This is a genomic window from Mycobacterium sp. MAA66, from assembly GCF_041261665.1.
Lineage (GTDB): Bacteria > Actinomycetota > Actinomycetes > Mycobacteriales > Mycobacteriaceae > Mycobacterium.
In genome coordinates, this window is record NZ_JBGCCC010000010.1 from 115,343 (window position 1) to 173,013 (window position 57,671).

Consider the following 57,671-nt stretch of genomic DNA (forward strand, 5'->3'; position numbering starts at 1 on the left):
CGATGCCTCCGCCCTCGAGCACCAGGTCCGTGTGCAACGATTCGACACCCGCGTGGGCGGTGACCGCGTCCGCCACCTGAGCATCGTGGTCGAAATCCTGCTTGCCGCCCCACCCGTTGAAGTTGAAGTTCACACCGGCCTTCACCCCGTTGCCTGTTACGAACACCGGTCCGGTGTCGCGCATCCACAGGTCGTCCAGCGGCGCCTCGACCAGCTCGACCGTGGATCCGACCAGGTCGCGCGCCACGGCATGGTCTGCTGGACGGACCAGCATCGTGACGGGTTCGAATTGCGCGATCGTCTGCGCGATGGTCGCCAGATCTCGGCGGACCTCCGCCAGCAGTGAGCGGCCCCAGATCGTCTCACTGGCACCGAACGCCATCCACGTTCGCTTGTGCCACTCGCCCTCGTCCGGCATTCGCCAGGTGCGCTGATCCTGATCCGCGTTGTGTTCGCCATCCGATGGCGCCGGGTCGGTGCACCCGGCCGCCATCAGCGCGCCGACAGCTGCCGCGCCGGACCGAAAAAACTGTCGCCTCAGCATGTTGCGCCAAACCTATCTCGGCCAGACCGCCACGCCAAGGCTCACGCGGGAACGCGATACTCAGAGATCGGGCCCGTTGTCGCGGATCGACCGTCGGCGCCAGATGATCACCCCCACCACCGCCGCACCGGTCGCCGTCGCGAGCAGCATCGCTCCGCCCCAGCCCGACGGAACGCCTACCGCCGCACCGGGAATCGCCGCGCTCACGCGGGCCACTTCGAGCAGCCACCACAGCTCCGGACCCGTGAACCGGATCAGCAGCTGTGCGCCTGCAGGCCAGAACCAGCCGATCGCTGCAGCACCGGTACCCACGACGGTGATGGGCGTAATCACCGGCGCGACAAGCAGATTGGCCAGCACCGATACCAGGCTCAGCGTGCCGGAGATCGCCGCCACCAGCGGTGCGGTCACCAATTGCGCCGCAATGGCCACGCAGATCGCATCAGCGAGCACCTTGGGCCAGCCGCGGGCCACCAGCCCACGTGACCACACCGGCGCGATGGTCACCAGGGCGCCGGTGGCCGACACCGACAGCGCGAAGCCGACATCGACGGACAACTCGGGCGAGATGACCATGAGCACCAGCACGGTCGCCGCCAACGCCGGGATCGCCTGCCTGCGGCGACGCGCCAAGATGCCGAGCAGCATGACCGAACCCATTGCGGCAGCGCGTAACACGCTGGGCGACGGCTGCACCACCATCACGAACGCGAAGAGCGCCACTGCGGCCAGTCCTACCGCCACGCGCGGTCCGACCAGCACAGCAGAGAGCAGCACCGCCCCGCAGACGATCGTCACGTTGGCGCCCGACACCGCGGTCAAATGGGTAAGCCCAGCACGTTTGAACGCCGCCGTGGTGGCGGTCTCGACGCCCGATGTGTCGCCGAGCACCAACGCCGGCAGCATGGCCGCCTGATCCGGCGGCAGCCCCAGCCGAGCAGCGTCGGCGAAATCGGACCGCACCTGCGCCGCCGCGCGTTGCGCAGTCGACGCGGTACCCAGCCTGGGCTCCCCCACCGCGGCCAACGTCGCCACCGATAGATCGCGACGCTTCGGCCGGCCGACGCGGGCCCGGAAGGCCATCGGGCGGCCCGCGCTGACCTCCGAATATCCGATCGCCGGCGTGAAAACCATGACCCGCCCCGATGATTCGGCGTTCTGCACCTCGCGCAATGTCGCCGAGAACATCAGCCGGCCGCCCGCGATCGGTCGCGGTGATTCGGCGGGCGAGGCGACGATCGAGACAGTGTGCCCGAACTGCGAGGCCAATGCGTGCGTGCGCACGGCATGCAGGCGTAGCGCGACCACGATCGCAAACGCCGCACCGACCACAGCCACGGCAAGCACAGCGGCCCAGCTCACGGCGCCGGCCCAACGTCCGACCGCGGCCACCACGACCACAACGACGAGCCCCGCCACCCCGGCCGCCCATGGTCCCCAGAACAACCCCGCCGCAGTGACCAGCCAGCAGCTCAGCGCGGCAGGCACCAACCGCAGGTCGGTTCGGACCGGTTCTGCTGTGGTCACACACGGACCAGTGCCCGTAGCTTCTCCAGGCGCCCGGGCCCGATACCGTCGACCTCACCCAACTGATCGACGCCGGTGAATCGACCGTTCTTGTCCCGCCACGCCACGATCGCCGCGGCGGTGACCGGACCGACTCCGGGCAGCGCGTCCAGCTGATCGGCTGTCGCAGCATTCAGGTCTACCAATCCCGTTGGTGCTGAAGTGGTTCCGCCGCGGCCGTCGGGTGCGGTGGAGTGAGACGGCCGAACCGCACTGCCCGCAGTGGTATGTACTCCCAGCGGCGCCGGAACACCCACCAAGATCTGCTCACCGTCAGCGACCCGTCGTGCCATGTTCAAGCCAACCAGATCTGCTCCGTCCAGGGCACCGCCGGCCGCCGTCAGCGCGTCGGCAATCCGTGCGCCTCCGGGCAAGGTGACCAACCCTGGCTTGTGCACCAACCCAACCACACTGACCACGACCTCTTCGGCCCCTTTGGGTGCCGAGGCCGACGGCGCCGGCGGGCCCGACGCAGACGAAACCATCTGTACCGGAGGTAATTTCGCTGCCGCTACCGGCGGCTGGTCGTCGCCGAGCACAGTGAACACCGTGACCAGCACGGCCACCACGCCGACCGCGGCCAGCGCGATGGCCCCGGCCCGTCCCGGATCAGCCCGGACAGCTGCCAACCAGCCGGCCTTGCCGGAAGCGGTGTCGGGTAGCCATCGCGACAGCGTGGTGTCGTCATCGGGTTCGTCCGGCACATCGCTGCCGCTCAGCGCGCCCAGACGCTGCTGCGCCCGTCCCGCCGCTGTTTCGGTGGTCATGTCCGAGACGCTAGGCGGCTCCCACGACGCGGCACCACGCTCCGGAGATCGGTGAGCGGGTAGCTGTGGATGAATCGCAGACTGTGGAGAATCAGTTGCCCTGGTCCGCGGGTAGACGACCGGCGGCATAGTGTCTACTCAGTGTCGGAAACGGCAGCCGCAACGAGGAGGCAACGCATGACCCCGATCCGCGTCATCCAGTGGACCACCGGCAACATCGGCAAGCGATCGCTACACGCGATCATCGGCCGCGATGACATGGAACTGGTCGGGGTGTACGCGTACGGCGCCGAGAAGGTGGGCGTGGACGCCGCCGAGTTGGCCGGCTGGCCCGAGCCGACCGGCATCAAGGCCACCAACGACATCGACGAACTGATCGCACTCAAACCCGACGCCTGCTGCTACAACCCGATCTGGCCCAGTGTCGACGAGTTGGTCCGGCTACTGGAGTCAGGCGTCAACGTGTGTTCGACCGCAGCCTGGATCACCGGGGGGAAGCAATCTCCCGAGGACCTCGTCAGGATCCAGAAGGCTTGCGAGACAGGCAATTCCACCATCTTCGGCAGCGGCGCACACCCCGGCCTGACCAACATGATCGGAATGGTGCTGTCCAGCGCGTGCGAGAGCGTCGAGGAGATTCGCATCACCGAGTCGGTGGACTGCGGTGTCTACGAATCGGCAGGGACGATGGCCGCGATGGGCTTCGGACAGGACCCGGAGACCCCCGGGCTGGCCGAGACCGTGCGCCTGGAAAGTGAGGTGTTCGCCGAGTCTGCGGCGATGATGGCCGACGCCATCGGCGCGGAGCTCGACCGGATCACCTTCGACGTCACCTTCACGGCTGCGTCCGAAGACTCCGATCTGGGCTTCATGCAGATCCCGAAGGGCACCGTGGCCAGCGTGTACGGCTATCACCGCGGCTGGGTGGGCGACAAGAACGTGGTGAGCGTCGGATTCAACTGGATCATGGGCAACCACGTGACCCCGCCGAAGCCCGTGGCGCACGGTCACGTGATCCAGGTGTTCGGCGTACCCAACATGCGGACCGTCGTGTACTGCCTGCCATCGAAGGACTGGAGCGAGGTCAGCCTCAACGGGTTGGGCATGATCTACACCGCGCTGCCGGCGACCAACGCCGTCCCGGCGGTCGTCGCCGCCGCGCCGGGAATCGTCACCCTCAAGGACCTGCCGCCGGTCACCGGGCGGTTCCACGGCTGATCCACTAGCGCGGAGTATGCACCACCACGCCGACCGCGCCGGAGCCGACGTGCACCGCCAGTACCGGCCCCATGTCAGTCACCAACAGTGAATCAACCTGGGGCAGAACGGAAGCCAGCGCGTCGCTGACCGCAACCGCACCGTCGTGATTGTCGACGTGATGTACCGCTATGGCGGCGGGCCGGTCGCCCACCGCGGCGACCACCCGGTCGATCATCGCCGCGTGAGCCTTCGCCACCGTCCGCACCCGCTGGTCGAGCACCAGCCTGCCGTCGACGTCGAGTTTCAGCAATGGCTTGAGTGACAGCGCGGTACCCAGCCAGGAAGCGGCAGTCCCGATCCGCCCGCTGCGGCGCAGGTTGTCCAACCGGTGCACCGCGATGAAGGCATACTGCCCACCGACTTCAGCGCGAGCCAGCGCCTCAACGGCATCCAGGTCCGCGCCATCGGCGGCGGCCTGCGCCGCAGCCAGCGCGATATACCCGACACCCATCGCGGCAGAGCGCGAATTGATCACTCGCACAGACGAACCCAGTTCACGAGCCGCGGCCATCGCGGAACTGAAGGTGCTCGACAGTGCGGCGGACAGATGCACCGCCACCACCCCGTCGCCGTCGCTGTCGGCCAGCGCCTGCCGATAGACGTCGATCAGGTCACCGAGAGCCGCCCCCGAGGTGGACACATGCGAACGATCCTGGATACCGACAGGAATCGGATCCACCCCGTCCCGGAAATCGGTGCCGTCCTGCAACACGTGCAGTGCGACCACCCGAATGCCCCAGCGCTGCAGTTCATCCGGATCAAGACGAGCCGACGAATCGGTGACAACCACCACCGCCATGGCTAGCCGCCGGCGCCCTGCGCCAGCACGCCGGCCTCGGCCAGACCCTTGATCATCAATTCGGCGACAGCCCGGTGCGCCTGGAAGTTCCAATGGATTCCGTCAGGGTTGGCCCGCCCGGACATCACCTCATCGCCGACCGCGGCCTTCAGGTCGACCACCGGAATACGATGTGCGCCAGCCCATTCGGTGATAGCCGAGACGGTCGCGTCACGCCAGCGATGCGAGCTGCCATAGGTCTCGGCGATGTGTACCGAAGGAATCGTGGCTACGAACGGGATGCCCGGTCGGTTGAAATCGATTGCCCCCCGGGTCTCTTCGAGATACTCGACGGTCAAGTGCGCCGGCAGCGCGGGGCGGGCCATCGGCGAGAGTCGCGGCTGCAACCAGCCGTACCCGTCGCGCACCCAGCGGCGCAGCCACGTCGGGCGGACGTACCGGATCAGCTCCCGCAACGCCGTCGGCAGCGGCGAGGGCAGCGAGTCCATGCCACAGGTCGCGAAGATCACCGCGCCGGCCTTGGGCAACGCTGCCCACGAACGCGGATCCTGGGTCGCGGCCCACCACACATCTCGACAGGTCCAGCCGATCCGGCCGATCAGCTCCAGGTCCCAACCAAGCTGGGAGGCAACCATATTCGGCCAGATCCGGGGGTCGTCGGAGGGCAAACCCCCGGTCGGTCCGTAGTAGGACAGCGAGTCGCAGAAGACCAGGAGAACGGGCCGGCTTTCCGGCTTTTCAGAGGACATCATTGGCCACCTGTGCCGAAGCGTTCCACACGTCCAGGCGCCAGCGCACCGAGTCCTCTTCGCCATACCCGGACAGTTGCACCCAGCTGGCGTTCCCCATCCCACCGAGCACCGGCCAGTTGTCCACCGGCAGGTCGAGCAGGGCTGCGGTCAGCGCCGCGATCAGCCCGCCGTGCGCAACCAGCACCACCGGCCGGTCGATGTCGTTGATACCCCAGTCCGGCAGTGCCGCGATCTGCTCGGTCACCACCGGCACGCTGCGAGCGGCCACGTCTACGCGGCTCTCGCCGCCGTGCGGCGCCCAGCGGGCATCGTCGCGCCAGGCCAATCGGGCACCGGGCGCCAGCTCGTCGACCTCTTGGTGGGTCAGCCCCTGCCAGTCCCCCAGATGGGTTTCGCGGAGCCGCGCATCGACGCTGACCGGCATCCCGGCCCGCTCACCCAATGTGGTGGCGGTGTCCAGGGCACGGCGCAGGTCCGACGAGATGATCACCAGCGGCTGGCGCTTGGCCAGCACCTCGGCCGCGGCGACGGCCTGTTCCCGACCGAGGTCGGACAGATCGGTGTCGAGCTGTCCCTGCATCCGGCTGGCGGCGTTGTACGCGGTCTGGCCGTGGCGCAGCAACAGCAGGCGCCGGTGCCTCACTCTCCGCCCTCGCCGTCCTCGGCGGCACCTGCAGGCTCGGGTGGAAGCTCGCCGTCCAGATCCACCTCGAGCACCGGGCAGTCCCGCCACAGCCGGTCGAGTGCGTAGTACTCGCGCTCCTCCTGATGCTGGATGTGCACCACGATGTCGACGTAGTCCAGCAATACCCAGCGTCCTTCGCGGGTGCCTTCACGGCGGGCGGGCTTGTACCCCGCCCAGCGCATCTTCTCCTCGACCTCGTCAACGATCGCGACCACCTGACGGTCGTTGGACGCCGAGGCGATGACGAAGAAGTCGGTGATGACCAACTGCTCGGACACATCGATGACGATGATGTTCTCGGCGAGCTTGGCGGCGGCTGCGCGCGCGGCCACCGTCGCCATGTCGCGGGCTTCTGCTGAGGCTGTCATGCCTTCTCCTCCTGGGCTGCTTGGTACAGACCGCGTTTTGACACGTATTGGACGACGCCGTCAGGCACCAGATACCAGATCGGCCGGTTGGCCGCCGCGCGGCGCCGGCAGTCGCTCGATGAAATGGCCAGTGCAGGCACTTCGACCAGCTTCAGCGCATCGTCGGGCAATTCCTTGCGCGCCGCGGCGATGTGCTGACCGTCCAGTTCGTAGCCCGGTCGGCTGACACCGACAAAACGGGCGGTGGCGAACAGGTCTTCCCAGTTCTGCCAGGACAGGATGGACGCCAGCGCATCGGCGCCGGTGATGAAGAAGAGGTCTGCGTCGGGGCTCTTGGCGGCCAGGTCGCGCAGCGTGTCCTTGGTGTAGGTCGGGCCGCCGCGGTCGATATCGACCCTGCTCACCGAGAACCGCGGATTGGCGGCGGTGGCGATGACCGTCATCAGGTACCGGTCCTCGGCGGCGCTGACCTGGCGGTCTCGCTTCTGCCAAGGTTGACCCGTGGGTACGAAGATCACTTCGTCCAGATCGAAGAGGTCGGCGACTTCGCTGGCCGCGACCAGGTGACCATTGTGGATGGGGTCGAACGTCCCGCCCATCACGCCGATCCTGCGTCGAGTCACGATTGGCCAGCTTACGGCAGTGTTCAGGGGCTACACCGGCAGCAGGATGTCGATCACCGACGCCAGCTGCTTGGCCGACCGGCACTCGTGCATGGCGATGATGTCCTGGTACTTGGGCGCCGCCGAGTCGCCGCTGCCCCACAGGTGCTTGGGCTCGGGGTTGAGCCAGTGGGCGTGCCGACTGGCCTCAACCATCCGGGCCAGCAGATCCGTCTCCGGGTTGCGGTAGTTGTTGCGGCCGTCGCCGAGCACCAAAAGGGCGCTGCGCGGCGAGAGTACGTTGGGCCATTTGTCCATGAACGACACGAAGGCGTGTCCATAGTCGGAATGGCCGTCTCGGGTGTAGACCGCGGCCTCCCGGGTGATCTTCTGCACCGCGACCGCCAAGTCGGCGTCCGGCCCGAACAACTCGGTGACCTCGTCGGTGGTGTCGATGAAGGCAAACACCCGCACCCTCGAGAACTGTTGGCGCAGAGCATGTACCAACATCAGCGTGAAACTGCTGAACCCCGCGACCGAGCCGGACACGTCGCACAGCACGACCAGCTCGGGCCTGGCCGGACGCGGCTTCTTGAGCACGACGTCGATGGGCACCCCGCCGGTGGACATCGACTTGCGTAGCGTCTTGCGCAGATCGATCTGACCCGCGTGTGAGCGCCGACGCCGGGCCGCCAGTCGGCTGGCCAGGGTGCGGGCCAGCGGGGCCACCACGTTGCGCATCTGGCGCAGCTGGTCGCCTGAGGCCCTGAGGAATTCGACGTTCTCCGCCAGCTGCGGGATGCCATAGGTCTGCACGTGATCGCGGCCGATCTGCTCGGCTGTGCGCCGCTTGGTCTCGGCCTCGACCAGTTGCCGGAGCTGGGAAATACGGCGGGCGGCAATCGATTTGGCGATTTGCTCCTGGGTCGGCGACGGCTCGTCGCCGTAGGGCGCCAACAGACCGGCCAGCAGCCGGCCCTCGAGCTCGTCCAGCGCCATGGCCTTGAGCGCCTGGTACGACGAGTACGACGGGCCGCGGCTGGAGTTGTACCGGCCGTAGGCCTCGACGATCTGCGCGATCATCGCCATCAGCCGATCATCGAGACTGGCCATATCCGAGTCGGCGAGCATGTCGATCAGCGCCGAGCGCATCGCCTCGACGTCCTCCGGCGGCAAGCGCATGACGTCATCGTCGGCGGCATCGTCGTCGGGCTCCAGCTCGAGAACCGCACGGTCTCCGATCGCCGGCGGGAACCACAGGTCGAACAACGCGTTGTAGGTCTCGCGATGGTCAGGGCGGCGGAGTACCGCGCAGGCCAATCCTTCGCGCAGCACCTTGCGGTCACCCAAACCGAGGGTCGCCATGACGCGGCCGGCATCGACCGTCTCGGATGGCCCGACGTTGATACCCACCTTGCGCAGAGCTTCGACGAAGCCGACCAGATGACCTGGAATGCCTTGGGGGGCAAGGGGTTGGGTGGGGCGGGTGCGCCGGACGACCATGTCGGCTGCCTAGTTGAGCTTCAGCTCGCCGGCCGCGCGCTGCTGATCGGACTGATGCTTGAGCACCACTCCCAGCGTGGCAGCGATCATGGCGTCGTCGATGGTGTCCATGCCGAGCGCCAAAACTGTGCGGCCCCAGTCGATCGTCTCGGCCACCGACGGCAGCTTCTTGAGTTGCATGCCACGCAGTACGCCGATGATCCGCACCAGCTCGTCGGCGATCTTCTCGGGCAGCTCGGGCACCCGGGACAGCAGGATGCGCCGTTCCAGATCAGGATCCGGGAAGTCGATGTGCAGGAACAGGCACCGGCGTTTGAGCGCCTCGGACAGCTCCCGGGTGGCGTTCGAGGTCAACACCACCAGCGGGGTCTGCTGGGCCTTGATCGTGCCGAGTTCGGGCACGGTGACCGCGAAGTCCGACAGGATCTCCAACAGCAGACCCTCGATCTCGATGTCGGCCTTGTCGGTCTCGTCGATCAGCAGCACAGTGGGCTCGGTACGCCGGATCGCCGTCAACAGCGGCCGGCTCAGCAGGAATTCCTCGCTGAACACGTCCATCTTGGTCTGATCCCAGTCGCCACCGGCGTTGTGCCCGGACTGGATCCGCAGGATCTGCTTGGCGTGGTTCCACTCGTACAGCGCGCGGGCCTCGTCGACACCCTCGTAGCACTGCAACCGCACCAGTTCCGAGCCGGTGCACTGCGCGATGGCCCGCGCCAGTTCGGTCTTGCCGACACCGGCCGGTCCTTCGATCAACAGCGGTTTGCCCAACCGGTCGGCCAGGAAAACCGCTGTGGCCGTTGCGGTATCGGGCAGATAGCCGGTCTCGGCCAGTCGCGTGGCGACGTCTTCGATGTCGGCGAACAGCGGCGCCGACCGAGCGGGTGTAGTCACTGAGTATCTCCTCTAGGCCTAGGCCGGCCGGGTCTGGCCGTCGCCCCACACGATCCATTTGGTCGACGTCAGTTCGGGCAACCCCATCGGACCCCGCGCGTGCAGCTTCTGGGTCGAGATACCGATCTCGGCACCGAAGCCGAACTGTTCACCGTCGGTGAACGCGGTAGACGCGTTGACCATCACCGCCGCGGCATCCACCCGCTCGCTGAACCGTTGGGCTGCAGCCAGATTGGTGGTGACGATGGCCTCGGTGTGCCCGGTGCCGTACTCGTTGACATGGTTGATCGCACCGTCTACGCCATCGACGACCGCAACTGCGATGTCCAGGGACAGGAATTCGGCGCGCAGGTCGTCTTCGCTCGGGTCCAGGTGCACGGTGACCCCGGCGTCCTGTAGCGCGGATACCAGTCGGGGTAGCGCGGTGTCGGCGATGGCCCGGTCGACCAGCAGGGTCTCGGCCGAGTTGCACACGCTGGGCCGACGGGTCTTGGAGTTGAGCAGAATGCGTTCGGCCACCTCCAGATCGGCCGCCTCGTGCACATAGACGTGGCAGTTGCCGACACCGGTTTCGATGGTCGGGACGGTCGCGTCGCGCACTACGGCCTCGATCAAGCCTGCACCGCCGCGCGGGATCACCACATCGACCAGACCACGGGCCTGGATCAGATGGGTGACGCTGGCGCGATCCTCACTCGGCAGCAGCTGCACCGCGTCCTCGGGCAGTCCTTCGGCGGCGAGCGCGGCGCGCAAGGCGGTGACCAACGCCTGGTTCGACCGGGCCGCCGACGAGCTGCCACGCAACAACGCCGCATTGCCGGATTTGAGCGCAAGCCCGAAGGCGTCGACCGTCACATTGGGCCGGCTCTCGTAGACCATGCCGACCACGCCGAGCGGCACCCGCTGCTGACGGATCTGCAGACCATTGGGCAGGGTGCTGCCGCGCAGCACCTCACCCACCGGGTCAGGTAGTCCGGCGACCTGCCGCAGTCCGGCGGCGATGCCGTCGAGGCGTTGGGTGTTCAGGGCCAGCCGGTCGATCATCGCTTCGGCGGTGCCCGCGGCACGAGCCGCCTCGACGTCGTCGGCATTGGCGGCCAGTACCGCATCCGCGCCGGCAAGCACCGCGTCGGCCGCAGCGTGCAGCGCGCGATTCTTGGTGTCGGTGGTCAGCGTGGCCAGCACGCGGGCGGCCACCCGGGCCCGGCGGGCGGCGTCGTGGACCTGCTGGCGCAGGTCGGCAGGTGCTTGCACACTCATTGACCCAGGGTAACGAGGTATCGGCGATGCGGACCGGTCGGGGTTACGGTTGCGCGATGACTCGGGTCACGGTGGTGGGCAGCGTGAACATGGACCTGTTCTTCGAGGTGTCCGAGCTGCCGGGTCCGGGCCAGACCGTGTTGGCGTCGGCGGTGCGGTCAGAGCCGGGCGGAAAAGGCGGCAACCAAGCGGTGGCGGCGGCTCGGGCCGGCGCCGATGTGCAACTCGTCGCCGCGATCGGGACCGACGCGCCGGGTGCCGACTTGCGAAAGCATTTGCAGGACAACCGGGTCGGGCTGGACGGCCTGATCACCTTGCCGGTGCCCAGCGGCACGGCGGCGATCGTGGTCGGCGAGACCGCCGAGAACATGATCGTCGTCGCCCCGGGCGCCAACGGCCATCTGACACTGGATTCTCCGGTGACCCGCCACCTCGTCGCCGATTGCGATGTGTTGTTGCTGCAGTTGGAGATTCCGCTATCCACCGCGGAGGCCGCGGCGCGGCATGCGAAGGCCGCCGGAGCCGTCGTCATGCTGAATGTCTCCCCGACCCCGGCCGATCCCGACGCGCTGGCCGAGCTGGCTGCCGTCGTCGATGTGGCGATCGTCAACGAGACCGAGGCTGCGGGATGGCGTTGGCCGGCGACGGATCTGGTGATCACCCGCGGCTCCCGCGGCGCCACTCATCGCACCGCCCACGGCGACACCGATGTCGCTGCGCCCGAAGTCGAAGCGGTCGACACCACCGGCGCCGGAGACGTGTTCGCGGGCGCGTTGGCGGCAGGCTGGGTCAGTGATCCGGTGCACGCTCTGAGGCGGGCGGTGACCGCGGGCGCCCTGGCAACGGTGGTGCCCGGCGCCGGTAACTGCGCGCCGTCCAGCGAGGCGATCGAGGATGCTCTGCGCACGTCGAACTGAAGTGCCAACAGTAGGCGTTATAGTCGGGTCCCATGACACCGCGACCGCCCGACGGCGACTGGCTCGGCACCCCCTACCTGCGGTTCGAGCGGCAAGGCCCATTCGCGGTGGTGACCTTGGACCGCCCCCAGGCCCGCAACGCGATGACGCCGGCGATGTACTTCGGCATCCGGTACGCGGTCGGCCATGTCGACGCAGACCCCGATCTCGCGGGCCTCTTGATCACCGGCACGGGCGACGTCTTCGCACCAGGCGGTGACCTGGGCGGCGGCGACGGCAGCGATGACTGGATCACCTTCGGCGCGGGCCTGAACATGGACGTGACGCCATTCGAGGTCCTGCGGCAGTCGATCAAACCGGTGGTGTCCGCCGTCAACGGGCTATGCCAGGGCGGCGGCCTGCAGATCGCACTGTGCAGCGATATGGCGGTGGTCAGCGATCGCGCCACCTTCCGCGTGCCCGAGCTGTACCGCGGCATCGCCGACACCTACTACGCCCAGACGCTGACCCGGATCATCGGACCGGTCCGCACCCGAGACCTGATGTTCACCGGCCGCGTGCTGTCCGCCGCCGAAGCCCAGGATTGGGGCATGGTCGCCCGGGTGGTGCCGCACGACGAACTCTTCGCAACGGCCCGCGAGGTGCTCGCCGCATGCTGCCGCACCGCGCCACGAGCCCGCGGGGTGGTCAAGTCCAGCCTGGACAACTACCTCGGCCTGTTCGACCGGATCGGAATGAAGGCCAGCTACAGCGGCGAGGAAGCGCGTCAAGGGTTCATCGCATTCAAAGAGCGCCGCTCCCCCGACTGGGTGCACCCGGACCTGCGCAGTGACGGACGACTGTAGAGGTCAGCGCCGCACGTCGTGGGCGATCGCCAGTCCGCTGCTGTCATCGACCATGGTCTGACTGATCAGAACTCGACTTCGACTGGGCGACAAGGTGATTGACAGGTAATGATGCGGCCGGGCGGCCGCTCCCTTACCCGCGTAGGCCACCCGGTTGACCCGAATGAGCGCCGAGCCGATGGCTACCTCCAACAGTTTGGCGGTGACCGGTGTGGCGATTTCTGCCGTCATCTCGTGCACCATGCGCCCGACCTTCACGCCCGCCTCGGCCAGCAGGTCGTAGAGCGCGCGCTCGGTCAGCGACACCGGCGTGACCGGTTCGGTCAGCTCAGCAGGCAGCCAAGCCTCGGTCACCATCAAGGGCTCGCCCGTGCGCCGCTCACGGCGCACCCGCAAAATGTGCAGCATCTCCCCGGGTGCACCGAGGGCTTCGACGACGGCGGTCGGCGGCGGCCGCACATCGAACTCCACCACGTCGACATCGGTCTCGAACTGGGTCTGGCGCAGCTCCTCGGTGTATGACCGAAGCTCCGGCGGCCGGGACGAATCACTCTGCCGCACAAAAGAACCCACTCCGTGACGACGCTCGATCAACCCATGATCGGCCAAGTCCGCGAGCGCTCGGCGCACGGTGATCCGCGACACCCCGAACTGCTCACCGAGCGATTGTTCACTCGGCAGCGGGGCGCCGGGAGCCAGCGCTCCCCTGGCGATCTCGTCGTGCAACACCAAGAACAGCTGGCGATGCAGCGCCACACCGGCGTCTGCTGCCACAACCTTGGTATCCCGCACAGCGCCATGGTTGCACATACCTCCTTGCCACGTGCCCGATTACTTGTTATATGTATATAACAACCGGACGACACGAGGAGGCATGCGGTGAACGAACCCACGGACCCGGGTGGGCCCACCGGCACCCTGGCCAACTGGATCGCCGGACTATCCCTCGATGACGTGCCCGCACCGGTACTCGACCGGGCCAAACACCTACTGCTGGACGGCATCGGCTGCGCCCTGATCGGTGCCCGACTGCCCTGGTCACGGGTGGCCACCGACGCGGTGCTCGGCCTGGAACCCGCGGGCGACGCCGCAGTGATCGGCACCGGCCGCACCACCAGCGCCGTCGGAGCGGCCATTCTCAACAGCACCTTCATCCAGGGTTTCGAGCTCGACGACTTCCACCCACTGGCTCCGTTGCACAGCTGTTCGTTGGTGATCCCCGCGCTGCTGTCCACCGCACAGACGCTCGGATCGGCCACCGGTGCCGACTTCCTGCTCGCCGCCATCGCCGGTTTCGAAGTCGGTCCGCGCGTCGGCTACACCCTGCATGGCAGTCAAATGCTCGACCGCGGTTGGCATTCCGGGCCAGTGTTCGGCACGCACACCGCGGCGATGGCAGCAGGCAAGCTCCGCGGGCTCGATGCGGCCCAACTGGAAGACGCACTCGGGATGGCCGGCACTCAGTCCGGCGGGCTGATGGCCGCACAGTTCGAGGCGATGAGCAAGCGCATGCAGCACGGGTTCGCAGCCCGCAACGGCTTCTACGCCGCGGGCCTGGCCGCTGCCGGTTACACCGGAATAAAGCGGGTGTTCGAACGCGAATACGGAGGATTCCTCAGCGTTTTCGGCGAAGGCCACGACCCCGACCCGGCACCTCTGACCGCGGGACTGGGCCAGTGGTGGGAAACCTCGATCATCATGGTCAAGTCATATGCCGCGATGGGTGGTCTGCACGGCGCCATCGACGCTGCCCGCCGTCTCCGCAACCAGATTGCGGGCCAACAGATTTCCCACATCGACATCACCGTCGGCGAGACCGTTTACAAGCACGGTTGGTGGGAACCACAGCGTCCGTTGGCGCCGATCGGCGCGCAGATGAACATCGGCTACGTGGTGGCTGCGGCCTTGCTCGACGGCAATGTGCTGCCAGAGCAATTCACTGCGGCCCGGCTGGACGCCGACGACATCTGGGACCTCATCGGCCGTACGGACGTACACCTCGACGAATCACTTTCCGGCGCACCGATAACCGAACGGTTCCGCACCGACGTCGTGGTCACCACCGGCAACGGCCAACAGCACCACGCCCGCGTCGACCAGCCCCATGGCGCACCCACCGACCCGGTGACCAATCCCGAACTCGTCGCAAAATTCCACGCTCTGGCCGACCGGGTGACCAATCGCGCACGCGCCGAAGCGATAGAGAAAGCGGTGCTGGAAATCGAGACCGCAGACGCGATCGATCACCTCGTCGAGTTGCTGGCAGCGCCGGTCACCGGCGCCCTGGACTGAAAAGGACCACCATGAGCACACCACGAAAAACATTGCGTGCCTTACTGAAAAGTGGCGAACTGATCGTCGCCCCAGGGATCTTCGACGGCATCTCCGCTCAACTGGCCAAGCGCACCGGACATCGCGCCGCGTATCTGACCGGCGCCGGCGTCGCGGCGTCAGGTTTCGGCTTACCCGACATCGGACTGGTCACCCAGACGGAGATGGCCGAGCGGGCCCGGATGCTGGTCGACGCGCTCGGCAACGTGCCCCTGATCGCGGACGCCGATACCGGTTACGGCGCCCCATTGAACGTGGTGCGCACCGTGCAGTTGTACGACCGGGCCGGGGTCGCCGCGATTCAGCTTGAGGATCAGGCGTTTCCGAAGAAGTGTGGACATCTGCCCGACAAGCAGGTGGTGTCTGCCGCGTCGTTCGAGCAGACCTTGGCGGCCGCATTGGATACCCGCTCCGATGACGATCTGTTGATCGTCGCGCGGACCGACGCCCTCGCGCCACTCGGGATCGACGAGGCTATCGAACGAGCCAACCGGTACGCAGCCGCCGGCGCGGACGTGATCTTCATCGAAGCCCCACCGGGTGCCGATGACATAGAACGCATCGCCCGCGATGTCGAGGCACCGCTGCTGATCAACCTGGTGCTGGGCGGACTGACCCCGATTGAGTCGACGGCCCGGCTACAAGAACTCGGCTACGCGATCGCCATTCACCCGGGAAACGTGTTGGCGCGCGCGGTGTACGCCATGTTGGACGGCTTGTGCGAACTCAATGGGAGCAGCATCACCGAGTTCGTGCCAGGCAGTCCGGCTGACTTCTTCAACCTTGTCGGGATGGCCGAATGGTCCGCGCTCGACGCCAAATTCGCCGGAAAGGAGCAGTGACCGTGGGACAGACCATCATCGAGAAGATCCTGGCACGCAAGTCCGGACTGGACTCCGTCTCGCCAGGTGATGTCGTCGTCGTCGATGTCGACATGACGGTATTGATCGACCTTCAGTTCGCGACCATGTGGATTCCACCCAGCCGGATCAACGACCCGAACAAGCTGGCCATCGTCATGGACCACGCGGTACCCGCGCCGACGCTCAAGGACGCCGCCGGCGGACCACACGCCAGGAAATTCGCCGCCGACTTCAGCATCGAGCGCTTCTACGATGTGGGCCGGCACGGCATCTGTCACCAGGTTATCGCCGAGAACGGCTTGGCTCGTCCCGGAGAAGTGCTGGCCTGCACCGACTCTCATACCTGCGCTGCCGGCGCCTTCAACACCGCTGCCCGCGGGCTGGGCCCGGCCGAGGTGTACTCGATCATGTGCACCGGCAGCACCTGGTTTCAGGTGGCACCGACCATCCGCTATGAATTCGACGGCACCAAGCCGGACACTGTCAGCGGCAAGGACGTCTTCCTCTATATCGCCGATCAATACGGCGACGCGGCAAATCTGAACTTGGAATTCGGCGGCCCCGGAGTGGCATCCATTCCGATGCACGACCGCCGGACCATCGCGACCCAGTGCGCCGAGGTGTCCGCAGATTTTGCCACCTTCGAGGCGGACGACACACTGGTGGACTATCTGACCGAGCGAGGCGTCACTGATTACCTTGCCGCCCAACCGGATTCCGATGCAAACTACACCGAGGTCCGACACGTGGACCTGTGCACGTTGGAGCCCTATGTGGCCCGGCCCGGCACAGTCAGTCGCAACGGTGTTCCGGTGTCCCAGCTCGGCCGTCAGAAGATCGATCAGGCCTTCGTCGGTTCGTGCGCCAACGGTCAACTCGAAGACCTGGAGATCATCGCCAAGGTGTTGCGCGGCAAAACCGTTGCACCCGGGGTGCGCCTATTGGTCACCCCGGCGTCGCAGGCGGTGTACCGCGAGGCGATGCGGCTGGGGTTCTTGCAGGACATCGCCGACGCCGGTGCGGTCGTGACGAATTCCACCTGCGGTGCCTGCTTCGGGTACCACATGGGGGTCGTCGGTCCGGGCGAGGTTTGCCTGACCTCCAGCACCCGCAATTTCACCGGCCGAATGGGCAGCACCGAGGCGCAGATCTTCATGGCTTCCCCCGCCACCGTAGCCGCATCGGCGATCGCCGGATACATCACCGACCCGAGGATGGTAACCGCATGACCGTTGAATTCACTGGGCGCGTATGGGTTTTCGGCCACGACCTCAACACCGACGCGATGTACCCGGCCTTCGCGATGAAGATGGACCCACCCGAGGCGGCTCGACACATCTTCTACGAGGTACGTCCCGGTTGGACCGACGAGGTACAGCCCGGCGACATCGTGGTGGCGGGCCGCAACTTCGGCGTCGGGTCATCGCGACCTGTCGCCGCGTTGTTCACCGAACTCGGGGTGGCCGGCCTGGTCGCCGAGGAGTTCAACTCGTTGTTCTTCCGCAACGCGGTGAATTCCGGGTTGCCGGCCATGACACTGCCGGACGCCACCGAGCTGTTCGCCGACGGCGACGTCGGAACGTTCAACCTCACCGAGGGCAGCTGGCGCAACGTCACCAGCGGCGCCGCCGGCGAGGTGCCGCCGTTGCCAGAGCTGCTGCTGGACATCATCACCAGCGGCGGAGTGATGCCACGGCTGGCCGAACAGGGTTATTTGCCAACCGAACTCGCAGGCTTGCTGCGATCCTCGACCGTGGCGATGCGCGGCGCCGGGAGCGGCGCGTGATCGCCACTATCGGCCGCCTGCTGCGTCCACTGCGAGCCGACCAGTCCAGAAGTCCGCTGGCTGCTGCCGGATTCGCGGCGCCGCAGACGATCACCATATCCAGCCCGGATTTCACCGACGGCGGGCCAATGCCGATCAGTTCTGCCGGGCACGGCGTCGGCGACAACGAGTCACCCGAACTGCGCTGGATCGGCGTCCCCTCGGGGACACAACAGCTGCTACTCGTTCTCGATGACATCGACGTGCCATTGCGTACGCCGCTGATCCACAGCATCGCGGTACTCGAACCGGACTGCGACGGATTGGCCGCGGGCACATTCACGGCCGATAGCGTCCGCATCGTCCCGACCATGCTGAGCAAGACGGGCTACTCCGGTCCGCGACCCATCCCTGGGCACGGCCCGCACCGTTACCGATTCCAGCTGCTCGCCCTGGACTTGCCGATTCCTCCCGATGTCAACTCGGTGCAGCAGCTGATGGCGGCGGCATCGGGGCGCGTCGTCGGACGGGGCAGCCTGACCGGGAGCTACGAACGATAGTCCGGTCGCCTGGCGGTACACCCAGATCAGTTGCCCACCACGAATATTGACGTTCGAGTTAGAAGACACGTTTCCGGCGAAATTGACCACCACGGCACCGTGAGTTTTACAATCTGGCAATCAGCTGGAAGTCGAGACCGTCGACCAAAATGTGGCAACCGAACAGTCGGTTGCCACATTTTGCGAGCAGGCCGAAACCAAGGTTGGTACACGTGTGCCGCTTTGCCGACCACCACGCCCGTCACGACGAACGCGGGGAGTGAGGCCCCGATCGTTAGGTTGACTCTCGTTGGATGAACGCAATCGACGGCCGGCCTCGCAGTGGATTTTCATCGCAACCATCGTCGTGGTCGCCTTCTATGCGCCGCTGGCCATCAACTACACCTGGCCACTGTTCTTCCCAGGTATGCCACGTCTGCAAGATGGACTGAACACACTGCTCAACGGACCGGAGTACGCCACCGGTCAGGGTTCGGTGGAATCCGTCCGACACTCGGCATACACCGAACATCGAGTCGTGTTGTTGATCCACACCACGTTGGGCGCACTGGCATTGACGCTGGCCATGTTTCAGTTCTCGGTGCGGCTGCGGGTCCGACACCCGGCAGTCCATCGCTGGACCGGTCGCGGCTACCTCATGTTGATGACGGCAAGCATGCTGACCGCCTTGCTGTTCTTGTTCGTCACGCCACCCGCCGAGCACTTCATCGGACGGGCATTCGAAACTCAACTGCGCGGGTTGGCCGTAGGCACACTCGGCAGTGCGTGGTACGCGGTCTACGCGATCCGACGCCGCGACGTGGTCTCCCATCGCGCCTGGATGACCTACAGCATCGCCTTCATGATGACGGCGCCGCTGTTGCGGCTGCTCTGGATCGGGCTGCAGCCCTTGATTCCGCAACACGACGTACTCACCAACATCGGCGCTGCGTCACTCATTCTCGGCGTCGCCGCACCCGGGGCAGCCTCGATGATCTTTATGCTCACCCGGCGCGACGCATCGGCGCCGACCCCTCCATCGGTGTCGGCGTGGGTATACGCCGCCATCGTGCTGTTGGCAGTCATCGGTTCGTCCGTGTACACCGCACTGACCTTGCGACTACGCGATCCGATACCCCACACCCTGGTCTTGTATCACCTGGTACCGCTCGCGGTCGTCATCCTGATCACGGTCATCGGCATCCGCAATGCCCGTGCGCGCGGCAACGCCACCCGAGAGTGGCAGTGGCGGTGGATCCTGCTCGGCTTCGCTGCCGCACCGGTGGCTACCACGTTGTACTCGCTGATCGTTCCCCCATCCTTCACCGCCGCCGACGCCATCATCGCGGGCGGCATGGATGGGTCGGTCATCACGATCACGATCGCCTTGGCGATCGTCGTCCGCGCGGCCGCCGCCTCGGATACAAATGCAGCCGCCGAGGCTCAGCCAACGACCACGGAGCACGCTCCGGCCGCCTGACCGACGGGACTCACGAGTTATCCACAGGCTGGATATCTCCTGTGGCGGCGGGTTGATGAACGCAAGTAGACTCGAATGCATGTTCGATTCATTGCCGGGTTTGTTTGTCGGGGTTGATGATTCGGCCCTGATCGACCGGATCGCGGGTTATGCGCGGGTGGAAGCCGAAGCCGCGGCGGGCCGACTAGCGGCGATTGCTGAACTGGTGGCGCGCCGGTGTGACGATGAGGACGGCCGGGCACTGTGGGCCTGTGATGGTTGGGATGTGGCGGCCGCCGAGATCGGCGCGGTGTTGACCATCGGACGCCGGGAAGCGTCCGGGCAGATGAGTATCGGTATCGCGTTGCGGACCCGGTTGCCCAGGGTGGCGGCGGTGTTGGCTGCCGGTGGTGTGTCGGTGCCGGTGGTGGCGATGATCACCTGGCGTACCCGTCTGGTCACCGATCCTGATGTGCTGGCGGTGTTGGATGCGGCGGTGGCCGGGGCGATGACCCAATGGGGTGTGCTGTCGAAGGAGGCGCTGGCCCGGGTGATCGATGGCTGGGTGCACAAGTTCGATCCGGTCGCTGTGATCCGGACCCGCTCGGCGGCGCGTAACCGGAGCATCGAATTCGGTAAGCCCGATGATGAGACCGGGACGGTATCGATCTGGGGTGCACTGTTGGCCACCGACGGCGCGCTGTTTGAGCGGGCGATCACCGAGATCGCGCTCACGGTGTGTGCCGCTGATCCCCGCACCCTGGGGCAGCGTCGCGCTGATGCGGTCGGGGTGCTGGCCGTGCGGGGTTCCCGTCTGGCCTGCCGGTGCGCACAACCGCACTGCCCGGCCGCCGCCGTACCGGATGCCCCGGCCGCGGCGGTGATCATTCACGTACTCACCGATACCGTCCCGGCGCCGAAGCTGGACCGGCAACTGCACACGCCCATCCCCGTATCGACACCGGCCACCAAGGCCACACCCGCCGATGGCCCACCTGCGCGTTCCGCACCGGCCCACCCACCGGTCGGCTACCTCCAGGACGGCCAGGTGATCCCACCGACCATGCTCGCCGACCTACTTGCTCGCGGCGCCAAACTACGCCACCTGGCCCGCGCCGCCGATCTGGGCAGCATCGACCGCTACCGACCGAGCGCGGCGATGGCCGACTTCGTGCGGATGCGCCACCTGAGCTGCAGCTTCCCCGGCTGCACCGCACCAGCGGTGCAGTGCGACATCGACCACACCATCGCCTGGCCCGCCGGGCCCACCCATCCGGGCAACCTCAGCCCCAAATGCCGAAAACACCACCTACTCAAAACGTTTTACGGCGGACCTGGTGGTTGGCGGGACCGACAAGAACCCGACGGCACCGTCGTATGGACCGCACCCACCGGACATACCTACCGAAACACGCCGTTGTCGCGGATCCTGTTCCCGGACACGAACTTCGACACACCACTACCACCGGTCAGCGCACCCGACAGCACCACCGGGCGGGGCCGAGGCGGCATGATGCCCCAACGCCGCCGCACCCGCGCCCAGGACCGCGCCGCCCGCATCGCCAACGAACGCACACTCAACGAACAAGAACTGCAACGTTTTTCGGACCCGCACCGCAACCCGCAGCCAGCCATCAAGAACGACCTCCCACCGCCGTTCTGAAGCGGGCTAGCGCTCCGGAACCTCGCGCTCGATCTCGTCGAGCCAGATTCGCGCCGACATATCCGACGGCGCACGCCAGTCGCCGCGGGGTGAAAGCGCGCCACCGGAGGACACTTTCGGGCCATTGGGCAACGCCGAACGCTTGAATTGACTAAAGGAGTAGAACCGTTGCACAAAGACTTTCAGCCACCGACGGATCTCGGACAACGAATAGCCGACCCGCTCATCTTCGGGGAAACCGGCGGGCCAGCCACCTACCGATGCATCCCGCCAGGCGTGCCAGGCCAGGAACGCCACCTTGGACGGCCGGAATCCGTAGCGCAGCACCTGGTACAGCGAAAAATCTTGCAGCGCGTACGGTCCGACTTTGGCCTGGCTGCTCTGCACATTGTCGCCGGGCACCAGTTCCGGGGTGATCTCGGTGTCCAGCACCGACTGCAGCACGTCGTCGACCTCGTCACCGAACTGCTCCGACGAGATGACCCACCGGATCAGATGCTGGATAAGGGTTTTCGGAACTCCGCCGTTGACGTTGTAGTGCGACATCTGATCGCCGACACCGTAGGTAGACCATCCCAGCGCCAGCTCGGACAGATCGCCGGTGCCCAACACGATGCCACCGCGCTGATTGGCCAGCCGGAACAGGAAATCGGTGCGCAGACCGGCTTGCACATTCTCGAACGTGACGTCGTAGACCTCCTCACCGCGGGCAAACGGATGATCCATCTCGGTCAGCATCAGCCGTGCGGTATCCCGAATGTCCAACTCGGCGAAGGTCACTCCCAACGCCTTGGCCAACGCGGTGGCATTGCCCTTGGTCCGGTCGCCAGTGGCAAAACCAGGCATGGTGAACGCCAGGATGTCGCTGCGCGGTCGGCCTTCGCGGTCCATCGCGCGGGCCGCGACGATCAACGCATGGGTAGAATCGAGCCCGCCGGACACTCCGATCACCACGGTCGGATAGCTCAGCGCCCGCAACCGCTGTTCCAGGCCGGACACCTGAATGTTGTAGGCCTCATAGCAATCCTGTTGCAGCCGCTGCGGATCCGACGGCACGAATGGGAAGCGCTCGATATCCCGGAGCAGACCGATATCCCCGTCGGGTGCCCCCACGACGAATTCGATCCGCCGGAATCCGTCCGTCAGATCGGCATGGTGACGCCGGTTGTCGTCGAACGTGCCCATCCGAAGCCGCTCCGCGGCAAGCAGTTCGGTGTCGACATCGGCAACCGATCGCCGCTCCCCGCGCGGGAACCGCTCGGATTCAGCCAGCAGCGCGCCGTTCTCATAGATCATGGTCTGGCCGTCCCAGGCCAGGTCCGTGGTCGACTCGCCCTCTCCCGCAGCCGCATACACGTAAGCCGCCAGACATCGCGACGACGCCGAACGCGCGAGCAGCTTGCGCTCATCTGCCCGGCCGATGGTGATCGGACTGCCCGACAGATTCGCCAGCACCGTCGCCCCCGCCAACGCCGCGGTCGCGCTCGGCGGCACCGGAACCCACATGTCCTCACAGATCTCCACGTGCAGAACAAAATTCGGCAGATCCGCGGCGGTGAACAACAGATCAGAGCCGAACGGCACATCGGCACCGGCTATCTGGATGGTTCCGCGGGCAGAGTCACCGGCGGCAACCTGCCGCTTTTCGTAGAACTCCCGATACGTCGGCAGGTACGACTTGGGCACCACACCCAGCACCCTCCCCCGGTGAATCACCACGGCAGTGTTGTAGATCCGGTACCGATGCCGCAGTGGTGCCCCGATCACCAGCACCGGCAACAGGTCCACCGATGCCTCGACGACGGAGGCCAGCGCCTCGGACACCGATTCCAGCAGCGTGTCCGAGAGCAGGATGTCTTCGATCGAGTAACCCGACAGGGTCAACTCGGGAAACACCGCCAGGGCGACCGAGTCTTCGTGGCACTCGCGAGCCAGCCGCAGCACCGAGGCAGCGTTCGCCGCCGGGTCGGCCAGCGTCGTGTGGTGGGTGCACGCGGCCACCCGGACGAAACCGTGCCGGTAGGCGGAGTAGAAGTCCACGCCACGATTGTCGCATCGCCATACCCAATACCCGTACCCTCGATGGTGTGCAGGCACCTGAGCTGGTCAATCTGCTTGCCGGACGGACCATCGCGGTCCTCACCGGAGCCGGTATCTCAACCGACTCCGGCATTCCTGACTATCGCGGCCCGGACTCCCCGCCGAGCAACCCGATGACCATCCAGCAGTTCACTGCCAGCGCCGCATTTCGGCAGCGGTACTGGGCACGCAACCACATCGGCTGGCGGCACATGGCCGCGCGCCAACCCAATGCCGGCCACCGAGCAGTAGCGGCTCTGCAGCACGCCGGCGTCGTCACCGGCGTGATCACCCAGAACGTCGATCTGTTGCATACCAAAGCCGGTAGCACCGGGGTGATCAATCTGCACGGCACCTATGCCGAAGTCATCTGCCTGAACTGCGGGCGCACCATGACCCGGGCCGCGCTGGCCGAAAAGCTGGAGCAACTCAATCCGGGGTTCGCCGAGCGGGCCAGCCAGGTCGGCAGCATCGCGGTGGCGCCCGACGCCGACGCCACCGTCGAGGACACTGCGACATTTCAGTATCTGGACTGCCCGCGGTGCGCCGGGATGCTCAAGCCCAACATCGTTTACTTCGGTGAGAACGTACCCAAAGACCGTGTGCAACAAGCATACTCACTGATCGACGACGCCGATTCCCTGCTGGTCGCCGGCTCCTCGCTTACGGTGTTCTCCGGCTACCGCTTCGTCCGGCATGCCGCCGCGCAGGACAAGCCCATCGTGATCATCAACCGCGGCCAGACCCGCGGCGACGAGCAGGCCACCATCAAGATCAACAGCGGGTGCTCGGAAACATTGACCTTACTGGCTACCGAGATCGCTCAGAACCGCTCGGGATTCCAGTACACGTCCTCGGGCGTGCCGGTCAGCGCAGCATCGACCGCTTCGCGCCCCTGCATGTAGCCGTAGTCCTGGTTCGACGACTCGTACCGCCAGCCGCCGAATCGGCCCCGACTGTAGAACCCGTGCTCGCGCAGCCGCTGGTCGGCATCCCGCACGATCTCATCGCGCCCGAGTGTCGGCACCGGGTAGCCCATCGGCACCCGCCGGCAGAACCGGCTGACCAACAGATCCGGGTCCGCGCCCAACGCCCGCAGCGATATCTCGGTGTCGCGCACCGCATCCTGGGCGCTGCGCTGCCGGTCGGGCAACACCGGCACCTCACACAGCACGTTCCACCGACCCGGCCCGGCGTTGCCCTGGTCGTAGTTGTGCAACATCGTTGCCCGATACCAGGGCACATCGAGATCCGGGCAGTACAGCCAGGTCTTGTCAGCCAGCGCCGGCGGCGCCTCACCCCGATAACCCAGACCGACCGCGAAGATGGAACTGGCCCGCAAGGACCCCGCAGGCATCCCGATCCAGGCCATCGCCGTCGTCAGTGGCGCCGAGCTGACGCAGTGCTGGTACTGCACCGTCGAACCGTCATCAAGGGTGGCCACCCGCTGCGCCACATCGACGTCGACGACCCCGGCACCCAGGCGCACGGTTCCGGGCTTGAGTACCCGGTCGTGCACCGCCTGCCAGAGCGCACCGGTCCCACCAACCGGATACGGAAAAGTGCCCGACGGTGCGGGCATGGTTCCGGCCAACGCCAGCTTGGGCACGTTCGGCGCGGCACTGCCGCTACGCAATGACGTCCATTCGTGGTCGACCGCCTCGAGCGGAACCGTCCACATCTTGTAGTTGTACGGGCCGAAGAACTCGTCGTAAAGCTTGCGGCCAAAGCTGTTCCGGTAATAGTCGGCCAGGTTCGCCGGCTCCGCATCGGGATACAGATCGGTGGGAATAGCCGCCAGTTGCTGCTGAATGGGCGTGGCCACCAGGCTCTGCGGCCCACTGCCATCCAGCCAGACCCAACCGTTTCGGGTGACGTCGTTCATGGCCACACCACTGGCCTGCACCATGGCGTCGAACTCGGGGAAATGGCTATGCAGCACATGGCCGCCGAGATCCCAGGTGAAACCTTGGGCGTCGGTGATCGACGTCGACATTCCGCCGATCTGATCGCCGGCATCTACGACCAGATGGTCGATGCCCAGTTCAGTCAGACGGACAGCAGCGCCGATGCCGGTCGGACCGGCACCGATCACGAGAAAGGTTGGCACAGGGTCAGAAATCCACGACCACGCGGGCCGGCTCGAACCCCTCGGCGAAGGGCCGGCGACACAGGAATCCATAGTGCTCAGCCGAGCTGCGGACCCACGACGGACTGACCTTTTCGCTGGCCTCCACCTGAGAGTCGTGGCACATCAACGCTTCGACCTTCTTGTCCAGGCAGTCGGAGATGTCGATGTATGCGGTCGGGTTGAAGCCCAGTGCGGACGGGCCTCCGTAGGTCATGATGCTCGACACCCAGCGCGCCGCACCCAAGGTGCATCGCGATACGACCCGGTGGTCTTGATGGCTGTCGTTGGCGGTGTGCGTGTAGATCATCGTCGCCGAGGACTTCGCGATCGCATCTTCGATCAGATGCACCAACTCGAACTCCTGCAGCGAAACCCGGCAATCGCCGAAACCTTGGCCCCAGAGCAAGTCATGAACACCCAACACCTGGACAGCGCGCAACTGCTCACGGATACGTAATTCCGGGTCGCCCGGACCTTCTTCGCCGCGAGTCACCACCAGCATGGTGACGTGGTCTCCTGCCGCCACATGCTTTGCCAGAGCACCGCCACAGCCCAGCTCGATGTCGTCCGGATGTGCGCCGACAGCTAACACAGACTGACGGCCCATCGGAACCCCCTGAAATCTACCTCGACATACATTTGCTGCGCACTGCAGAAAACAGCATAACCGCAAAGTTATCGGCTTTGCTCGTTTAGCTGAAAGGAATCTGTGCGCGTCCGTGTCGGGGTGCGCGGGTCAGCCCGGCACAAGATCGTCTGCATGCACCGCCGGGCGCCGCATGTCGGCCGGCAGTTCTGCCGTTGACCTGCCGATCATCCCACGCAGCTCGGTGTCGTCGTAGGCCACCACGCCCCTGGCAACGGACCGGCCGTCGAGTCCGTGCAGCTCGACCACGTCACCACCGTGGAACCGTCCTGAGATGTCGGTGATACCGGCCGGTAGCAAAGATCTACGTTGCTCGACCACCGCCCGGACGGCGCCGTCGTCCAGCACCAACGTCCCCGTCGCCTCCGCGGCGTACCGGACCCAGAATCGGCGTGCCGACATCCGCTCGGCCCTGGCCGCGAAGACCGTGCCGACCGATGCGTCCGTGAGCGCCGCTTTCGCGTCGGCGGCCGCGGCCAACAACACCGGCACCCCGGCGTCAGCGGCCAGTAGCGCCGACGACAACTTCGACGCCATGCCCCCGGTGCCCAGCCGACTGCCCCCAGTGGCCTGCACGCCGTCGAGATCGTCGGGTGCAGCAATCTCCGCAATGAACTTCGCCGGGTTGTCCTTGGGCGCCTTGCGCGGATCACCGTCGTAGAGTCCGTCGATATCGCTGAGCAGGATCAGCGCATCGGCACCGACCAGCTGCGCGACCAACGCCGAGAGCCTGTCGTTGTCGCCGAACCGGATCTCGTTGGTGGCCACCGTGTCGTTCTCGTTGACGATCGCCACCGCGTGCAGGGCACGCAGCCGGTCCAGGGTGCGCTGGGCATTGTTGTGCTGGACGCGCATCGCGATGTCGTGGGCGGTGAGCAACACCTGCCCCACGGTGCGGTCATACCGGCCGAACGCGGTGCTCCACGCGTTCACCAACGCGACCTGTCCAACGCTAGCCGCGGCCTGCTTGGTAGCCAGATCGGTGGGCCGCTTGGTCAGACCCAATGGCTCGATTCCTGCAGCAATGGCGCCAGAGGACACGATCACCACGTCCGAACCGGCCTTCATGCGCTGCTCGATGGCCTCGGCCAAGAATGCCAGCCGGCCTGGATCGAACATGCCGTTGGGCGCGGTGAGCGCAGTGGTGCCGATCTTGACCACGACACTGCGCGCCGTACGCACCGCTTCCCGGTGCGACGAGATCACTCGTCGGCCTCAGAACGACGCCGGTCCTTGCGGGCGGCCTTGCGCTCGGCGGCGCCCACCCGGTCCGTCTGTTCCAGCCGGATGTCGGTGCCGCGGCCGGACATCTGCATGTCGACACCTGCCGGGGTCTGCGGCTCCCAGTCGAAGGTGACGTCACCGATGGTGACGGCGCATCCTGCTCGGGCACCCATCTTGATCAGTTCGTCCTCGACGCCGAGGCGGGCCAGCCGGTCGCCGAGGTATCCGACGGCCTCGTCGTTGTCGAAAGCCGTTTGGGCGATCCAACGTTCGGGTCGAGAGCCGCGGACGATGAACCCACCATTGCCATCGGAGGTCACGGTGAAACCGGTCTCGTCGATGGCGATCGGCCGGATGACCGGCCGGCGCGGAGCCACCTCGGGCTGCGCGGCACGATATGCCGCGACCATCTCCCAGAGCGCAAAGATCAACGGGCGCAATCCATCCCGACTGACGGTCGAGATCTCGTACACCGGCCAGCCGTATTTGGTGGCCACCTCGTCACGGATGAACTGGGCCATGTCGCGGGCATCGGGCACGTCGATCTTGTTGAGCACCACCGCACGTGGCCGCTCAGCCAGATCCCCCAGCGTCGAATCCCCTTGCAGCGTCGGCGTATACGCGGCCAACTCCGCTTCCAGGGCGTCGATGTCCGAGATCGGGTCGCGGCCGGGTTCCATTGTCGCGCAGTCGACCACGTGCACCAGCACCGCGCAGCGTTCGATGTGCCGCAAGAAATCCAGGCCCAGTCCGCGGCCTTCGGAGGCTCCCGGGATCAGACCGGGGACATCGGCGACGGTGAAGGTGTGTTCGCCCGCCGATACCACGCCGAGGTTCGGGGCCAAGGTGGTGAACGGATAGTCGGCGATCTTGGGTTTGGCCGCCGAAATGGTCGACACCAGAGACGATTTACCGGCCGACGGGAACCCAATCAGCCCGATGTCCGCGACGGTCTTGAGTTCCAGCGTGAGGTCACGGGCCTGGCCCTTCTCGCCGAGCAGGGCGAACCCCGGTGCTTTACGGGCCCGGGAGGCCAGTGCCGCATTGCCCAACCCGCCGCGACCACCCATGGCGGCTTCGAATCGGGTACCGACACCGACCAGGTCAGCCAGCAGTCGGCCCTGCTCGTCGAGCACCACGGTGCCGTCGGGCACCCTGATCTCCAGATCATTGCCCGCCGAGCCATCCCGATTGCTGCCCGCACCGGGCTTACCCGATGGTGCATCGATGTGCGGATGGAAATGGAAGTCCAGCAGGGTGTGCACCTGCGGATCGACAACCATGACGACGCTGCCGCCCTTGCCGCCGTTGCCGCCGTCGGGCCCACCAAGCGGCTTGAATTTCTCGCGGTGTACCGACGCGCAGCCATTGCCGCCGTTGCCGGCCCGCGCGTGGATGACCACGCGATCAACGAACCGGGGTGCCATCTAATGTCCTTCCCATCACAAAGCGAAAAGCTGCCACGAGGCGAAACCTCGTGACAGCTTCACACTCGTGGGGAAAAGGTTAGACCTCTGCCGGGACGATGTTCACGGTCTTGCGACCACGCTTGTTGCCGAACTCGACCGAACCAGCGGCCGTCGCGAACAGCGTGTCGTCGCCACCGCGACCGACGTTGACGCCCGGGTGGAAGTGGGTGCCGCGCTGACGGACCAGGATCTCGCCGGCCTTGACGACCTGGCCGCCGAACCGCTTGACGCCGAGCCGCTGGGCGGCTGAATCGCGACCGTTGCGAGAGCTGGAAGCGCCCTTCTTGTGTGCCATTTCGTTCGCTCCCTCTTCTTACTTGATGCCCGTGACCTTGACGACCGTCAGCTGCTGACGGTGGCCCTGGCGCTTGTGGTAACCGGTCTTGTTCTTGAACTTGTGGATACGGATCTTCGGGCCCTTGGTGTGCTCGAGCACCTCACCGGTGACGGCGACCTTGGCCAGCGCGTCAGCGTTGGTGGTGACCTTCGCGCCCTCGACGACCAGCGCGACCGGCAGCGACACCTTGGCGCCCTGCTCGACATCGAGCTTCTCGATCTTGACCACGTCACCGATGGCAACCTTGTACTGCTTGCCACCGGTCTTGACGATTGCGTACGTGGCGTTATCGGCTGCCATCGTTGTCGTTCCTCTGTTCTTCGTTCATCTGCTGGGCGCGCGCCACCTGGGAGGCTGCGTGCGCGGGTCTGGGGTGCAGGGCCGCTGCGGGCCCCGCCGTCGCCGGTGTCGCACCTGGCGACAACTGGTCAAGGGTACGTGACCAGCTATTCGAGGGTCAAACCGCCTGGAGCCTGACAGCCTCGTTCACTGGTCACCCTCCTACGGGCGGACCGGCTGGCCTGGCCGCTGCCCGACGACGCTGTCGACGCGCCGGCGGTGCCTCAGCGGCCGGTTCGTCCGCGACGGGCTCGACCTCGATGTCATCGTCCGCCTCATCGACGTCGTCTTCTTCGTCTTCGTCTTCGTCGTCATCTTCGTCATCGATGTCGTCGTCATCGGACTCGTCGTCGTCATCCGAATCGTCATCCGAGTCTTCGTTGTCTTCGAAATCCTCGTCCAACTCGACTTCGAGTTCGTCCTCGGCGTCGAGGTCCTCGTCCTCGGCGTCGAGATCCTCGTCCTCATCGGACTCATCGGACTCGTCGTCGCCATCGAGCGTGGCCAGGTCGTCCGCGGCGTCGACGACATCGTCGCCATCACCTTCGTCGTCGACCAAGGCCTCGTCGTCGAGCGCATCGTCGTCGAAACCTTCGTCGTCCTCGTCGTGCTTACCGTTGGCCGCGGCCATCGCCTTGAACATCGGATGGTCGACAGCGCCATGCGCCGGCACCTTCGGCACCGGGGCGGCTTCCTGCGCAGGGGCGCCCTTCTTGCCCCGCTTGCGGCGGCTGCTCCCGCCGGTACCCGGCTCGGCCTTGCGGCCGGTGGGCGATGCGGTGTCGACCGGGTCGCCGTGCAGCACGATGCCGCGGCCAGCGCAGTGAGTGCAGGTAGTGGAGAACGCCTCGATCAGGCCGGTGCCCAACCGCTTACGGGTCAGCTGCACCAGCCCCAGCGAGGTGACCTCGGACACCTGGTGGCGGGTCCGGTCCCGGGACAGCGCCTCGGTCAGCCGCCGCAACACCAGATCCCGATTGGACTCCAGCACCATGTCGATGAAGTCGATGACGATAATGCCGCCGATGTCCCGCAGCCGGAGCTGGCGGACGATCTCCTCGGCCGCCTCCAGGTTGTTACGGGTGACGGTCTGCTCCAGGTTGCCGCCCGACCCGGTGAACTTGCCGGTGTTGACGTCGACCACGGTCATCGCCTCGGTGCGGTCGATCACCAGGGTGCCGCCCGAGGGCAGCCACACCTTGCGATCCAGCGCCTTGGCCAGCTGCTCATCGATGCGGTACACCGAGAACACGTCCGGACCGCCAGAACCGCCCGCGGGCTCGTACTGAGACATCCGCGAAAGCAATTCAGGCGCAACGGAATTCACGTATCCACTGATGGTGTTCCAGGCGTCTTCACCGGACACCACCAGCTTGGAGAAGTCCTCGTTGAACAGGTCGCGGATCACCTTGACCAGAACGTCGGGCTCCTCGTACAGCGCCACTGCGGCGCCCGAGGCCTTGGACTTGGTCTGCTCGGCCTCGGATTCGATCTGCTTCCAGCGTTCCTGCAACCGGTTGACGTCGGTGCGGATGTCCTCTTCCTTGACCCCCTCGGAGGCGGTCCGGATGATCACGCCGGCATCGGCAGGCACGACCTCTTTGAGGATTTCCTTGAGGCGCTGGCGCTCGGTGTCGGGCAGCTTGCGGCTGATGCCGGTCGACGAGGCGCCGGGCACATACACCAGGTACCGGCCGGCCAGCGAGACCTGCGTGGTGAGCCGAGCGCCCTTGTGGCCGACCGGGTCCTTGCTGACCTGCACAACGACGTAGTCGCCGGGCTTGAGCGCCTGCTCGATCTTGCGGTTCGCCCCGCCCAGACCAGCTGCCTCCCAGTTGACCTCACCGGCATAGAGCACACCGTTACGTCCGCGGCCGATGTCGACGAACGCCGCCTCCATCGAGGGCAGCACGTTCTGCACGATGCCGAGGTAGATGTTGCCGACCAAGGAAGCTGAAGCCGCCGACGTCACAAAGTGCTCGACCACCACGTTGTCTTCCAACACGGCGATCTGGGTGTAACGCGCGCCCTCGTGCGGCGCCTCGGTACGGATCTTGTCGCGGACGATCATGGTCCGCTCGACAGCCTCACGACGGGCCAGGAACTCAGCCTCGCTCAGGATCGGCGGACGCCGTCGACCGGCATCACGTCCGTCGCGACGGCGCTGACGCTTGGCCTCCAGGCGGGTGGACCCGCTGATGCCCTGAATCTCGTTGTTGTCGGACTTGGCACGCGGAGCCCGTTCGTGCACCACGGTGTTGGGCGGGTCGTCGGACGAGCCACTTTCACCATCGGAGTCGTCCCCGGCTCCGGCTCCGGCTCCGGACTTGCGGCGACGACGCCGGCGGCGCCGGCGGTTGGCACCCTCGGTGGTGGCGGCATCGTCGTCACCGTCCTCGCCGTCGACCTCGGCATCCTCGTCACCGTCGGCAGGCTCGGCAGCACCGTCTTCGCCGTCGCCGTCGCCTTCACCGGACTCGTCGGCGTTCTGCTCGCCACGGCCACGGCCGCGGCCACGGCGTCCGCGACGACGGCGCCGATTCGCCGGCCGCTCCCCGTCGTCTTCGGCGCCGTCCTCGGCTCCGTCGTCAATGCCGTCTTCAGTGCCGTCTTCAGTGCCGTCTTCAGCGCTGTCGTCATCGCCCTCATCGACGTCAGCCGGGGGCACAAACGCCACTGGTTGGGGCGCCACGAACAGCGGCAGGTAGTCGGCCGGCTCGGCGACCGCAACCGGGGTGGTCTCCAGCATCAGCCGGGACTCGGGTTCGGCTTCTAGTGCAGCGTCCTCGACCGCCGATTCCTGCGGCTCGGCATCGAGCGGAGCCGCGGGTTCCTCGGTGGCCGCCTCGGCCGGAGACTCCGGTTCCTCGGTGAGGACCTCGGGTGCAGATTCGGCGGCAGGCACACTCAGGCCCAGCAGGTCGCGAACGCGCTCGGCCTCGGCACGGGTCACCGTGGAGGCCGGGTTACGCGGGCGACCGTCGTCACGGGCCAGCACCTCGGTGATCGTCCGGCTGGTGGTACCGATCAGCCGAGCGAGCGAGAAAATTCTCAGTCGCTCAGGCAGTTCCGCCGGGCGGCTCGCATCTTCGGTTTGAGCATCAAGTTGGGCATCGTCGGGCACGTATTCTCCTCAAGCCCCCGGGCGCGTCATGCGACGCGGCCACGCGAGGGCTTTCAATATTGGCCCGGGGAATTTCTCCCGAGCTTGTTGTGGTCTCGCACCTAGCGGCCCACTGGGGAACCCTCGGTGCCTGGCTGAATGATGGCTGGACGGTCGGCGCCACACCCGGACGAATCCGGGTGGTCGCGCTCGTCTAAGTCTTCATCCGGGTGACCACTCCTGGTATGAAGCAGGTCACCCGTGCACCAGTATCCCACACCGTCGGCCGAACTCCGACGAGGTACTCCCCGGTAGCTCAGCTACCGGGGAGCCACAGTGTCAATTAGCGGGGAACCACAGTGCGATTTCGCGGGCCGCGGACTCCGGGGAATCCGAGCCGTGCACCAGGTTGTCCTGGGTCAACAAGGCCAGGTCACCACGGATGGTGCCGGTCGCGGCCTTCTCCACCGGGTCGGTGCCGCCGGCGATCTGCCGGAACGCTGCGATGGCGCGCGGGCCCTCGACGACGGCCGCAACAACGGGGCCCGAGGTGATGAACTCCAGTAGATCACCGAAGAAGGGCTTGCCCTCGTGCTCGGCGTAGTGCTTGCTGGCCAGCTCCACGCTGACGTTCTTCAGCTCGAGAGCAGCGAAGGTCAGGCCCTTGCGCTCGATCCGGCTGATAATTTCGCCGATCAGGTTGCGCTTGACGCCGTCGGGCTTGATCAAAACCAGGGTCTGCTCAGTCACGGCGGACAGCGTACCGGTCAGTAACCGCGCACTGCGATTCGGGCGCAGATCACGCCAACAGCCTGGCGATGAAGCCTGCGGCCTGGCCGGGGAACGGGGCGAACTCGTAACTGTTGTGCGCCGCCCGGCTGCGGCCACCGGGCTCGCAGATCGGATCGCCGGTGGCGCAGAGGTCGATGGCTCTGCCCGCGAACAGCCCAGCGGTCGAGACGGGCGTCCCGAACCGGGCCGCCGGCCCGCCGAACACCGCAACGGCGCTGATCCGGTCGGCAAGTGGGCCGGCCAACGGGGGTGCCGATCCGAAATTACCAACCGTGTCGCCGAGCGGATTGACTCCCGCGAGCATCGAGACCACCGCACCACCCTGCGAGAATCCGCCGAGCACAATCCGGGTGCCCGGACACTGCACCACCGTGGCCGCGATGTGCGCGGTCGCATCGTTGGCGCCGTCGGCGGTGGTGAGGAAGTTGATGCTGGCCGGATAGTTCACCGCATACGTGCTCATGGTCCGGTCACCGAGCTGGGGTGCCAGCGTGTCGGCCAGCGCCTGACCGACCCGACCGATACCGGGCGGCTCGCCGGTGCCGCGGGCGAAGATCAGCTCGACGTCGGAACAGGGATCAGCGGTCGCCCGGCCGGTCCATGGCGACACCACCGTCGCCACCACACATGCCGTCGCCAAACCCGCAGCCCACCACGAACGCCAGATCATCAGGAGGATCCTGGCACGAATCAGCTGGACGGATCCGGACGTTGGCCAGGTAGCAGGCCGCGGTCCTGGCGGCGTTTGACCTCGGCGCGCAGGTACACGATCAACAGCCAGACGATCAGGAAGATGATCCCGACGATGCCGATGGTGACGTCGATGAAGGCCCCCGCGATCAACACCACCTGCAGTCCGACGTTCGCCCACAACGCCCACGACCTGCCCTGCATGCCGCACATCAGGACCAGCACGATCGCCATGCCGATCAAGAAACCGCTGCTGAGCGGGGACAGCCCGCCATGGAACACCGACACCACCGGGAGCGCGAGCAGCACCACGATCGCTTCCAGGATCAAGGTGCCCGCCATCACGCCACGGAAGCTCTTCCATGGATCGGGCAGCTGCGGACTGTCGGTCATGCCGGGTCCTTTCCGAACAGGGTGCGTGCCGCCCCGGCGGTTACCACCGAACCGGTGATCACCATGCCTGCCCCGGAGTAACCGTCCGAGGACCCGTAGTCATTGCCGGACTCCTCGACCAGCGCGGTAGCTGCCTCGATGGCATCGGCCAGCGTGGGCGCGGTGATCACTCGTTCCGGGCCGAACCGCTCTTCTGCCAACGCGGCCAATGACTCGACGTCCATGGCCCGTGGGGAACCGTTGTGCGTCACGACCACCAGATCGAACGCGGGCTCCAGTGCGGTCAGGATGCCGTCCACGTCCTTGTCGGCCATCACCGAAATGACACCGACCAGGAAGCGGAACTCGAATTCCGACTCCAACGCGTCGGCCAACGCGGCCGCACCGGCCGGGTTGTGTGCGGCATCGATGAATACCGTTGGGGCGCTGCGCATCCGCTCCAGTCGACCGGGGTTGGTCACCGACGCAAACCCGGTGCGTACGGTGTCGACGTCGAGTTGCCGGTCGGCGCCGGCACCGAAGAAGGCCTCCACCGCGGCCAGCGCGAGCACCGCATTGCGAGCCTGGTGCTCGCCGTGCAGCGGCAGGAAGATGTCGGTGTACACGCCACCGAGGCCCTGCAGTTCCAGCAATTGACCGCCGACCGCGACCCGCCGGCCACGAACCTCGAACTCGGCGTCTTCGCGGGCCACCGCCGCGTCGGCGGTAACCGCCCGTGCCATCAGCACTTCCATGGCCTCAGGAACCTGACGGGCGATCACCGCGACGGTGCTCGGGTCGGTGCCCACCGGCACCAGGTCGGGCTGCTGGCGCGCGATGATCCCGGCCTTCTCCCCCGCGATCGCGGCGATCGTATCGCCGAGAAATTCGGTGTGGTCCAAGCCGATCGGGGTGATGACGGCCACCGGGGCGTCGACCACGTTGGTGGCGTCCCAGCGTCCGCCGAGGCCGGTCTCGATGACCGCCACGTCGACCGGTGCGTCGGCGAAAGCGGCGAAGGCCATTGCGGTGAGCACCTCGAACTTGCTCATCTTCGGGCCCGGCTCGCCCAGTTCACCGGCCTCGGACTGGCGGTCGACGATCTCCACGAACGGTTCGATCTCGGTGTAGGTGGTCACGTATTGCGCTGGGCTGATGGGCTTTCCGTCGATCGCGATGCGTTCGGTCGCGGCCTGCAGATGCGGGCTGGTGGTGCGGCCGGTACGCCGGGAGAACGCGGTCAACAGGGCATCGATCATCCGGGTGACCGACGTCTTGCCGTTCGTTCCGGCGACGTGGATGCTCGGGTAGCCGCGCTGCGGCGAGCCGAGCATCTCCAGCAATGCGGCGATCCGCACCGTGCTCGGCTCGATCTTGGTCTCCGGCCACCGCTGATCGAGCAGGTACTCGACCTGCAGCAGCTCGGCGATCTCGTCGGGTGTGGGCGTGTTCATGCGGACGGCAAGCCGGCCAGGCGGGCGGTGATCCGGTCGACCTCTTCGGTGGCCAGCTCTTGACGCGCCCGGATCTTGGCGACCACGTCGTCCGGAGCCTTGGCCAGGAACGCCTCGTTACCCAATTTGCCTGCGGTCTGGGCGAGTTCCTTCTGTGCGGCGGCCAGATCCTTCTCCAGCCGGCGACGTTCGGCGGCGACGTCGACGGTGCCCGAGGTGTCCACCTCAACCAGGACGGTGCCCTGGGACAACCGAACCTCCACTGCCGCAGAGGGAGTGAAGCCGTCGGCCGGCTCGGTCAGCCAGGCCAGCGAGGTCACCGCGGCCACCTGCGCGTCCAGATCGGCCTCGCCGATCCCGACCAGCCGGGCCGGGACCTTCTGCCGGTCGTTCAGACCCTGATCGCTGCGGAACCGGCGCACCTCGGTGATCAACTTCTGCATATCGGTGATGCGCCTGCCGGCAACCTGATCGAGCTCGATCCCGGACGCTTCGGGCCACGATGCGATGACCACCGACTCGCCGCCGGTCAGCGACTTCCACAATGCCTCGGTGACGAACGGCATCACCGGGTGCAGCAGCTTGAGCAATGCGTCGAGTACCGCGGCCAGCACCGCCTTGGTGTGTTCGCCACGCGAACCACCTTCGAACAGTTGAGCTTTCGCCAACTCGACGTACCAGTCACAGAACTCGTCCCAGGCGAAGTGGTACAGCGCCTCGCAAGACCGGCTGAACTCGTAGCGATCCAGCGCCCGGTCGACCTCGACCCGGACCTCTTCCAGCCGGCCCAGGATCCAGCGGTCGGCGTCGGTCAGTTCGGTGAGCGCGGGCAGCGCAGCGGGGGCGGCACCGTTCATCATCGCGAAACGTGTTGCGTTGAAGAGCTTCGTCGCGAAGTTTCGGGACGCCCGGGCATGGTCCTCGCCGATGGACAGGTCGCCGCCCGGGCTCGCGCCCCGGGCCAGGGTGAACCGCAGCGCGTCGGCGCCGAACGTCTCCACCCAGTCCAGCGGATCGATGCCGTTGCCCTTGGACTTGCTCATCTTGCGGCCGAACTCATCGCGAATCAGGCCGTGCAAAAAGACGTTCTGGAACGGCACCTGCGGGCCGCGGGCACCGTCGAGCGTGATGGCCTCGTCGTCGCCGACGAAGGTACCGAACATCATCATCCGGGCCACCCAGAAGAACAGGATGTCGTAGCCGGTGACCAGAACCGTTGTCGGATAGAACTTTTCCAGCTCCAGCGTACGTTCCGGCCAGCCCATGGTGGAGAACGGCCACAGCGCCGACGAGAACCAGGTGTCCAGCACGTCGGGATCCTGCTCCCAGCCGGCCGGCGGTTCCTCGTCCGGACCGACGCAGACGGTCTCGCCGTCCGGGCCATGCCAGATCGGGATGCGGTGTCCCCACCACAGCTGCCGGGAGATGCACCAGTCGTGCATGTCATCGACCCAGGCGAACCATCGCGGCTCCAGGCTGGTCGGGTGAATCACGGTGTCGCCGCCCCGAACCGCGTCACCGGCCGCCTTCGCCAGCGTCTCGACCTTGACCCACCACTGCAGCGACAACCGCGGCTCGATCGGCTCGCCGCTGCGCTCGGAGTGCCCGACGCTGTGCAGGTACGGGCGCTTCTCGGCGACGATCCGACCTTCTGCGGCCAGCTTCTCGCGCACCTTGACCCGCGCCTCGAACCGGTCCATACCGTCGAATTCGGTTCCGGTATCGGCGATCGCGCCCTTGGCGTCCATGATCGTCGGCATCGGCAGGTTGTGCCGCATCCCGATCTCGAAGTCGTTCGGGTCGTGCGCGGGGGTGACTTTGACTGCGCCGGTACCGAATTCGGGGTCGACGTGCTCGTCCGCGACGATGACGATGTCGCGATCCAGGAACGGGTGCGGCAGCGTGCTGCCGACCAGCGCCCGGTATCGCTCGTCGTCGGGGTGCACCGCGATCGCGGTATCGCCGAGCATGGTTTCGACTCGGGTGGTGGCCACGATGATGTGGGGCTCGGCGTCGTTCATGGAGCCGTACCGGAATGAGACCAGCTCGCCCTCGACGTCCTCGTATTTGACCTCGAGGTCGGAGATCGCGGTCTGCAGCACCGGCGACCAGTTGACCAGCCGCTCGGCCTGATAGATCAGGCCGGCGTCGTAGAGCCGTTTGAAGATGGTGCGCACAGCCCTCGACAGACCGTCATCCATGGTGAAGCGGTCCCGGCTCCAGTCCACGCCGTCGCCCAAGCGGCGCATCTGGCCGCCGATGGTGCCGCCGGACTCGCGTTTCCAGTCCCACACCTTGTCGATGAACAGCTCACGGCCGAAGTCTTCCTTGCTCTTGCCGTCGGCGGCGAGCTGTTTTTCGACCAAGGTCTGGGTGGCGATGCCGGCGTGGTCCATACCCGGCAGCCACAACACCTCGTAACCCTGCATCCGCTTGCGACGGGTCAGCGCGTCCATCAGGGTGTGGTCCAGGGCATGGCCCATGTGCAGGCTGCCGGTGACGTTGGGAGGCGGCAGCACGATCGAGTACGGCGGCTTGCCGCTGGTCGGGTCGGCGGTGAAGTACCCGGCGTCGACCCAGCCCTGATACATCTCGGCTTCTACCGCGCTCGGATCCCACGATTTGGGCAAAGCATCGGCCGCGGTAGTCGCGGCAGGATCAGGAGTATCGCTGGCAGGCACCGGCCAATTCTAGGTAAGCCCCGCGCACAGACGTAAACGTGCCCAATAACCCGACGATATGGCTAGTTTTGTGTCTGCTCGCGGGGACGGTTCCCAGCTCCCTACTGCTACTTGCGGCCACCGAGCAGGCCGCCCAGGATTTCTCCCAGCGGATTGTTGCCGGCACTTCCGGTCTTGCCACCGCCGAGCGCGCCCCCGAGCACGTTGCCCAAGATGCCGCCCAACGGGTTGTTGCCACCGCCGCCGAGGATGCCGCCAAGCACATCACCGAGGCCACCGCCGGAGGCGGCCGGCGCCGACGCCGCTCCGCCACCCAGCTGCTTGCCGATGTAAGCCAGCACGATCGGCGCCAGGATCGGCAGCAGCTTCTGGATCAGCTCGCTGTTGCCCGCTCCTCCGCCGGCCAACGCGGCCGCCACCTGTCCGGTGTCATTGCCGCCGAAGATCTTCGCGACCGTGTTGGCGCCCTCGTCCTGATTCACCTGGTCGACGGAGACGCCTCCGTCCAGCAGCCCGCTCGCCGCGTGGTTGGCGGCGTCGTTCTCGATACCGGCGGCGTGATCGGCGTCCTGTGCGTTGTGCTGGAGGCCGCCCACCAGCAGCGGCACCAGTTGTTGTACGGCGCTGTTCACCTCGCCTTCATCAGCACCGAGCTTGGCCGCAATCTCTTGTGTCGGAATCTGATTGAGCAATTCGTCATAACCAGCCATGGCTCTACCTCGCGTCCCTGGGATGTGTGCGAAACCTCGCCGCCGACACTAGCGCTGTCAGCGACGAGGCACAGCACTTCCGCGCCCGATGCGCGAATCAGCGTCCCAGCGATTCGGTTTCCAGCGTGACGCCGGCGGCGGGCAGCCGGGTGAGCAACGCGTCACCCATCGCGGCAGCCGGCGTCAGCACGCCGTGCAGATCCGACAACCGATCCCGGTCGAGGGCCAGGGCGAGCCCGCTCTCACCGAGCAGCACGGCGGTGGCCTTGTAGCCCGGATCACCCTGCTGGGCCATGGTTGTCCGGTACCGGGCGCCACTGGTGGTACAGGTGTATGTCTCGACCCGGTAGTAGCCCTTGTCCCGCGCCTGCTCGCTGGGTCCGGTCCCGGGCTTCGGCGCGACGCGGTCGACCAGCCCGCGCGGCAGCTTGTTGAAGAAGCGGCTCCCGAGTCCCATGACCGCCGCGTTGGCCGCGGTGCCCAGCGCCGAGGCCACCGGCGCGATCGGCGAGGACCCCAGGCTCATGTTCTCCGAATAGCGGAAGCGGCGCCCGTAATGCCAGTCCAGCAGCGCATTGGTGCGCCGCACGATGCGGGTGTTCGCCACACCCATGACGAAGGCGCCGGTCCACAGCCCGTCGAGTTCCGGGGCGATGTCGCGGCCCCGACGCCACGGGGTATCGGACTGGTGACCCAGCTCGGGCTCGGCGCCCCGGTCGGTGGTCAACGTATAGGGGTCCAGCATGGTCCGGCGCAGCTCCGCGTCCTCGGACGTCAATGAGAAGAGCTCGATCATCGACGCGACGGTGCCACCAGAGACCCCGGCGGAGAAGCCGCGCAGCACAAAGTCGGTGTCCGTGAGATCGCCGGCCCCGTCCGCCTGCGCCGCCTTGTACAGCGCGTAGACGGTGAGATCCGAAGGGATGGAATCGAATCCGCAGGAATGCACGATCCGCGCCCCGTTGTCCGCGGCCTGCTTGTGAAACAGGTCGATGCTCTCGCGGATGAAAAGGCTCTCGCCCGTGAGGTCTGCGTAGTCAGTACCGGCTTCGGCGCACGCGGCCACCAGCGGCAGCCCGTATTTGAGGTAGGGACCGACGGTGGTGACCACTACCCGGGTCCGCGCCGCCATCGCGTCCAGGGTCGGTTGCGACGACGCGTCAGCCTCGATGAGTTCCCAGCCCTGTGCGGCCGGGCCCAGCGAGGCCCGAACCGCGGTGAGCTTGTCCTTGGATCGGCCCGCCAATGCGATCCGCGCGGAACCTCCGTGTTGGGCCAGATACTGTGCGGTGAGCTTGCCGACAAAGCCGGTTGCGCCATAGAGAACAATGTCGAATTCGCGCTGCGGTGCAGTCATTCTGCAAACCTAACCGAGCATCTCGGGGAGGTCGACCGCTTCGCCGAGCACGTGCTGGGACAGGAACGCAGCGACCACCTGGTACCAGATCTTCGCGTGCTGCGGCGCATTGATCCAATGCCCCTCCGACGGGTAGTACAAGTATCGATGGACGGTGGCCCCGGTGTCGTCGGCCGGCAGCCCCGAGTGGGTCAACAGCTCGTACCAAAGCCGCACCCCTTCGCCGATCGGGACGCGATAGTCCTTGTCGCCGTGGATGACCAGCATCGGCGTCCGGATTTCGCCGACGTGACGGTGCGGCGAATTCCGTTCCGCCATTTCGGGAGTCATCTCCCGGGCCCACCAGTAGGCACCGTCGGTGGTGGATCCGAACTGATCGAGGGCCCAAAGGCTGGCGTGCGTCACGATCGCCTGGAACCTGTCGGTGTGCCCGGCGATCCAGTTGGCCATGTAGCCGCCGAACGACCCGCCCATTGCAGCGGTGCTGGTGGCATCGACCCGCGGGTGCTCGCAGGCTCCGTCGACCGCCGCCATCAGGTCGGCGTAGGGCGCAAAACCCCATGAGCCCCAACCACGTTCGATGAAATCTTGGCCGTAACCGGTGGACAGCGCGGGATCCGGCATCAGCACGGCGTAGCCAAGTGCGGTGAGCAGCCACGGATTCCACCGCCAATGCCACGTGTTCCAGCTGCCCAGCGGGCCGCCGTGCACCCATAGCACTAGTGGCGCCGGCTGCTCCCCCACCGGCACTGTCATCCAGGACCGCACCGTCGAGCCATCGGTGGCAGCGGCCGTGAGTTCGACCAATTCACCCGGCAATTCCGGGAATTCGACGCTCGGTAGCACAGCCACGGTGCCATCGGCATCGATACGGATCGGGTGGGGCGGAGCGAGGTAGCTGCTGCGCAGGGCGAAGATCCTGCCGCCGGGCGCGGCGTGCACGTCGCTGTAGGCGTATCCATCACGGGTCAGCTGAGTCACCACACCACTGGACGGATCGACGGCGAATATCGGGGCTCGCCCGTTGTCGTCCGCGGTGACCAGCAACCGGGACCCGTCGACGTCCCAGGTCACCGATGTGGGCCAGCGGTCCCAGTGTGCGGTGAGTTCTACCGGGTCGGAACCGAAATGCATGCAGCACAGGGTGACCCGGGGTGCCTGGTGTGGCGTCGAGTGGGTTTCGCGCAGGAACGCCACCGCTGTCCCGTCCGGTGAGATCGCCGGACTGCCCAGATCGGCTGCCGCTTCGTCCACGATCACGGCACGATCTGCGGTGGCGACCTCGATACGGACCAGTGCGCTGCGTAGCGAGGTACCCGGACCGGGCAGCGCCCACGCGGCGACCACGAACGACCCGTCGGCACTGACGTCGATCGTCGCTTCGTTCAACGCGGCGCCCGGCTGCGGGGTGATGTCGCGGGCCTGGCCGTCCGCGGCCAACAGCAGGTGTGGCTCATCCGGGCCCAGGTCATGGTCCCAGTGCCGCACTGGGCACCCGGTGTGCAAGGCGGCCGAGACCTTGTTGTTCTTTCGCAGGTCACGTAGCCGCTTGTCGTCGTCGACGGTGGTGGCCGACGGCAGCATCGGCGCCGTCACCACGAGCACGTCGGCCCGACGGGCGGCCTTGACGTCACTGACCCCGCCTGGCAGTTCCAGGATCCTGCGCGCCTCACCACCGCTCGCCGGCAGAGACCACAGCGCAGCGGTGGATTCGTCATCGGACTCGGCAGCCCGGACTGCCGCGAACAACAGGTCTGCATCGGCGGTGAACGCCGGCTTGGATTCGCCTTTGGCGCCGCGGGTCAGACGTCGCGCCGGCGCGACGCCGTGCGGGTCAAGCTCCCAAGCCGCGGTGACATACTCGGTCGCCTTGTCGTTCAACTCGCTGATCATCGTGACGACGCGGGTGCCGTCCGGCGACACCGCCAGACCGGATATCCGAGGTAGCGACAGATACGCGTCCAGATCATGAAATGGGGTGCGGGCCACCACCCGTTGTTAGCACATCAGGTCCGCACCACGACGAACGGTGCCGGACCCGAAGGTCCGACACCGTTCAATGTCATCCAGTGCTGGCGAGTGGCCGTCAGATGAACGTCGTCCCTCCCGAGTGACGACGTGCGGGCCTGCTCGCTTGCACGTGATCGGCTCTTAGCCGCGGCGACCGCAGACCGGCCAGGCGCCCATGCCCTGGTGGGCAGCCACGTTCTCGGCAACCCGGATCTGCTCATCCCTGCTGGCGGTGTGCGGCATGCCCGAGCCACCGTTGGCACGCCAGGTGCCCAGGTTGAACTGCAGGCCACCGTAGTAGCCGTTGCCGGTGTTGATGCCCCAGTTGCCACCAGACTCACAGGCTGCAACGGCGTCCCAGTTGTGACCGCCGTCCGCATTCGCGGTACCGGTACCGATGACCATCGGAGCCACAGCAACTGCCCCAGCAACGGCAACCAGCCCAAACGTTGTGCGGATGTTCTTCACTTCGTTCCTCTCGCCGAGCGCGCGCCAAACATCGCCCGCGCATAGGCGGTGCGAACTGCTGCCTGCTGGGCAGGCGGAAGGGGGCTGAATCGTGCCGTCTCGGTCGGGCACGACAGCGGGGGCGGTTTGATCGGTCTCACCGGGCTCAGCCCGGCGGACGCTGCGGGCAACAGGCCATCTGCTCTGGTCCCACCGCGACCCCGCTCACACGCAGGTTCATGGTTTTTCAGTTATTTGCTCTGTTCAAGCAATACGGGGACCGTAGCAAGGATCGACGGTCCAATGTCGAACCCATCGCAGCGAGGTAACGGATAGATCACGCCCGAACCTGAGAGGAACATAAGCAGGTCACAGGACGTATAAAGATCCGCTAACAAATAACAGTTCGGCAACATTTCGTGACGGACGTCACCATGAAATTGTGGCCTGGCGCACAAATTTCAATTCACACAAGTCACAGTTGTCGCAGGTCAGCGGCATATTAAAACCGATTCGACGCGCCCCCACCGGCGTGTCGCCGAGAAATCCAGCGGCTGCCGGCTGCGCCGTTCGCCACTCGCCCGCCCCGAAGACCGGCCGCCAACCCGATAGCCCCGCTCGACACCGGGGTCATTCTGCGAGTTTCACGTGCGGGCCACCGCATATTCCATCACCGTTCACCCTTGGCGAACACCTGATCAGAGTCGAAAAGCGTTCCACTGCAACATGTTTCGAATTCACGTGCCATCGGGCGGAATTCCGGGCCCTGATATTTATCGTTAATTTAAATAGTGAATAACACATCACGGCATCAGTGATAAATGGCAATTGATCACAGACAGGCGAAACAGAAAATCAGCAATCTCGAAATAGGCCTTTGCTGGAATCACTCAGACGAAGTCGTCCGGGGCGTTCACGTTGACCAGCGCGTGCTGCGGGTCCAGCACGAGCCGTTGGGTGTCAACCGTGTCGACCAACGCGCGCATGCTGCGCCGGCCCTCCGCCACCAACGCATCGGCCCGGCCTGCGAGCGCGGTCCGGTACACGCCGGCCAGATAATGGTCACGTCCGTCCCACGGCAACACCACGTCGACCTGCAACTGCGCCGCGGCGGCTGCAAGTTCGTCGACCAGATCCGTGGTCAGGTACGGCATATCGACCGCGCTGACGAAGGCCTGATCAAACCCCGCATCAGCGGCTGCCCGCAGGCCGCGGGCCGTCGCGAGCAGTGGACCGGCGCCGCGGGCCTCGTCACGCAGCACCTCAGCGTCCAGGTCGGGTAGGTGTTGGCCCGGCGCGGCTATGACGAACACCGACTTGCATCGAGACCGCAGCGTCGACACCACATGCTCGACGAAGGTGGTATCCCCCGTTGGCCCGCGGAACCTGACGGTGGCCTTGTCCCGCCCCATACGACGAGACGCCCCACCGGCCAGTACAACAGCGGCCAGCGGGGCGTCTTGAGTCAAAGCGGTCTCGGTGCGACTAACGCACTCAGTCGACGGTCCAGGTGTCCTTGCCACGCAGCAAGGATTGCAGAGCAGCGGTGTCGTGCGCCTTGGAATCCATCGCCGACTTCACCTGAAGACGAGCTTCGTCGTCGTAGGTGGGCCGGTTCACCGAGCGGAAGATGCCCATCACGGTGTGCTCGAGGTTCTGCTCCGAGAGCCGCGACAACGCGAAAGCGTAAGCCGGGTTGTCGATCTGGGCGTCGTGCACCACGATGTCCGACGGAGACACGTCGGCGGTCTTGCCGATCTCCAGGCCGTAGCCGGACTTGGTCACGCAGTACTCGCCCTCGGCGCCGAAGATGATCGGCTGGCCGTGCACCAGGTTGATCAGCCGGTCCTCGGCCCCCTCCTTGCGCAGCGGATCGAACGACCCGTCGTTGAAGATCGGGCAGTCCTGCAGGATCTCGACGATCGCGGCACCGCGGTGGGCGGCTGCGCCCTTCAACACTTCGGTCAGGCCCTTGCGGTCCGAGTCCAGCGCCCGGCCGACGAACGTGGCCTCGGCACCCAGTGCCAGGGACACCGGGTTGAACGGCTGGTCCAGCGAGCCCATCGGTGTCGACTTGGTGACCTTGCCGACCTCCGAGGTCGGCGAGTACTGGCCCTTGGTCAGACCGTAGATCCGGTTGTTGAACAACAGGATGGTGATGTTGATGTTGCGGCGCAGCGCGTGGATCAGGTGGTTACCACCGATCGACAGCGAGTCGCCGTCACCGGTCACTACCCACACCGACAGGTCCGGACGCGCCAGCGCCAGCCCGGTGGCGATGGTCGGGGCCCGGCCGTGGATGGAGTGGAAACCGTAGGTCTCCAGGTAGTACGGGAACCGGCTGGAGCAGCCGATACCGCTGATGAACGCGATGTTCTCGCGCTTCAGCCCCAGCTCCGGCAGGAAGTTACGAATGGTGTTGAGGATGACGTAGTCACCGCAACCCGGGCACCAGCGCACTTCCTGGTCGCTGGTGAAGTCCTTGGCCTTCTGCGGCTGGTCCGTGGTCGGCACCAACGCCGTCTTGGACAGCGCTTCGGTCAGTCCCAGATCAGCGCCGATCAGGTCAGTCATGCGTTTGCTCCCACACCGGTGTCCACGATGGCGGCTGCCAACCGTGCGAACTTGGCTTTATCAGTTTCCTTATCGCGCAACGTTCCGTCCAGCGCCGCGCCGATGATGCCCTCGACCTCGTCGGCCAGGAATGCCATGCCCTCGACCTTGGTCACCGACTGCACGTCGACCAGGTACTTGCCGCGCAGCAGGAGCGCCAGCTGGCCGAGGTTCATCTCCGGCACGACGACCTTGTCGTACTTGCGCAGCACCTCTTCGAGGTTGGCCGGGAACGGGTTGAGGTGGCGCAGCTGGGCGTGGGCAACCTTGATGCCACTGCGCCGGGCCCGTCGGCAAGCCTCACCGATCGGACCGTAGGAGCTGCCCCAACCGAGCATCAGCAGTTCAGCGTCACCGCTCGGGTCATCGACCTCCAGATCGGGCACCTTGATGCCGTCGATCTTGAGTTGACGCAACCGCACCATGAGGTCGTGGTTCTTGGGTTCGTATGAGATGTTGCCCGAGCCGTTGGCCGCCTCAAGACCACCGATACGGTGCTCCAGCCCCGCGGTACCCGGGATGGCGAACTGGCGGCCCAGCGTCTCGGGGTCACGTGCGTACGGCTCGAACGGCTCCCCGGCCTTCGCGAACGTGTGCTCGATGGCCGGGTAGGTGCTGATATCGGGGATGCGCCACGGCTCTGAACCGTTGGCGATCGCGCCGTCGGACAGGATGATCACCGGGGTGTGGTAGTCGATCGCGATCCGCGCGGCTTCCACCGCGATGTCGAAGCAATCCGACGGGGAGCTCGGCGCCAGCACTGCGACCGGCGACTCACCGTTGCGGCCGTAGAGCGCTTGCAGCAGGTCGGCCTGCTCGGTCTTGGTCGGCAGACCGGTGGACGGGCCACCACGCTGCACATCGATGACGATCAGCGGCAGCTCGGTCATCACCGCCAGACCGATGGCCTCGGACTTCAGCGAGACGCCGGGGCCTGAGGTGCTGGTCACGCCGAGCGCACCGCCGTAGGAGGCACCGATGGCCGCACCGATACCGGCGATCTCGTCCTCGGCCTGGAAGGTCAGGACATTGAAGTTCTTGTGCTTGGACAGCTCGTGCAGGATGTCGCTGGCCGGGGTGATCGGGTAGGTGCCGAGCACCACCTGAATGTCACCCAGCTGACCGGCGGCGACGATGCCGTATGCCAGGGCGGTGTTACCGGAGATCTGGCGGTACTCACCGGAGTGCAGCTTGGCCGGGGACACCTCGTAGGTGGTGCCGAAGGCCTCGGTGGTCTCGCCGTAGTTCCAGCCGGCCTTCAGGGCCAGCACGTTGGCCTCGGCGATCTCGGGCTTGCGGGCGAACTTCTCGCGGATGAAGGCCTCGCTGTGCTCCAGCTCGCGGCCGTACATCCAGGACAGCAGGCCGAGCCCGAACATGTTCTTCGCGCGTTGACCGTCCTTCTTGGTCGCGCCGATGGCCTCGACAGCAGCCAGGGTCAGCGTGGTCATCGCCACCGGAATGACGACGTACTCGGACAGCTCGTCGTTGTCCAGCGGGTTCGCGTCGTAGCCGACCTTGGCCAGGTTGCGCTTGGTGAACTCGTCGGAGTTGGCGATGATCATGCCGCCACGGGGCAGGTCGTCGACGTTGGCCTTGAGCGCGGCGGGGTTCATCGCCACGAGCACGTCGGGACGGTCGCCGGCGGTGAGGATGTCGTAGTCGGCGATCTGGATCTGGAACGACGAGACACCGGGCAGCGTGCCCTGTGGTGCGCGGATCTCGGCGGGGTAATTCGGCTGCGTCGCAAGGTCATTGCCGAACAGCGCGGCTTCCGAGGTGAACCGGTCGCCGGTCAACTGCATACCGTCACCGGAGTCACCGGCGAAGCGGATGACGACCTTCTCGAGCTTCTGTCGCGAGGCTGCGCCGCTCCCGGCGTCGGTGCCGTCGTCACTGCCGTTTTGACCCACGGCCCTGCCTTTCACGCACTGGATTTCACGCCTGCCGATCAGCCGTAGATGGACACCTGTACAGGCACTCGTCAACGCCGGTTCGACGACATCAAAATTTTTATGTCACTGGCAGTACCGATTATTGCACTTCTCTTAGGGCGCACTGGCCGAGGCGCGCCGCTGACCGCAAGGTTGCACTCAGATGAACTACCAGGTCAGGGACTCGAAATTCGGCGACTGGCATCGATTCTGTGGTTTTCATCACGTTCAGAGAACGTGGATTCCTAAGAAAATTTGTTACCGATCAGTAGTTAGCCGCCAGCATCCATCTGCGGGGTCGGCTGGGGTGCGGTTAGCCCCCAGCGACCAAGGGCCTACGAGTCAGAATCCGCACCGACGTCACCGGCCGACGCCCGTCGGCCATGCCAGCGCAGCCGCAACAACATCAACTGCCGATGTGCCTGGAAACCCAACGACAGCGGATCCCGAAGCGGGCGCAGACCCGTGGGATGCCAGGCGGCGTCCATATCCGTGTCCATACTCAATATTGTCCAGATTTACCGTGATCGTGCACGGTGCCGCGTCAGTCAGGGACATGTCGGTCAGATGAATTGGCAGCGCCTAGGCTTACCGATATGCGCCGCCGCGTGGACAAAGACGTGGATGCCGCCTACGACGAGCACGCCGTAGCCGTCACCGGCCCGGAACACGAAGCAGCCGGGGTCAAGGCCGTCATGGTGTCCATGCAGCGCGGCCTGGACCAGATGGGCCCGACGCGCACCGCGGCCGCACTGACCAGGATCAATCAACGGCACGGATTCGACTGCCCCGGTTGCGCCTGGCCCGAGGAACACGGCGGACGCAAACTGGCCGAATTCTGCGAGAACGGCGCCAAGGCCGTCGCAGAGGAAGCCACCCGGCGGCGTGTCACAGCCGAGTTCTTCGCCCGTCACACCGTCGACGAATTGGCCGAACGCCCCGAGTACTGGCTGTCGCAACAGGGTCGACTGACCCATCCGATGGTGCTCGAGCCCGGTGAAGGCCATTACCGCCCGATCGACTGGGACGACGCCTACCGGTTGATCGCCGAGCATCTGCTCGACCTGGACTCACCTGATGAGGCCTTGTTCTACACATCAGGGCGCACCAGTAACGAGGCCGCGTTCCTCTATCAGCTCTTCGCCCGCAGTTTCGGCACCAACAACCTGCCCGATTGCTCGAACATGTGCCACGAGTCGTCGGGCACCGCGCTGGTCGAATCGATCGGGATCGGCAAGGGGTCGGTCACCGTCGAAGACCTGGAGCACGCCGACTGCATTGTGATCGCGGGCCAGAATCCGGGGACCAACCATCCACGGATGCTGTCTGTGCTGGAGAAGTCGAAAGCCAACGGCGCGACCGTCATCGCGATCAACCCTCTGCCCGAGGCCGGCCTCATCCGGTTCAAGGATCCGCAGAAGGTGCACGGCGTGCTGGGCCACGGCGTGCCCATCGCCGACGAGTTCGTACAGATCCGGATCGGCGGCGACATGGCACTGTTCGCCGGGCTCGGCCGGCTGCTTCTGGAAGCTGAGGACGCCGCCCCGGGGACGGTAGTGGACCGCGAGTTCATCGAGGAGCACTGCGCCGGGTTCGAAGCCTACGAAAAGCGCACGCGGACAATCGAACTGGACACCGTGCTCGAAGCCACCGGGATCGACCAGACGCAGCTTCGGCGGGTCGCGGGCATCCTGGCCCGTTCACAGCGCACCATCATCTGCTGGGCCATGGGACTGACCCAACAGCGGCACGCCGTGGCCACCATCGGCGAGGCCACCAACCTGCTGTTGCTGCGCGGCATGATCGGTAAGCCGGGCGCCGGCGTGTGCCCGGTACGCGGCCACTCCAATGTTCAAGGTGACCGCACCATGGGCATCTGGGAGAAGATGCCCGAATCCTTCCACGCGGCACTGGATTCGCGGTTCGGGATCGTCAGCCCACGTCGACACGGCCACGACACAGTCGAGAGCATCCGAGCCATGCGCGACGGCGCGGCCCGCGTGTTCGTCGGGATGGGCGGCAACTTCGTATCGGCCACCCCGGATACCGAGGTCACCGAAGCCGCGATGCGCAATTGCACCCTGACCGTTCAGATTTCGACGAAGCTCAACCGCAGTCATCTGGTGCACGGCCGTACCGCGCTGATCCTTCCGACCCTGGGGCGCACCGACAAGGACTTTCAGTCCGGTGGCAAACAGTTGGTGTCCGTAGAGGATTCGATGTCGATGGTGCACCTGTCGCGCGGCAACCTGACCCCGCCGAGCGACTGCGTGCGCAGCGAGGTGGCGATCGTCTGCCAATTGGCACTTGCGGTGCTCGGTCCCGAACACCCGGTGCCATGGGCGCGGTTCAACGCCGACTACGACCACGTCCGCGACGCCATCGCCGACGTGGTGCCCGGCTGCGCCGATTACAACCGCCGGGTTCGCCAACCGGACGGATTCCAGCTGCCGCACCCGCCCCGCGATTCACGCGAATTTCCCACGCACACAGGCAAAGCCAACTTCTCCGTGGCCGAGCCAGAATGGGTCCCGGTGCCGGCAGGACGATTGATCCTGCAGACCCTGCGCAGCCATGACCAGTACAACACCACCATTTACGGTCTCGACGACCGCTATCGCGGCGTCCACGGCGGCCGGCGGGTGGTGTTCGTCAATCCCGCTGACATCGCCGAGCTCGGCTTGCCGGAGGGCAGCCGGGTCGATCTGATCTCGGAGTTCGAGGGCCAGGAGCGACGCGCCAATGACTTTCTCGTCGTGCCCTATCCGACACCGGTGGGCAACGCGGCGGCGTACTACCCGGAAACCAACCCTCTGATCGCGCTGGACCACACCGCCAAAAAATCCAACACGCCGGTGTCCAAGGCCGTGGTGATAAGGCTTGCCCCGAGGGTCGAGCGTAGCGAGGGGGGATCGGACCAGCCATGGGACGCGTAACCGCCCGCCGACCCGCAAGCCATCTCAGCGAGCTCGGCGCCACCACCCGACCCGAGACCCTGGTTGTCGAAGAGCCCCTGGAGATCCGGGTCAACGGCACCCCGATCTCCGTCACCATGCGCACACCGGGTGCCGATGTTGAACTGGCACAAGGCTTTCTGCTGACCGAGGGCGTCATCACCGGGCACCGGGACGTCCTGACCGCCCGGTATTGCAGAGGCGCGAGCGAGGACGGCGTCAACACCTACAACGTGCTGGACGTGCAGCTGGCGCCCGGGGTACCGATGCCCGCGCTGGATGTGGCGCGCAACTTCTACACCACCTCGTCATGCGGGGTGTGCGGGAAGGCGTCCATCGACTCGGTCCGCCTGACCAGTCAGCACTCCCCCGGCGACGACCCCACCGTGATCAGCGACCAGACCCTCTACGCCTTGCCCGACAGACTCCGCCGAGCCCAGAAGGTATTCGCCACCACCGGAGGCCTGCACGCAGCGGCACTGTTCGACACCGCCGGCTCGGCGCTGGTGGTGCGCGAGGACATCGGGCGGCACAACGCCGTGGACAAGGTGATCGGTTGGGCGCTGCAACAGGGCCGAATCCCGCTGTCCGGCACGGTACTTCTGGTCAGCGGCCGGGCGTCGTTCGAGTTGGCGCAGAAGGCCGTGATGGCTGGTGTCCCGATACTGGCCGCGGTATCCGCCCCCTCGTCGTTGGCGGTGGATCTGGCCGCGCAGGCCGGGCTGACCCTGGTCGCCTTCCTGCGGGGCGAGTCGATGAACATCTACACGCGGCCGGACCGGGTCAGCCGCTGATCACTGGAAATGCTCGCCCTGACCGCCGGTCGGCGGTGGCGGCGTGACGATGTGGGTCGGCGTGAACTTGTTGGCACCACTGGGATCCAGGTCGTGCTCGGTCGGCGTGACACTCGGCGTGCTCGTCGGAGTCGTGGTGGTCGGAGTCGTGGTGGTGGTCGGCGCCTCCTGCTTGGTCGAGGTACATCCGCCGAGCAGGCCCGCCAAGACCAGGCTGGTGACCACGACGGCCGAGCGCTTGTGACGTGTATTCATTGTGTCCTCACCGCTGTTCTCCCTGAAACTGTGAGTATCCCGGGAATCGCCTTGTCCCGCCAGACAGTTGAAGCCCCCACCGATGGTGGGGGCTTCAACTGTCTGGCGGACTAGGCGGTCTTGTCGCGCCGCTCCGACCGCGGCGCCTTGCGCGGCACGATCGTCGGCAGCACGTTGTCCTCGACCGTCTCCTTGGTGACGACCACCTTGGCGACGTCATCGCGGCTCGGGATGTCGAACATCACCGGCTGCAGGACCTCTTCCATGATGGCGCGCAGGCCACGGGCACCGGTCCCGCGGTGGATGGCCTGATCGGCAATCGCATCGAGGGCTTCGTCGGTGAATTCCAGCTCCACGCCGTCCATCTCGAACAATCGAACGTACTGCTTGACCAGTGCATTCTTCGGCTTGGACAGGATCTGCACCAACGATTCCTTGTCCAGGTTGGTCACCGAGGCAACGACCGGCAGGCGGCCGATGAACTCGGGGATCAGACCGAACTTGATCAGGTCTTCGGGCAGCACCTCGGCGAAGTGGTCCTGGGTGTCGATCTCGGCCTTGGACCGCACCTCGGCTCCGAAGCCCAGGCCGCGCTTGCCGACGCGGTCCGACACGATCCGCTCCAGGCCCGCGAAGGCGCCTGCCACGATGAACAGCACGTTGGTGGTGTCGATCTGGATGAACTCCTGGTGCGGGTGCTTGCGTCCACCCTGCGGCGGCACGGAGGCCTGGGTTCCTTCCAGGATCTTCAGCAGCGCCTGCTGCACACCCTCGCCGGAGACATCGCGGGTGATCGAAGGGTTCTCGCTCTTCCGGGCGATCTTGTCGACCTCGTCGATGTAGATGATGCCGGTCTCGGCGCGCTTGACGTCATAGTCGGCGGCCTGGATCAGCTTGAGCAGGATGTTCTCCACGTCCTCACCGACGTAACCGGCCTCGGTGAGCGCGGTGGCGTCGGCAATGGCGAACGGCACGTTGAGCATCTTGGCCAGGGTCTGCGCAAGGTATGTCTTGCCGCAACCGGTCGGGCCGAGCATCAGGATGTTGGACTTGGCCAGCTCTACCGGCTCGCCGCGCGAATCGCGGCTCTTCTCCTGCGCCTGGATGCGCTTGTAGTGGTTGTAGACCGCAACCGCCAGCGTCTTCTTCGCATTGTCCTGGCCGATGACGTAGCCCTCGAGGAAGTCTCGGATCTCCTGCGGCTTGGGCAACTCGTCGAGCTTGACGTCGTCAGCGTCGGCGAGCTCCTCCTCGATGATCTCGTTGCACAGGTCGATGCACTCGTCGCAGATGTACACGCCAGGCCCAGCGATCAGCTTCTTGACTTGCTTCTGGCTCTTTCCGCAGAACGAGCACTTCAGCAGGTCACCGCCGTCTCCGATGCGCGCCATGGGCTCAGGCCCTACTTTCCTGTTCGCGGGTCAGTCGTTACACCAGATGGTGGGTCGTCTCGGTGATGCACCGACGCTACCCGTTCACTGCGTTGCGATGCGACCGATAGGGCCGAATCGCGCGGCTGGTATTTATCCGTGTGCAGGAGAACATAGTCCGAACGGTGCCGTGCTACCCGTCGGCGCGCTGACCGGGTCTCTGGCGTGTCGCCCCCGTTACCGAACCGTATGGGATGGACGAGCCCCGATCAGGCAGTTCACCTCGCTCAACCCTACCCTGCGCGCATTTTTGCCGCCGTTTATTTCGCTTCGGGCGCAGGCACGGCCCGCCGGAAAACCGACGTGGCGCCGACCTGTAAAAGGTTGGCGCCACGTCAGGTACGACTGGGGTATCAGCTCATGACTTCTGAGCGGACAGCTTCCGGTATTCCAGGACCGTGTCGATGATCCCGTATTCCTTGGCGTCGGCCGCGGTGAGGATCTTGTCGCGGTCGGTGTCCTTGCGGACCTGCTCGGCAGTCCGGCCGGTGTGCCGTGCGAGCGTCTCCTCCATGAGGGTGCGCATGCGCTCGATCTCGGCCGCCTGGATCTCCAGGTCCGAGAACTGACCCTGGATCACGCCACCGAGCGACGGCTGGTGGATCAGCACCCGGGCGTTCGGCAGGGCCAGGCGCTTGCCCGGGGTACCGGCGGCCAGCAAAACCGCGGCGGCGGACGCGGCCTGACCGAGGCAGACCGTCTGGATGTCGGCACGCACGTACTGCATGGTGTCGTAGATCGCCATCAGCGAGGTGAACGAGCCACCCGGCGAGTTGATGTACATGGTGATGTCGCGGTCCGGGTCCTGAGACTCCAGCACCAGCAGCTGCGCCATCACGTCGTTGGCCGAGACATCGTCGACCTGCGCACCCAGGAAGATGATGCGCTCGTCGAACAGCTTGGCGTAGGGATCGACGATGCGCTCGCCGGTGTGCGTCCGCTCGGTGAACTGCGGCAGGATGTAGCGCGCCTGCGGGGCCAGCTCAGGGTTCAGGTGCTTGGAGATCACTTCGAGACTCCCTTACCGCCGTTGAGGTTTGCGCGGGTGATGATGTGATCGACGAAGCCGTATTCCAGCGCCTCCTCCGCGGTGAACCAGCGGTCACGGTCGGAGTCGGCCTCGATCTGCTCGATGCTCTTTCCGGTGAACTCCGCGTTCAGCCGGAACATCTCCTTTTTGATGACGTGGAACTGCTCGGCCTGGATGGCGATGTCCGACGCGCTGCCGGTCACGCCGCCGAGCGGCTGGTGCATCAGGACGCGGGCGTGCGGCAGCGCGTGCCGCTTGCCCTTGGCGCCGGCGGCCAGCAGGAACTCACCCATCGACGCGGCCATGCCCATGGCGTAGGTCGCGATGTCGCAATCCGAGAGCTGCATGGTGTCGAAAATCGCCATGCCCGCGCTGATCGACCCGCCGGGCGAGTTGATGTACATGTGGATGTCCTTGGACGGATCCTCGGCCGTCAGCAGCAGGATCTGCGCGCACAGCCGGTTGGCGATGTCGTCGTCAACCTGCGAGCCCAGGAAGATGATGCGCTCGGCGAGCAAACGCTCATAGACGGAGTCGCTGAGGTTGAGCCCCGGTGCGCTTGAACGCATGTCAGTCACGACTGGATACCTGCTTTCTCGAGTTCGTCCACACGACACTAACCAAACTGCAGCGGCCAGGACTCCCAGACGCGGCGAGTTCGCTCACAGCGTCACGGGGCAGGTCTACCCGGCCTAGGCACCGCAGGCGTCAGCACGCCTGCGGCACCATAACGACGACGTCAGGCGTCGGCGTCCTTCTTTGCCTTCTTTGCCTTCTCGGCCTTGGGCTTCTCGTCCTTGGCGTCCTTGTCGGACTTGGCCTTGGACTCCTTCTTGGCCTTCTTCGGCTCCTCGGCGTCGTCCTCCACCTCGGGTGCGGCCTCAGCCTCGAGTGCGGTCTCCTCGGCCACCGGCTCGTCCTCGACGCCGGCCGATCCGAAGAACTCGGCGGTGTCGACCGTGTTGCCTTCGGAGTCCGTGATGGTCGCGGTGTGCACAACTGCGGCGATGGTCTTGCCGCGACGCACGTCGGCGAACATGGCCGGCAGCTGGTTGTTCTGCTGCAGGATCTGGATCAACTGCTGCGGCTCGATGCCGTACTGGCGGGCCATCAGCACGATGCGCTCACTGATGTCGTCCTGACCGACCTGGATCTCGAGCTTGTCGGCGATCTCGTCCATCAGCAGCTGGGTCTTGACGGCCTTCTCGGCGTTGGCGCGGTTGTCCGCGTCGAACTCCTCACGGCTGCTGCCCTGCTCAACCAGCGCTGCGGCGAACTTCTCCTCGTCGTGGTCCATTCCGTGGATCGCGTTGTGCACCGTCTCGTCGACAGTGGCCTGCACGACGGACTCGGGCAGCGCGACCTCGGTCTGCTCCAGCAGGGCCTCCAGGGCCTTGTCCCGGATCTGCTCGGCCTGGCCGATGCGCTTGACCCGACGGACCTGCTCGGTGAGGCTTTCCTTCAGCTCGCCGATGGTGTCGAACTCGCTTGCCAGCTGGGCGAATTCGTCGTCCGGCTCGGGCAGTTCACGTTCCTTGACCGTCTTGACGGTGACCGACACCTGAGCTTCCTTGCCGGCGTGCTCACCGGCGGCCAGGGTGGTCGGGAAGTCCTTGGACTCACCCTCCTTGAGGCCGATGATCGCCTCGTCGAGGCCCTCGATCAGCTGGCCGGAACCGATCTGGTGCGACAGCCCCTCGGTCTTGGCCTCGGGCACGTCGACGCCGTCGACGGTGGCGGCGAGGTCGATCGACACGAAGTCGCCGTCGGCGGCGGCGCGCTCGACGCCCTTGAGGGTGCCGAACCGGGCCCGCAGGTTCTCCAGCTCGGCGTCGACCTCGTCATCGCCGATCTCGATGGCGTCGACGGTGACCTTGAGCGCCTTCAGGTCGGGAAGCGTGATCTCGGGGCGGACGTCGACCTCGGCGGTGAAGACCAGCTCCTGGCCGTCCTCGATCTTGGTGATGTCGATCTCCGGCTGGCCCAGCGGCTTGACGTCGGTCGCGGTCACGGCGTCGCCGTAGCGGGCGGGGATGGCGCTGTTGACGACCTGCTCCAGAACGGCGCCGCGGCCGATCCGGGCCTCCAGCAGCTTCGCCGGCGCCTTGCCGGGCCGGAAGCCGGGGAGCCGGACCTGCTTGGCCAGTTCCTTGTAAGCCTGCTCGAAATCGGGCTGGAGCTCGGTGAAGGGCACCTCCACGTTGATGCGAACCCGGGTCGGGCTCAACTGCTCGACGGTGCTCTTCACTGCGTTACTCCTCGATTGTTGTCATGCACTGGTACGTCCCGGTCGGGGTGACAGGATTTGAACCTGCGGCCTTCCGCTCCCAAAGCGGATGCGCTACCAAGCTGCGCTACACCCCGTGCCTCAATTGCGGTCGAAATTTCCGCGGTCGAGATACTACGTCCTAGACACGCGAGATCCTCAATTGGATTGGTGACTGTCGGCCCGGTACTGTCTGCCGGTACTGTCTTCGCAGCAGTGCACGCGGGCGTAGCTCAATGGTAGAGCCCTAGTCTTCCAAACTAGCTACGCGGGTTCGATTCCCGTCGCCCGCTCCAAGGATCCGGCCCCCAGCGGGCCGGACCTCCACGTTCGGCCCGTACCGCGCTATTGCACCGAAAGCCGGTTCACGCCGAGCTCTCTGTCGACCGCCGGGCCCCGTGTCGGAACACCGCACCGCGGGAGGGACGTTCACAACTTCTTTGCCAGCCCCGCCACCCGGCGCAATCGGTGACGGCGCTGACAATTTCTTTCAATTCTGTCGCACCGATCGGAATTCTGGCAACTCACTGTTAATTTACGTATGCGCTAATTGGCAATAAAATACCATTGCCCCGAATCGCATCACCGCAGCTCAGCGCGTACATCACCGGACACCGAAGAAATCGTTGAGCAACACATTCGCTGGCAGATTGCGCAGCAAAATCTATGCCGGTATAAAAACATCGATGTCCGTGTCGTTTTTCCGTGCAGATCGTCTCGATCGATCGGCGAACGATGCTGCGCTGAAGGTAGCTGGACCCCGCTGGCGCGACCCCAAGAGATACCTCTGGCTACTGGTGCCGACCGCCCCCGGGATGGTGTTCCTGTCCTGGCTTCTGGTGTGGTCCACCGGCCTCGGTGTCTTCTGGTGGACCGCGCTGTTCCTGACGTACGTCGTCATGCCCGGCGTAGACCATCTGCTCGGTCGCGAGAAACGCAACCGGGCGCCCGACGAGATACTCGCGCAGCTCGAAGACGACAAGTTCTACCGGTTCGCCACTCACCTGTACCTGCCGATGCAATATCTGGCACTGATCTTCAGCTGTTGGCTGTGGGCCGGCGGGGGCTGGGTCACCATGTCGTTCGTCGACAAGCTCGGTCTGATGTTCGCCATCGGCACGGTCGGCGGCATCGCCAACAACGCGGCCCACGAGTTGGGCCACCGGCGCGCG

51 protein-coding genes, 2 tRNA genes and 1 pseudogene (2 of these 54 running past the window's edge) are annotated in these 57,671 nt (G+C 65.9%); 15 read left to right on the forward strand and 39 right to left on the reverse strand.

Going from position 1 to position 57,671, the window contains the following annotated elements; translation table 11 throughout:
• The 3 genes in view from ABIA30_RS22775 to ABIA30_RS22785 are tightly spaced (at most 60 nt apart) and all read right to left on the reverse strand, a layout consistent with a single transcriptional unit that may run on beyond the window.
• Positions 1-544: the beginning of an agmatine/peptidylarginine deiminase gene (locus tag ABIA30_RS22775; RefSeq protein ID WP_370069623.1), read on the reverse strand. It extends 572 nt beyond the left edge of the window; the window shows 544 of its 1,116 coding nt (coding positions 1-544); its start codon is at positions 542-544; the stop codon falls past the left edge of the window.
• Positions 545-604: 60 nt separating this feature from the next.
• Entirely contained in the window at positions 605-2,071 is a 1,467-nt protein-coding gene (locus ABIA30_RS22780; RefSeq protein WP_370069625.1) for a ComEC/Rec2 family competence protein, read from the reverse strand.
• Positions 2,068-2,877: a helix-hairpin-helix domain-containing protein gene (locus tag ABIA30_RS22785; RefSeq protein ID WP_370069627.1), complete on the reverse strand. Its 810-nt coding sequence runs from the start codon at positions 2,875-2,877 to the stop codon at positions 2,068-2,070. The genes ABIA30_RS22780 and ABIA30_RS22785 overlap by 4 nt, the downstream gene beginning before the upstream one ends.
• Before the next feature lie 177 nt (positions 2,878-3,054).
• Between ABIA30_RS22785 and ABIA30_RS22790 the strand changes: the two genes are divergently transcribed.
• Entirely contained in the window at positions 3,055-4,095 is a 1,041-nt protein-coding gene (locus tag ABIA30_RS22790; protein ID WP_370069629.1) for a dihydrodipicolinate reductase, read from the forward strand.
• Between the two features lie 4 nt (positions 4,096-4,099).
• Here ABIA30_RS22790 and ABIA30_RS22795 read toward each other — a convergent pair whose 3' ends face one another.
• From ABIA30_RS22795 to ABIA30_RS22830, 8 genes are read right to left on the reverse strand one after another with little or no spacing between them, the layout of a single operon-like run.
• A complete protein-coding gene (locus tag ABIA30_RS22795; protein WP_370069631.1) occupies positions 4,100-4,936 on the reverse strand; it encodes a DegV family protein in 837 nt (278 codons plus the stop codon).
• Positions 4,937-4,938: 2 nt separating this feature from the next.
• Positions 4,939-5,685, reverse strand: coding sequence for a diglucosylglycerate octanoyltransferase (gene octT / locus ABIA30_RS22800; protein WP_370069633.1), 747 nt, complete (start codon positions 5,683-5,685; stop codon positions 4,939-4,941).
• The gene (gene gpgP / locus ABIA30_RS22805) at positions 5,675-6,331 is read right to left on the reverse strand and encodes a glucosyl-3-phosphoglycerate phosphatase (protein WP_370069635.1); all 657 of its coding nucleotides are present in this window, start codon (positions 6,329-6,331) and stop codon (positions 5,675-5,677) included. The genes octT and gpgP overlap by 11 nt, the downstream gene beginning before the upstream one ends.
• Positions 6,328-6,741 carry a ribosome silencing factor gene (rsfS, locus tag ABIA30_RS22810; protein WP_370069637.1) on the reverse strand — a complete coding sequence of 138 codons (414 nt, stop codon included), beginning with the start codon at positions 6,739-6,741 and terminating at the stop codon, positions 6,328-6,330. Before rsfS ends, gpgP begins: the two co-directional genes overlap by 4 nt.
• Positions 6,738-7,349 (reverse strand): nicotinate-nucleotide adenylyltransferase, encoded by a 612-nt coding sequence (nadD, locus tag ABIA30_RS22815; RefSeq protein WP_370069755.1) that lies wholly within the window; start codon positions 7,347-7,349, stop codon positions 6,738-6,740. Before nadD ends, rsfS begins: the two co-directional genes overlap by 4 nt.
• Positions 7,350-7,394: 45 nt before the next feature.
• The gene (locus ABIA30_RS22820) at positions 7,395-8,846 is read right to left on the reverse strand and encodes a VWA domain-containing protein (protein ID WP_370069639.1); all 1,452 of its coding nucleotides are present in this window, start codon (positions 8,844-8,846) and stop codon (positions 7,395-7,397) included.
• Between the two features lie 9 nt (positions 8,847-8,855).
• Positions 8,856-9,740 (reverse strand): AAA family ATPase, encoded by an 885-nt coding sequence (locus ABIA30_RS22825; protein ID WP_370069641.1) that lies wholly within the window; start codon positions 9,738-9,740, stop codon positions 8,856-8,858.
• An 18-nt stretch (positions 9,741-9,758) separates the two neighbouring features.
• Entirely contained in the window at positions 9,759-11,000 is a 1,242-nt protein-coding gene (locus ABIA30_RS22830) for a glutamate-5-semialdehyde dehydrogenase (protein WP_370069643.1), read from the reverse strand.
• A 56-nt stretch (positions 11,001-11,056) separates the two neighbouring features.
• Between ABIA30_RS22830 and ABIA30_RS22835 the strand changes: the two genes are divergently transcribed.
• A complete protein-coding gene (locus ABIA30_RS22835; protein WP_370069644.1) occupies positions 11,057-11,917 on the forward strand; it encodes a ribokinase in 861 nt (286 codons plus the stop codon).
• A gap of 32 nt (positions 11,918-11,949) precedes the next feature.
• Positions 11,950-12,762, forward strand: coding sequence for an enoyl-CoA hydratase/isomerase family protein (locus tag ABIA30_RS22840; protein ID WP_370069645.1), 813 nt, complete (start codon positions 11,950-11,952; stop codon positions 12,760-12,762).
• Positions 12,763-12,765: 3 nt separating this feature from the next.
• Here the strand turns inward: ABIA30_RS22840 and ABIA30_RS22845 are convergent, their stop codons facing one another.
• Positions 12,766-13,554 (reverse strand): GntR family transcriptional regulator, encoded by a 789-nt coding sequence (locus tag ABIA30_RS22845; protein WP_370069646.1) that lies wholly within the window; start codon positions 13,552-13,554, stop codon positions 12,766-12,768.
• Between the two features lie 87 nt (positions 13,555-13,641).
• Between ABIA30_RS22845 and ABIA30_RS22850 the strand changes: the two genes are divergently transcribed.
• The 7 genes from ABIA30_RS22850 (at position 13,642) to ABIA30_RS22880 (ending at position 21,382) form a co-directional block, all read left to right on the forward strand.
• Positions 13,642-15,054, forward strand: a complete 1,413-nt coding sequence (locus ABIA30_RS22850; protein WP_370069647.1) for an MmgE/PrpD family protein — start codon at positions 13,642-13,644, stop codon at positions 15,052-15,054.
• Between the two features lie 11 nt (positions 15,055-15,065).
• Positions 15,066-15,935 carry an oxaloacetate decarboxylase gene (locus ABIA30_RS22855; protein ID WP_370069649.1) on the forward strand — a complete coding sequence of 290 codons (870 nt, stop codon included), beginning with the start codon at positions 15,066-15,068 and terminating at the stop codon, positions 15,933-15,935.
• 2 nt (positions 15,936-15,937) lie between these two features.
• A complete protein-coding gene (locus ABIA30_RS22860) occupies positions 15,938-17,185 on the forward strand; it encodes an aconitase/3-isopropylmalate dehydratase large subunit family protein (protein WP_370069651.1) in 1,248 nt (415 codons plus the stop codon).
• Positions 17,182-17,742, forward strand: coding sequence for a 3-isopropylmalate dehydratase (locus ABIA30_RS22865; protein WP_370069652.1), 561 nt, complete (start codon positions 17,182-17,184; stop codon positions 17,740-17,742). The genes ABIA30_RS22860 and ABIA30_RS22865 overlap by 4 nt, the downstream gene beginning before the upstream one ends.
• Positions 17,739-18,281, forward strand: coding sequence for a YbhB/YbcL family Raf kinase inhibitor-like protein (locus ABIA30_RS22870; protein ID WP_370069654.1), 543 nt, complete (start codon positions 17,739-17,741; stop codon positions 18,279-18,281). The genes ABIA30_RS22865 and ABIA30_RS22870 overlap by 4 nt, the downstream gene beginning before the upstream one ends.
• A 289-nt stretch (positions 18,282-18,570) precedes the next feature.
• Complete coding sequence (locus ABIA30_RS22875; RefSeq protein ID WP_370069655.1) at positions 18,571-19,740, forward strand: DUF2306 domain-containing protein; 1,170 nt, start codon at positions 18,571-18,573, stop codon at positions 19,738-19,740.
• A gap of 79 nt (positions 19,741-19,819) precedes the next feature.
• Entirely contained in the window at positions 19,820-21,382 is a 1,563-nt protein-coding gene (locus tag ABIA30_RS22880; RefSeq protein ID WP_370069657.1) for a DUF222 domain-containing protein, read from the forward strand.
• A gap of 6 nt (positions 21,383-21,388) precedes the next feature.
• Here ABIA30_RS22880 and ABIA30_RS22885 read toward each other — a convergent pair whose 3' ends face one another.
• Entirely contained in the window at positions 21,389-23,422 is a 2,034-nt protein-coding gene (locus tag ABIA30_RS22885) for an NAD(+) synthase (RefSeq protein WP_370069659.1), read from the reverse strand.
• Between the two features lie 47 nt (positions 23,423-23,469).
• On the opposite strand from ABIA30_RS22885, the gene ABIA30_RS22890 reads away from it, so the two are divergent.
• Positions 23,470-24,366: an NAD-dependent protein deacetylase gene (locus ABIA30_RS22890; RefSeq protein WP_370069661.1), complete on the forward strand. Its 897-nt coding sequence runs from the start codon at positions 23,470-23,472 to the stop codon at positions 24,364-24,366.
• Here the strand turns inward: ABIA30_RS22890 and ABIA30_RS22895 are convergent.
• From ABIA30_RS22895 to ABIA30_RS22990, 20 genes and pseudogenes are all read right to left on the reverse strand, one after another.
• A complete protein-coding gene (locus ABIA30_RS22895; protein WP_370069663.1) occupies positions 24,285-25,571 on the reverse strand; it encodes an NAD(P)/FAD-dependent oxidoreductase in 1,287 nt (428 codons plus the stop codon). The two genes, ABIA30_RS22890 and ABIA30_RS22895, sit on opposite strands and share 82 nt — an antisense overlap.
• Before the next feature lie 4 nt (positions 25,572-25,575).
• On the reverse strand, positions 25,576-26,199 hold the full coding sequence (locus ABIA30_RS22900; protein ID WP_370069665.1) for a PIG-L deacetylase family protein: 624 nt from the start codon (positions 26,197-26,199) through the stop codon (positions 25,576-25,578).
• A 129-nt stretch (positions 26,200-26,328) separates the two neighbouring features.
• Entirely contained in the window at positions 26,329-27,444 is a 1,116-nt protein-coding gene (gene proB, locus ABIA30_RS22905) for a glutamate 5-kinase (RefSeq protein WP_370069667.1), read from the reverse strand.
• A complete protein-coding gene (gene obgE / locus ABIA30_RS22910) occupies positions 27,441-28,889 on the reverse strand; it encodes a GTPase ObgE (RefSeq protein ID WP_370069669.1) in 1,449 nt (482 codons plus the stop codon). Before obgE ends, proB begins: the two co-directional genes overlap by 4 nt.
• A 79-nt stretch (positions 28,890-28,968) precedes the next feature.
• Entirely contained in the window at positions 28,969-29,226 is a 258-nt protein-coding gene (rpmA, locus tag ABIA30_RS22915) for a 50S ribosomal protein L27 (RefSeq protein ID WP_370069671.1), read from the reverse strand.
• A gap of 18 nt (positions 29,227-29,244) precedes the next feature.
• Positions 29,245-29,568, reverse strand: a complete 324-nt coding sequence (gene rplU / locus ABIA30_RS22920; protein ID WP_370069673.1) for a 50S ribosomal protein L21 — start codon at positions 29,566-29,568, stop codon at positions 29,245-29,247.
• Positions 29,569-29,761: 193 nt separating this feature from the next.
• Positions 29,762-32,731, reverse strand: a complete 2,970-nt coding sequence (locus ABIA30_RS22925; RefSeq protein ID WP_370069675.1) for an Rne/Rng family ribonuclease — start codon at positions 32,729-32,731, stop codon at positions 29,762-29,764.
• A 318-nt stretch (positions 32,732-33,049) separates the two neighbouring features.
• Positions 33,050-33,460 carry a nucleoside-diphosphate kinase gene (gene ndk, locus ABIA30_RS22930; RefSeq protein WP_370069677.1) on the reverse strand — a complete coding sequence of 137 codons (411 nt, stop codon included), beginning with the start codon at positions 33,458-33,460 and terminating at the stop codon, positions 33,050-33,052.
• Positions 33,461-33,509: 49 nt separating this feature from the next.
• Positions 33,510-34,172 carry a cutinase family protein gene (locus ABIA30_RS22935; RefSeq protein WP_370069679.1) on the reverse strand — a complete coding sequence of 221 codons (663 nt, stop codon included), beginning with the start codon at positions 34,170-34,172 and terminating at the stop codon, positions 33,510-33,512.
• 20 nt (positions 34,173-34,192) lie between these two features.
• Entirely contained in the window at positions 34,193-34,585 is a 393-nt protein-coding gene (locus tag ABIA30_RS22940; RefSeq protein ID WP_370069681.1) for a DUF4233 domain-containing protein, read from the reverse strand.
• Positions 34,582-36,018: a folylpolyglutamate synthase/dihydrofolate synthase family protein gene (locus ABIA30_RS22945; protein WP_370069683.1), complete on the reverse strand. Its 1,437-nt coding sequence runs from the start codon at positions 36,016-36,018 to the stop codon at positions 34,582-34,584. Before ABIA30_RS22945 ends, ABIA30_RS22940 begins: the two co-directional genes overlap by 4 nt.
• Positions 36,015-38,699, reverse strand: a complete 2,685-nt coding sequence (locus ABIA30_RS22950) for a valine--tRNA ligase (RefSeq protein ID WP_370069685.1) — start codon at positions 38,697-38,699, stop codon at positions 36,015-36,017. The genes ABIA30_RS22945 and ABIA30_RS22950 overlap by 4 nt, the downstream gene beginning before the upstream one ends.
• Positions 38,700-38,806: 107 nt before the next feature.
• Positions 38,807-39,409 carry a DUF937 domain-containing protein gene (locus ABIA30_RS22955; protein ID WP_370069687.1) on the reverse strand — a complete coding sequence of 201 codons (603 nt, stop codon included), beginning with the start codon at positions 39,407-39,409 and terminating at the stop codon, positions 38,807-38,809.
• Between the two features lie 97 nt (positions 39,410-39,506).
• On the reverse strand, positions 39,507-40,766 hold the full coding sequence (locus ABIA30_RS22960) for a trans-acting enoyl reductase family protein (protein ID WP_370069689.1): 1,260 nt from the start codon (positions 40,764-40,766) through the stop codon (positions 39,507-39,509).
• A 9-nt stretch (positions 40,767-40,775) separates the two neighbouring features.
• Positions 40,776-42,755: a prolyl oligopeptidase family serine peptidase gene (locus ABIA30_RS22965; RefSeq protein WP_370069691.1), complete on the reverse strand. Its 1,980-nt coding sequence runs from the start codon at positions 42,753-42,755 to the stop codon at positions 40,776-40,778.
• Between the two features lie 162 nt (positions 42,756-42,917).
• Positions 42,918-43,139 (reverse strand): annotated as a pseudogene (locus ABIA30_RS22970) (transglycosylase family protein); the annotation flags it as partial.
• 974 nt (positions 43,140-44,113) lie between these two features.
• Positions 44,114-44,692, reverse strand: coding sequence for a molybdenum cofactor guanylyltransferase (mobA, locus tag ABIA30_RS22975; RefSeq protein ID WP_370069693.1), 579 nt, complete (start codon positions 44,690-44,692; stop codon positions 44,114-44,116).
• Positions 44,693-44,717: 25 nt separating this feature from the next.
• Complete coding sequence (locus ABIA30_RS22980; protein ID WP_370069695.1) at positions 44,718-45,797, reverse strand: 2-oxoacid:ferredoxin oxidoreductase subunit beta; 1,080 nt, start codon at positions 45,795-45,797, stop codon at positions 44,718-44,720.
• Positions 45,794-47,749 (reverse strand): 2-oxoacid:acceptor oxidoreductase subunit alpha, encoded by a 1,956-nt coding sequence (locus ABIA30_RS22985; RefSeq protein WP_370069697.1) that lies wholly within the window; start codon positions 47,747-47,749, stop codon positions 45,794-45,796. The genes ABIA30_RS22980 and ABIA30_RS22985 overlap by 4 nt, the downstream gene beginning before the upstream one ends.
• A gap of 356 nt (positions 47,750-48,105) precedes the next feature.
• Positions 48,106-48,270 carry a hypothetical protein gene (locus tag ABIA30_RS22990; RefSeq protein WP_370069699.1) on the reverse strand — a complete coding sequence of 55 codons (165 nt, stop codon included), beginning with the start codon at positions 48,268-48,270 and terminating at the stop codon, positions 48,106-48,108.
• 96 nt (positions 48,271-48,366) lie between these two features.
• Between ABIA30_RS22990 and ABIA30_RS22995 the strand changes: the two genes are divergently transcribed.
• Positions 48,367-50,706: an FdhF/YdeP family oxidoreductase gene (locus tag ABIA30_RS22995; RefSeq protein ID WP_370069701.1), complete on the forward strand. Its 2,340-nt coding sequence runs from the start codon at positions 48,367-48,369 to the stop codon at positions 50,704-50,706.
• Positions 50,694-51,518 (forward strand): formate dehydrogenase accessory sulfurtransferase FdhD, encoded by an 825-nt coding sequence (gene fdhD / locus ABIA30_RS23000; RefSeq protein ID WP_370069703.1) that lies wholly within the window; start codon positions 50,694-50,696, stop codon positions 51,516-51,518. The genes ABIA30_RS22995 and fdhD overlap by 13 nt, the downstream gene beginning before the upstream one ends.
• Here the strand turns inward: fdhD and ABIA30_RS23005 are convergent, their stop codons facing one another.
• The 6 genes from ABIA30_RS23005 to ABIA30_RS23030 all read right to left on the reverse strand — a co-directional run bounded on the left by ABIA30_RS23005 (position 51,519) and on the right by ABIA30_RS23030 (position 56,597).
• Entirely contained in the window at positions 51,519-51,773 is a 255-nt protein-coding gene (locus tag ABIA30_RS23005) for a hypothetical protein (protein WP_370069705.1), read from the reverse strand.
• 110 nt (positions 51,774-51,883) lie between these two features.
• Positions 51,884-53,164 (reverse strand): ATP-dependent Clp protease ATP-binding subunit ClpX, encoded by a 1,281-nt coding sequence (clpX, locus tag ABIA30_RS23010; protein ID WP_370069707.1) that lies wholly within the window; start codon positions 53,162-53,164, stop codon positions 51,884-51,886.
• A 397-nt stretch (positions 53,165-53,561) separates the two neighbouring features.
• On the reverse strand, positions 53,562-54,197 hold the full coding sequence (locus ABIA30_RS23015; protein WP_370069757.1) for an ATP-dependent Clp protease proteolytic subunit: 636 nt from the start codon (positions 54,195-54,197) through the stop codon (positions 53,562-53,564).
• 11 nt (positions 54,198-54,208) lie between these two features.
• Positions 54,209-54,802 carry an ATP-dependent Clp protease proteolytic subunit gene (locus tag ABIA30_RS23020; RefSeq protein ID WP_370069759.1) on the reverse strand — a complete coding sequence of 198 codons (594 nt, stop codon included), beginning with the start codon at positions 54,800-54,802 and terminating at the stop codon, positions 54,209-54,211.
• A 170-nt stretch (positions 54,803-54,972) separates the two neighbouring features.
• Positions 54,973-56,481: a trigger factor gene (gene tig / locus ABIA30_RS23025; RefSeq protein ID WP_370069709.1), complete on the reverse strand. Its 1,509-nt coding sequence runs from the start codon at positions 56,479-56,481 to the stop codon at positions 54,973-54,975.
• A 42-nt stretch (positions 56,482-56,523) separates the two neighbouring features.
• A tRNA-Pro gene (locus tag ABIA30_RS23030) sits at positions 56,524-56,597 on the reverse strand.
• A 124-nt stretch (positions 56,598-56,721) separates the two neighbouring features.
• Here ABIA30_RS23030 and ABIA30_RS23035 point away from each other — a divergent pair.
• Positions 56,722-56,795 (forward strand) — tRNA-Gly (locus tag ABIA30_RS23035).
• A 390-nt stretch (positions 56,796-57,185) separates the two neighbouring features.
• Positions 57,186-57,671, forward strand: partial view of an alkane 1-monooxygenase gene (locus ABIA30_RS23040; protein ID WP_370069711.1) — the 5' end (the start) only. It continues 726 nt past the right edge of the window; the window shows 486 of its 1,212 coding nt (coding positions 1-486); its start codon is at positions 57,186-57,188; the stop codon falls past the right edge of the window.

What these genes read in the sequence shown, in the direction of transcription:
- ABIA30_RS22830 (WP_370069643.1), bottom strand. Translation starts at nt 11,000, where the DNA reads ATGAGTGTGCAAGCACCTGCCGACCTGCGCCAGCAGGTCCACGACGCC.
- ABIA30_RS22840 (WP_370069645.1), top strand. Translation starts at nt 11,950, where the DNA reads ATGACACCGCGACCGCCCGACGGCGACTGGCTCGGCACCCCCTACCTG.
- ABIA30_RS22945 (WP_370069683.1), bottom strand. Translation starts at nt 36,018, where the DNA reads ATGAACACGCCCACACCCGACGAGATCGCCGAGCTGCTGCAGGTCGAG.
- ABIA30_RS22790 (WP_370069629.1), top strand. Translation starts at nt 3,055, where the DNA reads ATGACCCCGATCCGCGTCATCCAGTGGACCACCGGCAACATCGGCAAG.
- ABIA30_RS22795 (WP_370069631.1), bottom strand. Translation starts at nt 4,936, where the DNA reads ATGGCGGTGGTGGTTGTCACCGATTCGTCGGCTCGTCTTGATCCGGAT.
- ABIA30_RS22865 (WP_370069652.1), top strand. Translation starts at nt 17,182, where the DNA reads ATGACCGTTGAATTCACTGGGCGCGTATGGGTTTTCGGCCACGACCTC.
- ABIA30_RS22835 (WP_370069644.1), top strand. Translation starts at nt 11,057, where the DNA reads ATGACTCGGGTCACGGTGGTGGGCAGCGTGAACATGGACCTGTTCTTC.
- ABIA30_RS23005 (WP_370069705.1), bottom strand. Translation starts at nt 51,773, where the DNA reads ATGAATACACGTCACAAGCGCTCGGCCGTCGTGGTCACCAGCCTGGTC.
- ABIA30_RS22935 (WP_370069679.1), bottom strand. Translation starts at nt 34,172, where the DNA reads ATGATCTGGCGTTCGTGGTGGGCTGCGGGTTTGGCGACGGCATGTGTG.
- ABIA30_RS23020 (WP_370069759.1), bottom strand. Translation starts at nt 54,802, where the DNA reads ATGCGTTCAAGCGCACCGGGGCTCAACCTCAGCGACTCCGTCTATGAG.
- fdhD (WP_370069703.1), top strand. Translation starts at nt 50,694, where the DNA reads ATGGGACGCGTAACCGCCCGCCGACCCGCAAGCCATCTCAGCGAGCTC.
- ABIA30_RS22785 (WP_370069627.1), bottom strand. Translation starts at nt 2,877, where the DNA reads ATGACCACCGAAACAGCGGCGGGACGGGCGCAGCAGCGTCTGGGCGCG.
- ABIA30_RS22995 (WP_370069701.1), top strand. Translation starts at nt 48,367, where the DNA reads ATGCGCCGCCGCGTGGACAAAGACGTGGATGCCGCCTACGACGAGCAC.
- ABIA30_RS22880 (WP_370069657.1), top strand. Translation starts at nt 19,820, where the DNA reads ATGTTCGATTCATTGCCGGGTTTGTTTGTCGGGGTTGATGATTCGGCC.
- rpmA (WP_370069671.1), bottom strand. Translation starts at nt 29,226, where the DNA reads ATGGCACACAAGAAGGGCGCTTCCAGCTCTCGCAACGGTCGCGATTCA.
- rplU (WP_370069673.1), bottom strand. Translation starts at nt 29,568, where the DNA reads ATGGCAGCCGATAACGCCACGTACGCAATCGTCAAGACCGGTGGCAAG.
- octT (WP_370069633.1), bottom strand. Translation starts at nt 5,685, where the DNA reads ATGTCCTCTGAAAAGCCGGAAAGCCGGCCCGTTCTCCTGGTCTTCTGC.
- ABIA30_RS22940 (WP_370069681.1), bottom strand. Translation starts at nt 34,585, where the DNA reads ATGACCGACAGTCCGCAGCTGCCCGATCCATGGAAGAGCTTCCGTGGC.
- ABIA30_RS22855 (WP_370069649.1), top strand. Translation starts at nt 15,066, where the DNA reads ATGAGCACACCACGAAAAACATTGCGTGCCTTACTGAAAAGTGGCGAA.
- ABIA30_RS22990 (WP_370069699.1), bottom strand. Translation starts at nt 48,270, where the DNA reads ATGGACACGGATATGGACGCCGCCTGGCATCCCACGGGTCTGCGCCCG.
- rsfS (WP_370069637.1), bottom strand. Translation starts at nt 6,741, where the DNA reads ATGACAGCCTCAGCAGAAGCCCGCGACATGGCGACGGTGGCCGCGCGC.
- ABIA30_RS22960 (WP_370069689.1), bottom strand. Translation starts at nt 40,766, where the DNA reads ATGACTGCACCGCAGCGCGAATTCGACATTGTTCTCTATGGCGCAACC.
- ABIA30_RS22955 (WP_370069687.1), bottom strand. Translation starts at nt 39,409, where the DNA reads ATGGCTGGTTATGACGAATTGCTCAATCAGATTCCGACACAAGAGATT.
- ABIA30_RS22820 (WP_370069639.1), bottom strand. Translation starts at nt 8,846, where the DNA reads ATGGTCGTCCGGCGCACCCGCCCCACCCAACCCCTTGCCCCCCAAGGC.
- clpX (WP_370069707.1), bottom strand. Translation starts at nt 53,164, where the DNA reads ATGGCGCGCATCGGAGACGGCGGTGACCTGCTGAAGTGCTCGTTCTGC.
- obgE (WP_370069669.1), bottom strand. Translation starts at nt 28,889, where the DNA reads ATGGCACCCCGGTTCGTTGATCGCGTGGTCATCCACGCGCGGGCCGGC.
- ABIA30_RS22980 (WP_370069695.1), bottom strand. Translation starts at nt 45,797, where the DNA reads ATGACTGACCTGATCGGCGCTGATCTGGGACTGACCGAAGCGCTGTCC.
- ABIA30_RS22900 (WP_370069665.1), bottom strand. Translation starts at nt 26,199, where the DNA reads ATGGGCCGTCAGTCTGTGTTAGCTGTCGGCGCACATCCGGACGACATC.